We start from the raw sequence: 57,671 nt of genomic DNA, 5'->3' as shown, positions 1-57,671 counted from the left end.
CAGAAACCACGACCACTACCGAAAAGACCACCACTACCACTAAGACCGCTCCTTCAAACGGCATACCCGATAAAGGCGTTCTTACAGCCTGACAGTGGATAACGGCGAGCTTTCTCCTGCCTTTGCCTATAATGTCTATAACTATACAGTGAACGTTGACAATTCCGTTACCAATGTTGAGATAGAGGGAACAACAGCAAGCCCCTCTGATTATATATGGTATACAGGCACAAGCGAGTGTCAGGTGGGCGAAAATGTACGAACCATAACCGTCACAGACGTTGACGCAACGCCACAACCTATACTGTCACCATAATCAGAGCCTCAGGCGGAGATGAACAGCAGACCCGGACCGCCCAAAAGAAAAACAGCTCCGATACTTCATCTGTCGTGTCCAAAAACGCAAATGTTATGGACCAGTATAAAAAGATGCTCAATACCGCCCTTGCTATCGTCCTTATTGTCCTTGTTATCGCACTTGTCGTAATAATTATCTGGATAAGAGGAAAGATCAAAGGCGGCAAAAAGGATAAATAAGTTCTGTATAAAGAGATGATAAACAGCCAAAAGTGGCGTATCAACGTGCTTTTGGCTGCTTGTGACAGCATTTTTTCACTCTGCTTACACGAATACACATTTTTTTTACAAAAATCACACAAAAACAAGTATAATTTCGACACCTGCCAGAGTATAATGTGAATATGCTGATGGTGATTCAGTTTAGAGAGTGGCTCCAATAGGGGCTGCTTTTTTTATGCTCCAAAAACTTTTTTCATGAATTCTTCTGTGGAGATGACCCCGCTGCGATTGTATCTGTAAAGACCAAAAAGGCAGCGCTCATCTTCTTTTTTTATTATATTGATTTTTTCCTCTACTCCAAGACTAGCTTCAAACCCCATGTTCTTTACGAGCCGACTTGCACTTTCGCAGGTTATGCCGAAAGGATAGGTGTAAACGTTTGGCTGAAAACCACAGTGTTCATCGCAAAGCGTTTGAAGCTTCGTGGTGTCGTTAAGAAATATCTTTCGGTAATCCTCGTAGCTTTCCCCCTCCAGCTGACCGACTCCACGCCTGCCCTCAAGATTGTGCATATCGTAAGAGTGATTGCATATCTCCACATGACCGCTGTCACGAAGCACCGAAACGTCCTGCCAGTCAAGATAAGAGTAAGCAGGATCAGGCTCAGCCTCCTCGCAGGCAGCGTCAGTGTAAGCTCCCACAATAGATACAGTGGCTTTCATATCGTATTTTTCAAGAAGCGGCAGAAGATATTCTCTGTAGTTGTAAGTGCCATCGTCAAAGGACAGTATAATAGGCTTCTCAGGCAGTTCGCCTCCACGCTTCACATATCTTATAACGTCATTTACAAAAACAGTAGTGTAGCCGTTCTGCTTTAGATAAAGCAGATCCTTTTCAAGCTCGATAGGCGTTATGACATACTCACCGCTGCGATCTTCGTTTTTTACGATGCTGTGATACATTATGATCGGAAGCTTTATCCCATCTGTTTTTTCTTCTTTTGCAAAGGTCGGCATAACAGCCACCGCCGCCAGCATAGAAAGTATAGCTATAACACAAAGCATCACCCTTTTTCTTATCCTTAGACTTATGTACATATTTTATTTACCCCCTTTTTACCTATTTTTATTCACCTCCATATCATTAATTGCATCATAAATTCACAAAAAATATGCTTGTGGTACTTGAAATAATTGTGCAATTATGATATAATAAACACGTAATATCGCAGTGTTGTGTGCTGCGTTAAAAACAAGTTCATAAGGGGGAACTGTATATGAAAACGTTGCGTTCAAAGCTGCTTTTGGCAATGCTTTCAATCGCACTTATCATCACGGTGCTGCTCAGCTTGGTTTCCGTGTATTTTATAAACGTTTCTGCAAAGGATACGCTCAAAAGCACCGCTGAACCACTGGCTGTTCAGGCGGCTAAGAATTTTGACTCGACGATCAGCTCTTATACGAATAATATAGTTTCGACCGTAAAGTCTGATTCTTTTTTAGGGGCAAAAACTGACGCTGACAGACTAAAGGCGGTAAAAAGTGGCTTTGCAGACAACACAGGCTTCTATCTGAATTTTACAGTTTATGACGGCAATGGCATTGTGCTTGCAACAGATAATGAAATGGTATCGTCATCAGTTGAAAAGGAGCACATCATAAGTGCTTGCGAAAGAAGCTCGGCTTATATAACCGATATATATACCTTTGGCGGTAAGAATTATTTTTCTATACTTGCTTCAACAAAGTCTGGCAACACAGAACAAAAAGTCGCTTGTATTACCATTCAGAGCGATATGCTTATCAATGCTCTTAATGAATATACCTTCGGAAAATCCGGCTATGTTTATCTTGTTGGTAAAGACGGAGAGATCCTTCTTCATAAGGATACAGATCAGATAGGTAAAAATGCCCTTGAGATCGGTAAGAAAGATGAAGAATATACGGAAGTGACAAATGCCGTTGAGAAAATACTTGCAAATAATAGCGGTACAACAGAGTATAAATTTAAGGATAACAATTATATCGTGGGCTATTATGGTTCGTCATATTTTGACGGTACTGTCGTCATGGTTACAAATGTTGCCGACTTCACCACTGCAAGCTCCAGCGCACTTACTAATATCATTGTAATGGGCGTTGTGCTTATGTGCCTGACGGTGCTGTTCTCTCTGCTTTTTGCAAAGAGGATAACAAAGCCTATCATTTCTACTACAAACAGACTTCGTTCTCTCGCACAGGCAACCTTACCGACCCTGTTGACGTGTGGTATTCAAAGGACGAGCTTGGCGTCCTTTCAAACTCTCTGGAAGAAACTATCGTCTGCCTCAGACAGTATATCAACCTTATCACAGTGGCTCTTACCCAGATATCCGAGGGTAACCTTTGCCATAGAATGGAAGGCACTTTCAAGGGCGACTTCTATAAGATAAAGAGTACGTTTAACGAGATACTCGACTCTCTGTCTGATACCTTTGCTTCTATCAATATGTCAGCCGAGCAGGTGAACTCAGGAGCGGTTCAGGTGTCAAATATCGCACAGTCTGTATCACAGGGTTCTACACAGCAGGCTTCTGCGATCGAGGAGCTTTCCGCTACCCTCAGTGATGTTTCAAAGCAGATAACTCAAAACTCTGAGGACTCTAAGAACGCTTATAATATCGTACTTAAGAATACCGAAGCCGTTGACAACTGCAACAGCGATATGGGCAACATGGTAAATGCCATGAATGCTATCCATACAGCTTCCGATGAGATCTCAAAGATAATCAAGGTCATTGACGAGATCGCATTCCAAACAAATATCCTTGCCCTTAACGCCGCCGTAGAGGCCGCAAGAGAGGGTTCAAAGGGCTTTGGCGTGGTAGCAGACGAGGTAAGACGTCTGGCATCAAGATCAGCCGAAGCCGCAAAGCAGACCGCTTCACTTATCGAAAACCAGTCTGCCGCTGTTTCAAAGGGCTCTAAGATAGCCGAAGAAACCGCTGATTCACTGAACAATATCGTAAGTAATTCAAATACTATGAGGGATCTCGTAAAGAATATCTCAGACGCTTCTGAGGCACAGGCAGAAGCTATCGTTCAGGTAAATACGGGAGTAGACCAGATATCAGCCGTTGTATCAGCCAATACCTCAACTGCAGTCGGTTCAGCTTCCGCAAGTGAAGAGCTTTCAAGCCAGTCGCTTATACTAAAGAATATGATAGCACGTTTCAAACTTAGCGAGAACAGTGAAAAAGATAAGAAAGAGCATCAGACTTCAAGGTTCACATATATTGACGATGAGCCGGAAAGCGAGGCCACCCCTGAGGAAACTCAGCAGGATATCACTCCTTCCGACGAAGCCGATATAGAAGATTTCAGCACAAGCGATAAGTATTGATATCGTTGATAATGATAGAATTTCATTGAAAGGACTTGGTAAAATGAAGAAAAGAATAGGCATACTCACAAGCGGAGGAGATTGTCCGGGACTTAACGCAACTATCAGAGGCGTTGCAAAGGCTTGCTATGAAAAGTTTGGCGAAGACGTCCAGATAATCGGCATAGAGGACGGCTATTATGGACTTATCAATAATATGTGCAAGGAAATGAAGCAGTCTGATTTTTCTGGTATCCTTACCACAGGTGGAACTATTTTCGGCACAAAGAGAACGCCTTTCAAGAAAATGCAGGTCATCGAAGAAGATAACGTGGATAAAGTAAAGGCTATGAAAGAAACATATAAAAAGCAGAAGCTCGATTGCCTGCTCACCTTGGGCGGCAATGGCACTCATAAGACCGCTAACCTCCTTTCAACCGAGGGACTTAACGTTATCGGCCTGCCAAAAACTATCGACAACGATATCTGGGGTACAAGCGTAACATTCGGCTTCCATACCGCTGTTGACACAGCCACAGACGTTATCGACAGACTTCATTCCACAGCCAATTCCCACGGAAGAATACTCGTTGCAGAAATAATGGGCAATAAAGCCGGCTGGCTCACCCTCTATTCAGGTATCGCAGGCGGTGCAGATATAATAGTGATCCCTGAGATACCATACGATATAGAAAAGCTTGCCGAGGCTTGCGAAAAGAGAGAGTCAAAGGGCTTCTCTATAATGGCAGTGGCTGAGGGTGCTTTTGATAAAGAAGAGGCAAAGCTTAAAAAGAAGGAAAGAGCAAGACTCCGTGCAGAACAGGGTCTTACAACTGCTACCCCTAGAATTGCAAAGCAGATAGAGGAGCTTACAGGCAGAGAAACAAGAGTTTGCGTTCCTGGTCATATGCTCAGAGGCGGCAGTCCGTCAGCCTATGACAGAGTGCTTGCCACAAAGTTCGGCGTCCATGCCGCAGAGCTTATCGCAGCCGATAAATACGGCTATGCAGTGGCAATGATAAATGAAGTTGTGTCAGAAAACCCACTTTCAGAAGTTGCAGGCAAAACAAAATTCGTCCCTGCCGACCACCAGCTCGTCAAGACCGCAAAGGCTCTGGGCGTCGCTTTCGGTGACTGATAAATGCAAAACAAAAGCGGTGCAGTCTAAACTGTGCCGCTTTTTATGTTTGTTTCCGTAGCGGCGATCTGAGGTCGTCCACCTGATTCCCAACGTATCATATAAGAAAAGCTCCGCATTTTTCCTGCGGAGCTTTTCTTGTATCTATCTTAGCCGATAAGCCAGTCATACATTTCCTGATATTTGTTAGCAGAAGCCTGCCATGAGAAATCCTGTGCCATTGCAGATTTGATAAGTCCGTTCCATTCGTCACGTCTGTCATCAAATATGTACTTTGCGAACATAACAGTGTTGTACATCTCGTGTGCATTGTAGTTTGCAAAGCTGAAACCAGTGCCGGTCCTCTCAAACTGATTGAACGGCTGAACAGTATCTCTCAAACCGCCAGTTTCACGAACGATAGGCAGCGTGCCGTAACGCAGTGACATAAGCTGTGAAAGTCCGCATGGCTCGAAAAGTGACGGCATAAGGAATGCGTCAGCTGATGCGTAAATGCGGTGGCTCATTTCCTCACTGTAGTAAATGTTAGCGGAAACCCTGTCAGGATACTTGCCTGCAAACCAGCGGAACATATCCTCATATTTCTGCTCGCCCGTGCCAAGCACAACGAACTGTATGCCCTGTTCGCACATCCTTTCCATCATGTATGCAATAAGGTCAAAGCCCTTCTGATCTGTCAAACGGCTAACAATGCCTATCATAAAGCGATTGTCGTCCTGCGCAAGACCAAGCTCAGCCTGAATTGCTCTCTTGTTGTGTATCTTCTTCTCAAGCACGTTGTCGTAATTGTATCTTACAACAATGTTTTTGTCCGTGTCAGGGTTGTAATCAACGTAGTCGATACCATTTACGATACCACGGAGATCGTTAGCCCTTGCCCTCATAAGTCCGTCAAGACCCTCACCGTAGAACTGAGTCTTTATCTCCTCTGCGTATGTGTTGCTGACAGTTGTGATAGCGTCAGCATAAACAAGTCCGCCCTTGAGCATATTTCCGTCAACGCCCGTTCTCAGCTTGTCGATAGTGAAGTAGTAGTCAGACAGACCGGATATCCTCTTGAACTGCTCAACTCCGTCATTTCCCTGAAATTTCAGATTGTGTATAGTCATAACGGTCTTTATGCCACGGAAAAAATCTCCCCCTGCAAAGCTGTCATGAAGATATACAGGTATAAGACCCGTCTGCCAGTCGTGACAGTGTATAACATCAGGACGGAAATCAAGAAGCGGCAGAGCAGAAAGCACAGCTCTGTCAAAGTACATGAACTTTTCTATATCCCAGTGATGCTCAGTGTAAGGCTTGTCACCGGTGAAATAATGTTCGTTGTCGATAAAATAGAACGTAACGCCGTCATAAACGCATTCAAGCACGCCCACATATTGGCTCTGACCTGCAAAGTCCATGTAGAAATGCGTTTTGTACTGCATCATGTCTTTCCACTGCTGTTTCATGCAGGAATATTTAGGAAGAATTACTCTGACATCATAATACCTCTTGTCAAAGCACTTAGGCAGAGAGCCAACAACGTCAGCAAGACCGCCTGTCTTGATAAACGGAACACACTCCGAAGAAGCGAACAAAACTTTTTTCATATTCAAGTTATCCTTTCCAACTTAATTTCTTGAATTTTCAGGGCAATAATTATCGCTATTGCCAATGTGTACATAACAATTATAACACTTTTTGTTGAAAACGTCAAGAGCAAAACCTCGTTTGCACCATAAAAGCGCAGTGATGAAAAATTAATAATTAAAAGTAGACATAAGCCGCTTTGTGTGGTATAATAAAGTGTCAAAGTATAATTATCAGATATAGGAGAGTTAAAATGATAACAGTATCAAACGTAAGCCTTTCATTCGGTGGTCAGCTTCTTTTCAAGGACGTTGACCTTAAATTTACAAACGGCAACTGCTATGGCATAATCGGTGCAAACGGTGCAGGAAAGTCAACATTTCTGAAGATCCTCTGCGGTGAGATAGAGCCTACCACAGGCGAGGTAGTGATCTCAAAAGAGGACAGACTTTCAGTGCTTCGTCAGGATCACTTTGCATTTGACGAGTATACAGTTCTCGAAACTGTAATAATGGGCAATAAGCGCCTTTATGAGATAATGAAAGAAAAGGACGAGCTTTACGCCAAGGAGGACTTCACCGAGGAGGACGGCGACAGAGCAGGTCAGCTTGAAAGCGAGTTCGCAGAATTAAACGGCTGGGAAGCTGAGTCTGACGCTTCAAAGCTCATTCAGGGTCTCGGTCTTTCCGAGGATATCCTCTATTCACAGATGTCCACCCTCTCAGGTAACGAAAAAGTCAAGGTGCTTCTTGCACAGGCACTTTTCGGCAATCCTGATATCATCATGCTGGACGAGCCTACCAACCACCTTGATATCGACGCTATAAGCTGGCTTGAGGACTTCCTTGCCGACTATTTCGGAATTGTCCTCGTTGTATCTCATGACAGACACTTCCTTAATAATGTTTGTACCCATATCGTGGATATCGACTATACAAAGATAAAAATGTATGTTGGTAACTACGAGTTCTGGTATGAGTCCTCACAGCTCATGCAGAGAATGATAAAGAACCAGAATAAGAAAGCCGAGGAGAAGATCAAGGAACTCCAGGAGTTCATCAACCGCTTCTCAGCAAATAAATCAAAGTCCAAGCAGGCAACAGCAAGAAGAAAGCTTCTTGATAAGCTCACAGTCGAGGAAATGCCTGCATCATCAAGAAAATATCCTTTCATAGGCTTTAATATGGATAGAGAGCTTGGAAAAGACGTCCTCAAAGTCAACGGCATATCCAAAACAGTTGACGGAGTAAAGCTCCTAAATAACGTTTCCTTTACTCTCAGCCGTACCGATAAGGTCGCTTTCATCGGCGAGTCCGAGCAGGCTATCACAATGCTTTTCAAGATACTTGCAGAGGAAGAAGAGCCAGACGAGGGCAGCATTAAGTGGGGCATTTCCACATCACGTTCCTATTTCCCTATTGACAACTCAGCCTACTTTAATGATAATGACGAAAGCATAGTGGATTGGATAAGAAAATATTCCACTTCCGAGGTAACAGACACCTACCTCAGAGGCTTCCTTGGCAAAATGCTCTTCTCAGGGGACGAGATATATAAGCCTGTAAAAGTTCTCTCAGGCGGTGAAAAGGTAAGATGTATGTTCAGCCGTATGATGCTCTTCGGCTCAAACGTTATAATGCTTGACAGACCTACCAACCACCTCGATCTTGAGTCTATCACAGCCGTAAATAACGGACTTAGAGATTTCAAAGGCGTTGTGATTTTCGCATCTCATGACCACGAAATAGTTCAGACAGTTGCAAACAGAATAATCGAGATAACCCCCGACGGCTGTATCGACAGACAGGGAACATATGAGGAGTTCCTTGATTGGCGACGTGAGCGTGGCATGAAGTCATTTATAGAGTAATTTTATTATGGAGAAGTATCCAAAATGGCAAAAATGAAAAACGTGACCGTAAGAGGTTACAATATTGACGACGTTCCTGCAATGGCAGAGATATGGAACGAAGTAGTAAAAGAGGGCAATGCCTTCCCACAGAAAGAGACCCTCGACTATGATTGGGCAAAAAAATTCTTTGCTTCACAAACATTCTGCGGTGTTGCAGAGTATGAGGGCGAGACCGTAGGAATGTATATTCTCCACCCAAATAACGTTGGCAGATGCGGACATATCGCAAACGCAAGCTATGCCGTAAAAAGCACCTGCCGTGGAAAAGGAGCAGGCAAGGTCATAGTCGAACATTGTCTTTTCATAGCAAAGCAGAAAGGCTTTAAGGTGCTCCAGTTCAATGCCGTTGTTGCATCAAACGTCAAAGCGGTAAAGCTTTACGAAAACCTCGGCTTTGTTAAGCTCGGCACTGTACCGAAGGGCTTTGAAAACAAAGAGGGCGTCTTTGAGGATATCATTCTGTTCTACCACACTCTTTGATTAGTGAGGAGTGAGGAATTAAGGTATCGCCTGCGGCGATGATATTTTTTGAATTTTTATAGATATTGAAAGGAGAAAAAAGAATGTTAAAGGTAGCAAATATTTTTTCAAACGATATGGTGCTCCAGCGTGACAAGAACATAACAGTCTGGGGACTTGGGGACGAGGAAAGAACTGTCACAGTTACTCTTAACGGCGTGTCAGTCCAGACGCAGGTCTGCGACGGCAGGTGGACAGCCGTCCTCCCTCCAATGAGTGCAGGCGGAGAGTATGAAATGACAGTTTCAGACGGCTGTACAGAGAAAAAATTCTGCCGTATCATGATAGGCGAAGTGTGGTTCTGCGGCGGCCAGTCAAATATGGAGCTTGAACTTCAAAACGCAAAGGGCGGCAAAGAAGTTCTCGAAAACCTCACCCCTGATTGCAACGTAAGATTTTATTACACTCAAAAGCGTGGCACTCTTGACGAAATGTTCTATGAGGACGAAAACAATACCGCATGGTCGCAGGCTTCAAAGGATAATTCAAGGGCATGGAGTGCAGTCGGCTTCTTCTTTGGAAGAAAACTTGCCAAAGACCTTGGCGTAACAGTAGGACTTATCGGCTGTAACTGGGGCGGCACATCAGCCTCCGCATGGGTAGACAGACCGACCCTTGAAAACAACGCTGAAATAAGAAGCTACATAGACGAGTATGAAAAACGTATTGAGGGCAAAACTGTCGAAGAGCAGATAAAAGAATACAGAGATTATCAGAAATTTGAGCGTGTGTGGGATAAAAAATACGGTGAGCTTCTGCAAAAAGACCCAACAATGAGCTGGGAAAAAGCCAACGAGATCCTTGGCGACAAGAATTGGCCGGGCCCGATAAACTGCGTAAACCCATTCCGCCCAACAGGACTTTTTGAAACCATGGTGTCAAGAGTTTGTCCTTATACAATAAAAGGCTTCCTCTATTATCAGGGCGAGTCTGACGACCATAAGCCTGACAGCTATTATACCCTCCTCACATCTCTTATCAGGCTTTGGAGAGAGAAGTGGGGCGACGATGAGCTTCCGTTCATAATCGTCCAGCTCCCAATGTTCAAATATGCCGCCGACCCTGATTATAAGCATTGGTGTAAAATAAGAGAAGCACAGATGAGAGCATATAAAACAGTGAAAAATACAGGAATAGCTGTTATCTCAGATTGCGGTGAGTTCAACGAGATACACCCTAAGGAAAAAGTACCCGTTGGCGAAAGACTTTGTTTGCAGGCAGAAAAGCTTTTCTACGGCATGAACGTAAAAGCATTCGGACCTATCTATAAGTCACTGGAGTATAAAAACGGTGGCATAGAGCTTAGCTTTGACCATGCCGAAAATGGCTTTGTAGTAAAGGGCGAAGCACAGGGCTTTGAGATAGCAGGCAAGGACGAAGAGTTCGTAAAAGCCGATATCACCATAAACGGCAGTAAAATTTTCATCAAGTCAGACGCCGTTGAAAAACCTCTGTATGCAAGATATAACTGGTTCAACTATTGCGAGGTAACTATCTTCAACGAAACAGGCATACCACTCGCACCATTCAGAACAGAAAAATTTTTTGTAGGGGAGCGGCGAAATTTCTGCTCGCAAGCTCACAGAAATTGACGTCCCGCTCAACAAACTTTTTTTGTTTTGCAGAAATCTGACACCCCGCTTTTTTTGCACTTCAACGTTTTTGATTTTTTTACGAATTTTTTTGTGATTCATACAAATATGGGTAGGGGCGAACAATGTTCGCCCGTTTCGTTCACCGCAAACCACCTGCCTTGACCGTCGCCCCATAAAACGCATTTCCAACGTTAATAAAATATTTATAATTAAAACTCTTGGCAAAATCTCCGCTGTGTGGTATAATAGAAGATATATAAATGAATTTGGAAAGGCTGGTCTTATTAATGAGAGCTGTTGTTACGGTTATAGGTAAGGACGCTGTAGGTATCCTTGCAAAGGTAAGCACAAAGTGTGCAGAATATAATGCGAATGTTATCGAGGTCACTCAGTCAGTTTTGCAGGACCTCTTTGCTATGATAATGCTTGTTGACATCACAAAGCTCAATTCCGATTTCGCTACCATGGCGGACGGACTTACAGAGCTTGGTCAGACAATGGGTGTAAAGATCCATACGATGCACGAGGACATTTTTAACTGTATGCACCATATCTAAAGAGGAGATTTCAGTAAAATGATTAATACATATGACGTGTTGGAAACGATACGAATGATACAGGACGATTGTCTTGATATTCGTACTATCACAATGGGCATTTCTCTGCTTGATTGTATCGACAGCGATATAAACGTTGCCTGCGAGAATGTCTATAAGAAGATAACCGCAAAAGCTGCAAGGCTTGTTGAGGTGGGCGAGCAGATAGAAAAGGAGCTTGGGATCCCGATCATAAATAAGAGAATTTCCGTTACCCCTATCGCTATCGTGTCTGCTGCCTGCAAGTGTTCACCTGTTCCATTTGCACACGCTATGGACAGAGCCGCAAAGGACGTTGGCGTAAACCTTATCGGTGGATATACAGCCCTCGTTCCAAAGGGCTTCTCCGCAGGCGATATCGAGCTTATCAAGTCTATCCCAGAGGCACTCGCTACTACTGAGAGAGTATGTTCCTCTGTAAATATCGGTTCAACAAAAACAGGTATCAACCTGGACGCCTGCAAAATGATGGGTGGCGTTGTAAGAGAGTGTGCAGAAAGAACAGTTGACTCTGCCTGCTTTGGCGCAGCAAAACTCGTTGTTTTCTGTAACGCAGTTGAGGATAACCCGTTCATGGCAGGTGCTTTCCACGGAGTTGGCGAGCCTGATTGCATGATAAACGTGGGCGTATCAGGTCCTGGTGTTGTAAGAGCCGCTTTGAGAAAATATCCTGACGCTGATATCACAAAGATATCCGACGTTATCAAGGAGATCTCATATAAGATAACAAGAGTAGGTCAGCTCGTTGGAACTATCGCTTCTAAGCGTCTTGGCGTTCCATTCGGTATTGTTGACCTTTCACTCGCACCAACTCCAGCAGTAGGCGACTCTGTTGCTCATATCCTCGAGGAAATAGGTCTTGAAAAGTGCGGTACACATGGCACAACAGCAGCCCTCGCCCTGCTCAATGACGCAGTTAAAAAGGGCGGCGTAATGGCTTGCTCAAGAATAGGCGGACTTTCAGGCGCATTTATCCCTGTTTCTGAGGATGCAGGCATGATAGATGCCGCAAAGAGCGGTGCGCTCTGCATTGAAAAACTTGAAGCTATGACCGCTGTATGCTCAGTTGGTCTTGATATGATATGTATTCCGGGCGATACCCCAGCCGATACTATTTCCGCTATCATCGCAGACGAAGCTGCTATCGGTATGGTAAACAACAAGACCACCGCCGTAAGAGTTATCCCTGCTATTGGCAAGAGCGTTGGCGAAGAACTTGATTGGGGCGGACTTTTTGGCTGCGGACCTGTTATGCCGCTCAAAAAAGAGTCACCTTCCAAGTTCATCAATCGTGGCGGACAGATCCCTGCACCACTCCATTCTCTCAAAAACTAAATTTGCACGGCGGCAGAGCAATTCTGCCGCTGTTTTTGGTAAGGAGGAAAAAGATTGAAACGCTGTATGTTTGCAGACTTCACCTTTAAAATACCCTTTGAGGAGCGTATAAGACTTATAAAAGAGAACGGCTTTGACGGTGTAATGCTTGGCTTTTCTGACGGACTAAAATACACACAGTATGATATTGTACGAAATTTTGGACTGGAAATAGAAAATGTCCATTCACAGTTTGACCGCATGAACGCCCTTTGGACAATATGCCCGGAGAGCGAATATATCCTCCAACGAACACTTGAATGTGTAAGAGTGTGCGGTGAAAACGGCATAAAAACCATGATATGCCACCCCACTGACGGGCTTGTTCCCCCCGAAGTATCTCGTTTCGGTATAGAGAATTTCGCCAAGATAATACAGTGCGGAGAAGAAAACAGCGTCGATATCGCCTTTGAGAATATCCAGCTCCCGCAGTTTCTTGACGTGCTTTTTGACCGGTTCGGAAACCATGATAACGTGAAATTTTGCTATGACACAGGTCATGAGAATTGCTTCTCAAAGAATACCGATTGCCTGACGAAGTTCGGCAGCAAGCTTGCCTGCCTGCATATCCACGATAACGACGGCAACACCGACGGACACATGATACCATTTGACGGCAGCCTGAACTTTGAGAAATTTCTCAGAAAGCTCAAAAACCTCGACCACCAGCCACCATTATCATTAGAACTTTATATGTCAAAGTCCACCATGTACCGAAATGCTGCACCTGACAGCTTTGTAAGACGTGCGGCAGAAGCGGCAAAACAGCTTGAAAAGCTTTATGATTCTATATAAGTACAAATTTCTGTACAGATAGGAGAACCTATGAAAACTCTTATAGATATGCACACCCACACAGGCTTTTCCCCCGATGGTGAGGGAACAGTTGAACAGTCTTTAGCAAAAGCCAAAGAGCTTGGCTTGGCGGCATTTGCCATAACTGACCATTGCGATTGCAATTTCCGCTACAAAGCCGACCATTATGGTGATCCTGAAGCCCTGAAAGACGGCATGATGTACGGCTCGGGGGAGTATGCCCCCACAAGCATAGCCGCTCAGTATGAAGCCGCCCAGCACCTAGAGGGTTTAAATTTTCTCTGCGGAATAGAGCTTGGTCAGCCTTTGCAGGATATAGAATTTGCCGAGGAGATAGCCTCCGACAAGCGCCTTGATTTTATCATCGGCTCTCATCATCAGAATAAAGGCAAGGACGATTTCTATTGGATAGAGTACAAAAATATGGACTTGTCGCAAACCTATGCTCTCCTTGACGACTATTTCAAAGAAATGCTTGAAATGTGCAAATGGGGCAGGTTCGATGTTTTAGGACACCTCACCTATCCTCTGCGATATATCCAGGGAGATTGCGGTATACAAATAGATCTTTCTACATATGAAGATATTATCAGAGAAATTTTTTGTACACTTATCCAAAAAGGCAAGGGCATAGAGATAAATGTGTCGGGATTAAGGCAAAAATACGGCAAGCCTCTCCCCGACCTTGGCTATGTGAAGCTCTACAGATCCCTCGGCGGCGAGATATTGACCATAGGCTCAGACGCCCACTGCACCGCAGATATCGGCAGAGATATTTCCACAGGCGTAGAAATGGCGCAGGCGGCAGGCTTTAAGTATCTGACCTATTTCAAAAAGCACGAGCCGAAGTTTATCAAGATAGAAATATGATATCATATCAAAGCGCCGCAATTCTTGCTTTGCAGGGATAGGGCGTTTTGTTTTGCCGGTAACATTTAGCCCACCGATACATATAATTATATATAACTCTATCAGGCATAGTCCCACAGGAGGTATCCATATGAAAAAAACAGTTTTCCTCTGCGTCGGCGGTGACGCAAGACAAACATATACAGCTCAGACTCTCACTAAAATCGGCAGGGTCTATACTTACGGCATGGACGATAAAGGCGAGGACACTATCCCCCTCGCTCATCTCGATCAGCTCACCGAAAAGGCGGACGTTCTCGTACTTCCTCTCATGAAAGCTGACGGGCTGGATATCTCTTCTAGCCGTAATGTAAAGGTATCATGCAGTGACGTTTCAACGCATTTAAAGAAAAATGCACTCGTGGCAGGCGGTCTGCTCCGCCGTGATCAAATAGAATATTTCTCCTCTCTCGGCTTCGATGTTAAGGATTACTATAAGCGAGAGGAGCTTGTTATAAGAAATTGTATCCCCACGGCGGAGGGCGCTTTGCAAATAGCTATGCAGGAGCTTGCTGTCACCGTGAACGGTTCCACCGTCCTAGTTATTGGTTATGGCAGAGTAGCGAAAGCCTGCGCTAAGCTTTTTCGAGCTGTCGGCGCAGATGTGACTATATCCGCAAGAAAGCTTTCTGCGCTTGCAGAAGCTGAGGGCGCAGGCTATAAGGCAGAGCTTATCACAGCTCTTGCAGAAAACATTTCGGGGTATACTATAATAATAAACACCGTCCCTGCCATGATACTTGATGAAAAGCTTTTGGGCGTAATGGATAAAAACTCTCTTATCATAGACCTTGCCTCCCGACCTGGCGGAGTAGATCATGAAACTGCCGCAAAGCTGAACAGGCGTGTGGTATGGGCATTGGGACTTCCAGCCAAAGCCGCACCTATGACAGCAGGAGAGATAATCGCCCGAACAGTCACGGACATTTTGAATGAAAGGGGAACAAAGAATGTCACTTGACGGCATACGAATAGGCTTTTGCATGACCGGCTCCTTCTGCACCTTTGAAAAGGCATTTGCCGCCGCAGAACGGCTTGTGCAGCAGGGCGCAAAGCTTGTGCCAATAATGTCTTTCAACGCCGCATCTATATCTACACGTTTTGGCACAGCGGAAGATAACATCAAACGACTTGAAACCATAGCAGGCCGCAAGGTCATACGCACCATAGAAGAAGCCGAGCCGATCGGACCGAAAAAGATGTGTGATATCATGGTAGCAGCACCCTGCACCTCAAACACGGCAGCAAAGCTTGCTCTTGGCTTGACGGACACTCCAGCCACCATGGCGGTAAAAAGTCACCTGAGAAACGCTCGTCCCGTGGTCATCGCCATATCGACAAATGACGCACTGGCAGGGTGTGCTAAAAACATAGGTTATCTGCAAAATCTGAGAAACTACTATTTCGTACCATATGCGCAGGACAACTGCGAAAAGAAGCCAAACTCCATAGTGGCTGAGTTTGAACTCATACCCGAAACTATTCAGTCGGCTCTTGAAGGGATACAGCTTCAGCCTATCATAAGGGTAAAATAACGCAAAGCTCTCCGAAACGCTCGGGGAGCTTTTTTTGCATTCACACATCTCTGATAACCGCATCCCTACAGATATTCGGGCAAGTCCTGCCGCCGCAAAATCGCTTCGCTCTTTGCGGATATACGTTGCTCTATGGGATAGAAAAGCGGTGCAGATTTAATTCTCCGATATCACTTTTATCAGATATCTAACTTCTGTATGCTTTTTTACTTTGTTCTGCACCGCTTGGTCGGCTGTCGCCGATTGAGGCTTTGCCTCAAACTCCACAAGGGACTCTGTCCCTTGACCCTGCAAGCCCTCCAGCGCCGGGCTTGACCGTGCGCGTTATCTCTCGCTTCGCTCGGTGCTTGGGGGCAGCTTTGCTCATTCCTCATTCCTCATTCCTAATTCCTCACTCCTCACTCCCCTTGTGCAATCTGCTTTATAACAAGTCTAAACTTTGTTCACATTCACGAAAGAAATTTTTCTTTCCGCCCTTGCTATTTATGTGAAAATAGTATATAATTATCTTATGCGGTTGATATATTTTGTGTAAATGATACATATAATTATACTGCATATCAGATTAAGCCGTCCAACGGCATAGATTGGAGCGATCAACTTGAAAAAATACGACAGCACAAAAATAAAAAATATTGCTATTGCAGGTCAGGCAGGTTCTGGAAAGACCTCTCTGACTGAGGCACTGCTATATAAAAGCGGAGCTACTGACAGGCTCGGCAAGATAACTGACGGAAACACTGTTTCTGATTATACTCCTGATGAGATAAAGAGAAAATGTTCTGTTTACACATCTCTTTCTTCTTTGGAAACTGGCGAGTTCAAGGTAAATCTTCTTGATACTCCCGGTATGTTCGATTACGAGGGCGAAGCTGTTGAGGGCATTGCCGCAAGCGGTTGCGTACTCATCACTGTATCAGGTAAATCAGGCGTTCGTGTAGGTACTCACAAGGCTTATGACCTTGCAAAGGAAATGGGCAAGCTACAATGTTCGTTGTAACAAAGCTTGATGACGATAACGCAAACTTCAATAACGTTCTTACTCAGCTCAAAGCAGAGTTCGGACCTACAGTCTGCCCTGTTGTTGTGCCTGTTATCGCAGACAGAAAGATAGTTTCTTATGTAAATCTCATTGAGATGAAAGCATATAAGTATGAAAACGGCAAGGCAGTTGAAACTGATATGCCTACAGCTGAGGTGTCAGAGAAAATGGGTTATCGTATCGACGGACTTATCGAAGCCGTGTCCGAAGCCGTTGCAGAAACTGACGAGGCGCTTTTTGAAAAGTTCTTCTCAGGCGAAGCATTCACACAGAAAGAGCTTATCGACGGAATACATAGCGGCATGAACTCAGGCATTATAACTCCTGTTACCTGCGTTTCTTCCACAGACCTCTCAGGCGTTGATATGCTCCTTAAGGAGATAGACCTGCTGCTTCCTCCTCCGTCAGAAAAGGACGCTATGATAGGCGAAACAGCAGACGGCGAAGCTGTTGAGGTCGCTTGCGTTGAAAGCGACCCTATGAGCGCATTTGTATTCAAGACAGTTGCTGACCCATTTGTTGGCAAGATGTCATACATGAAGGTATTTTCAGGAAAGCTTACACCTAACAAGGAAGTTGTGAACGCTACAACAGGAAGCACCGAAAAGGTCGGAAAGCTTGTTACGCTTCAGGGCAAAAAGCAGATAGACGTTGCCGAAGCGGGCTGTGGAGATATCGTTGTTGCAATGAAGATGAACGTGAACACCAACGATACTATCTGTGACTCCTCAAGAGTTGTTAAGTTTGCACCTATGACCTTCCCTAAGCCATGCTACAAAATGGCAGTAAGAGCCAAGAAGCAGGGCGATGAAAGCAAGATATCCGCCGCAATGACAAGACTTATGGAAGAAGATCTTACTATAGATTACAAGCTCGACCCGTCAACAAACGAAATGATACTCAGCACCTTGGGCGGACTTCACCTTGATTCAGTTGTGGGCAGACTTGCAGGAACATTCGGCGTTGAGGTAGAAACTTCTGTGCCTAAGATCTCCTATCGTGAAACTATCAGAAAGAAAGTCAAGGTGCAGGGCAGACATAAGAAGCAGTCAGGCGGTCATGGTCAGTATGGTGACGTTTGGATAGAATTTGAGCCATGCGTATCTGACGATCTTGTATTTGAAGAAAAGGTGTTTGGTGGAGCAGTTCCGAAGAACTTCTTCCCAGCCGTAGAAAAGGGCTTGCAGGAAAGCGTAAAGAAAGGTGTTCTCGCAGGATTCCCTGTAGTAGGTCTGAAAGCTATCCTTGTGGACGGCTCATATCACCCTGTTGACAGCTCAGAAATGGCATTCAAAATGGCAGCTTCTATCGCATACAAAGAGGGTATGCGTCAGGCAGAGCCTGTTCTCCTTGAACCGATCGGCTCCTTGAGCGTTTTCGTACCTGACGATAACACTGGCGACATGATGGGCGAGCTTAATAAGAGAAGAGGCAGAGTTCTTGGTATGAATCCTGCGGAAAAGAAGGGTATGACCGAGATAGTTGCCGAAGTTCCAATGGCTGAAATGGCAGACTTCACACTGCTTCTGAGACAAATGACGCAGGGTCAGGGCGTGTTCACTTTTGAAAAAGCACGTTACGAGCCCCTTCCTGCAAATCTTGTTGCAGACGTTATCGCAAAGAACGCAGTGGCAGATTGATTTTTTTGGAATAGAATTTTTAAGGGATAATTATAGAATTGTGATAAGGACAGTACGGGAATGTTTCGGGCGTTCCCGTACTTTTTTTGCACAAAAAAACAGACGGAATAAAAACCGTCTGCAATTATCAAATGTATTTGAATACACCATAGTAGGGGCGAACAGTGTTCGCCCGTTTCCTGTCAGCTTTTATGTGACGCACATATCACCCATTCCAATATTTTCTGTCAAGGCTTCGATACTGAACAGCCATTGCGATATGCTTTTTGTCTATGATCTTTGCACCGTCCATATCCGCAACAGTTCGTGCGACTTTAAGTATGCGGTCATAGGCTCTTGCTGAAAGTCCCAGCCTGTCAAAAACGTTCTCCAAAAGCTTTGAAGCCTCATCTGTCACAGGGCAGACCTCTTGAAGAATATCAGAGGTTATTCGTGCGTTGCAGGTTATGCTAGTGCCTTTGAAACGCTCGTTTTGTATGTTACGGGCTTTTTGAACACGCTCTCTTATGGACGCTGAAGACTCCTCTTTGGCAGTGGAAGAAAGGTCTGCAAACTCAACAGGTGCGACCTCTAAATGAATGTCGAAACGGTCGAGAAGTGGTCCGCTGACTTTGGAAAGATAGCCTGACACCTGTTTGGGCGAGCATATGCACTTTCTTGTAGGGTGACCAAAATATCCGCATGGACAAGGATTCATTGCAGCGATAAGCATGAACGAACATGGGTATGTTATCGACCCTGACACTCTGGATATGGTCACCTGCCTGTCCTCCAAAGGCTGACGTAAGATCTCAAGGGCAGGGCGTGAAAACTCTGCAAGTTCGTCAAGAAAAAGCAAGCCGTTATGTGCAAGGGATATCTCACCGGGCTTTGGCACAGAGCCTCCGCCTGAAAGTCCTGCCGGTGAAACTGTATGATGCGGTGAACGGAAAGGTCTGGCGGTGATAAGAGGACTGTTGCTGTCCAAAAGTCCTGCCACAGAATGGATATTTGTGGTTTCTATAGACTCCTCAAAGGTCATGGCAGGAAGTATCGACGGCATACGTTTTGCAAGCATTGATTTTCCTGAGCCGGGCGAACCTATCATAAGAACGTTGTGACCGCCTGCCGCTGCGACCTCCAATGCTTTTTTTGCCGCTGATTGACCTTTTACGTCGGCAAAATCAAGACTTCCGAAATAACTTTCAGCGGTGGGCTTATAATGTGCCGCAGGAACTATTGCCGCCTTTTTCTCAAAGTGAAAAACAAGCTCCCGTAAAGACCTTACGCCATAGGCTTTTATACCCTCCACAACGGAAGCTTCACGAACATTGTCGGCAGGAACATATATCTCAGAAAGTCCCATTTTCTGCGCCATTATGGTCATAGGCAAAACGCCCTGAACAGGTCTTACTTCTCCGCTGAGAGAAAGCTCGCCGATAAAAGCGGAGGTGGAAAGCATACTGTCATCAACAAGGTCAGCCATTCGCAAGAGTGCAACTGCCACGGCTAAGTCATAGACCGAGCCTGTTTTTCTCACATCGGCAGGTGCAAGATTTATGATTATTTTTCTCAGAGGCAATGTTATCTCGCTTGAACGCAGTGCAGAACGCACACGTTCACGGCTTTCTTTTACAGATGCGTCTGCAAGCCCCACAATATCGAAAGAGGGCAGACCCTTTGAAGCTTCTATCTCCACCTTGACCGCAAAGGCGTTAAGCCCCAGCAGACCTACACTGTTTATTACAGCAAACACGTTGACTTCTCTCCCTTACAGCTTAATCTGAACACATCTCAGAGCTAATGATATCCAGCAGAAAATCTGCGATATCATTATATACCTCACGGCGGTTGGTTTCGTTCACAAGCTCATGACGTGCATTTTCGTATATCTTCATTTCAACGTCACAGCCGTTGAGGGATAGTCTGTTGAACACGCTTAGTACGCCTTTTCCGTAGTTTCCCACAGGGTCGGCACTGCCTGCTATAAGATAGGTAGGCAAAGTTTTCGGATAGGTGGAGAACCACTTTTCATTTGAAACATACCACAAAAGCTTTGCAAGATTTTCAAAGCCGTTTAGGGTGAAAATAAAGTTGCATTTAGGATCTTTTTCGTAGGTGGAAACTATTTCAGGGTCACGGGATATCCAATCATATTCGCTGACCTTATCGGTAATTTTTCTTGTATAAGCACCGAAAGCAAGCTTATTTACAGCGTTGCTCCTATATTTATCACCATGGAGTATTTTGAGGCTGTCAACAAGGGTGAGCAAAGCAGGGATACCCTCCATGCCGCCGCTCGTTCCGCAGAAGATAGCCGCTGTGAGGTTTCTGCCATGCTTGGTGACAAAAGCTCTTGCAAGGAAGCTTCCCATGCTGTGGCCGAGAAGAAAATACGGCTTGTCAGGGTAGTTGTGTTTCATCATTTTTGTGAGAGTATACATATCCTCGACAGCGTTTTCCCAGCCATGTTCAGGAGAGAAGTAGCCAAGCTCGGAACTGTCGTTCACACTGTCGCCATGACCGAGGTGGTCGTTTCCGCATACTGCGAAGCCTAAGCCTGTGAGGAACTCAGCGAGGTCGTCATAACGTCTGAAATATTCGCACATACCGTGGGATATCTGAACGACACCTCTTACTGTGCCGATAGGGAAACGGACGTAATATGCGATCTTATGAAGTCCGTCAGAGGACGGATAGTAGCTTTTGAAATGAGTACAATTCATAGAAATTTACCTCCTTGGGGTTATGATTTCGTGCAATTTTACTTATCAATAGTATAGCACTTTTTGGGGGAATAATCAAGGGGAAGTTTTTTTGAGTGAGGAGTGGAGTTTAAGTGAGGAGTGAGGAATGAGGAGTGAGGAATGAGGAATGAGCATAGCAGACCAAAGTAAATTACAAGCATAAAGTAAAATAAAGCACCGAGCGAAGCGAGCAAAAGGTCCAGGGACACGTCCCTGGTCAGGGTCAAGGGGTGAAACCCATTGTGGGTACAGGGCAAAGCCCTGTCGGAGTTTGAGGCAGAGCCTCATTCGGCGCAAGCAGACAAGGTGCAGATTTAATGAAAAATAGCATATAGAAGTCAGATATTAGATGAAAGTGATATCGTAGAAACAAAATCTGCACCGCCTTTCTAGCCCTAAGCGCAATGTAGATACGCAAAGAGCGGAGCGATTTTGCGGAGGAATAAACTATCCCAAATATCTGTAGGGGTTGTCATGGTTTGTGGGATAAACAATAATGCAATGCGAAACGTCGAGGGGTCGGGACGTCGAGGGCGCCGTCCCCTACAAATGCGTTGCCATAGGTTTCGTGTTTTAGCTGTATTTATATTCAATTTTCAAGTTGCGTTCGGGGTGTGACATTGGGTATTAAGCCCTAGGTTTTGCATACACAAAATATCAAATGCACACCCACGCTTTGACACAAGTACTCTACAGCCTGTTCCAGAAACGCACCTCGGTTTCACTAAGTCGCAGGGCTTGTACGTGCCCGCAAGTATCAAAACGCTTTCTACTTATACACGAAAAGCACCACTTTTGTTGCATAAAAAATGCAACAATTGCAGAAATGTTGCCAAATTAAAAGATAAATCATTTGTTTGCACAATTTGTTAAGTGAGTTTTTGTTGGATATGACAAGTAAATTGGATTTATTATGTAATGGCAGACAAGTTGGTGCAGATAGTGATGAAATAAAGGGTAGATCAGGGCGGAGGTAATGAGGCGGAGGGTGATAAAAGCAGGCGGGTAAACGAAAAATTTACGATTTGATAACACATTGGTAATAGTAGAAGTTTCTGCGTCGAATTGTGCGATTTTTGTTCAAATCGGAGAAAATAGGAAAATCGGCGAGATGTGTAAGCTAAAATGCTTGACAAGGGCTTGCTAATATTATATAATAGTATACTGTATCATAATGGAGTTTTCCACCTATTTCATGCGTTTTTGAGTGCAGAAAATCATGGAAAACACCGCCAAAACCACTGGCGAATACGATTGTTATATAGTATTATATAAATGTATTTTCCAAATAAATTAAGGAGTGATTGAGCCTATGGTGAATGTCAAGGACGTAAAACTTGGTAAGAACACGAGAAAGAGCTTTGCCAAGATCAATGAGGTTCTGGAGATGCCTAACCTTATTGAAGTGCAGAAGAACTCTTATCAGTGGTTCCTCGATGAAGGTCTGAAGGAGGTCTTCAGAGATGTTTCAGCTATTACTGATTATAATGGTACGCTGGAGCTGACTTTTGTTGGATACCATTTCGACGAAGAGGCTAAGTATCTGTTGCAGAGTGCAAGGCGAGAGATGTAACTTATGCAGTGCCACTGAGAGTTACTGCAAGACTTAACAATACCGAGACCGGCGAGATCAAGGAGTCCGAGGTATTTATGGGTGACTTCCCTAAAATGACCGACAGCGGAACTTTTGTTATCAACGGTGCAGAGCGTGTTATCGTTTCTCAGTTGGTGCGTTCACCAGGTGTTTATTACGCTTTTGATAAGGACAAGACCGGTAAGGATCTTTTCAAGACAACTGTTATCCCTAACAGAGGCGCTTGGCTTGAATATGAAATGGATTCTAACGACGTGGTTTATGTCAGAATCGATAAAAACAGAAAGATCCCTCTTACTACTTTCCTGAGATCGCTCGGTATTGGTACTAACGAGGAGATCGAGGAAGTTTTCGGCCCTGATGAAAGACTTACTCAGACTATCATGCAGAAGGATCAGACTGCTAACAGAGAGGAAGCTCTTCTTGAAGTTTACAAGAAGCTTCGTCCGGGCGAGCCTCCTACAGTAGATTCTGCTGTTACTCACCTGAACAACCTGTTCTTTGACGCTAAGAGATATGATCTTTCAAGATTTGGCAGATATAAGTACAACAAGAAGCTTGGCGTTGGTTCAAGACTTTCAGGCCACAGACTTTCAAGACCTGTTGTAAATCCTATGACAGGCGAGGTAATGGCTGAGGCCGGCGATCTTATCAGCTTTGATAAGGCTATGGAGATCGAGACCGCAGGTGTTATGGAGGCTTACGTTGACGTTGAGGTCAAAGAACATCTTACTTCCGCAACAGGCGAGGCTGTTACAAAGCTTGAAGAGTGCGAAGTTAAGATCATAGGCAACGGCATGGTAGACATCAACGCTTATGTTGATTTTGACTGCACTGAGCTTGGCATCAACGAAAAGGTATCTTTCAAGGCTCTCAAGGAAGTTCTTGAAGATTCTGAGAATGAGGAAGAGCTTAAGGAGAACATCAGACTTAAGGCTGACGACCTCGTTCCAAAGCACATCACTATCGATGATATTATCGCTACGGTTTCTTACTTCCTCAACCTTTGCGAGGGCGTTGGTACTGTTGACGATATCGACCATCTTGGCAACAGAAGAATCCGTTCAGTAGGCGAGCTTCTTCAGAACCAGTTCAGGATCGGTTTCACAAGAATGGAAAGAGTTATCCGTGAGAGAATGAACATTCAGTCACAGGGCACTGAGGTCGTTACTCCTACAGCTCTTATCAATATAAGACCTATCACTGCGGCTATCAGAGAGTTCTTCGGTTCTTCTCCACTGTCACAGTTCATGGATCAGAACAACCCTCTGGCTGAGCTTACTCATAAGAGAAGACTTTCAGCCCTCGGCCCTGGCGGTCTTTCAAGAGACCGTGCCGGATTTGAGGTCCGTGACGTTCACTATACTCACTACGGCAGAATGTGTCCTATCGAGACGCCTGAAGGTCCTAACATCGGACTTATCTCTTACCTTGCTTCTTTCGCAAGGATAAACGAGTACGGCTTTATCGAAGCTCCTTACAGACGTGTTGACAAGGAAACAGGCGTTGTAACTGACGAAGTTGTTTATATGACGGCTGACGTTGAAGATAACTACATGGTCGCTCAGGCAAACGAGCCTCTTACTGAGGATAACAAGTTTGCCAGACCTAAGGTAAACGGCAGATACAGAGATCAGATCCTCGAGATCGAGAGAGAGAAGATCGACTTCATGGATGTTTCGCCTAAAATGGTAGTTTCTGTGGCTACTGCTTGTATCCCGTTCCTTGAGAACGATGACGCTAACCGTGCGCTCATGGGTTCAAACATGCAGAGACAGGCTGTGCCGCTGCTCAAGACTGAGTCTCCTATCGTTGGTACTGGTATGGAGTACAAGGCTTGTCTTGATTCAGGCGTTGCTGTTGTTTCTAAGAACGCAGGTGTTGTTGAGAGCGTTGACGCTGACAAGATCGTTATCCGTGAGGACAGCGGTATGCTCAGAACTTATGAGCTGACTAAGTTCAAGCGTTCAAACGCAGGTACTTGCACAAACCAGAGACCTATCGTCAATAAGGGCGAGAGAATTGAAGCTAATCAGATAATCGGTGACGGCCCTGCTACTTCAAACGGCGAGCTTTCACTTGGTAAGAACGCTCTTATCGGCTTCATGACTTGGGAAGGTTACAACTACGAGGACGCCGTTCTTCTGAACGAAAACCTTGTAAAGCAGGATAAATACACTTCTATCCATATTGAAGAGTATGAGACAGAAGCCAGAGATACAAAGCTCGGACCTGAGGAGATCACAAGAGATATACCTAACGTTGGCGAGGACGCTCTTAAGGATCTGGACGAGAACGGTATCATCAGAATAGGCGCAGAGGTTCGCTCGGGAGATATACTTGTTGGTAAGGTAACACCTAAGGGTGAAACTGAGCTGACAGCTGAGGAAAGACTTCTGAGAGCTATCTTCGGCGAAAAGGCTAGAGAAGTCAGAGATAATTCTCTTAAGGTACCTCACGGCGAGGCCGGTACTATCATTGATGTTAAGATATTCACAAGAGAGAACTGCGACGAGCTTTCTCCTGGAGTAAATATGCTCGTTAGATGCTACATCGCACAGAAGAGAAAGATCTCTGTGGGCGATAAAATGGCGGGTCGTCACGGTAACAAGGGTGTCGTTTCAAGAATACTCCCACAGGAGGATATGCCATTCCTTGAGGACGGTACTCCGCTCGATATCTGTCTTAACCCATTGGGCGTACCTTCTCGTATGAACATCGGTCAGGTGCTTGAAGTTCATCTTGGTATGGCGGCAAAGGCTCTTGGCTGGAAAATAATGACCCCTGTATTCGACGGTGCTCACGAGGCAGACATCAGAGAATGCTTCAAAATGGCTCAGCAGAATTATCTGGAGCATAAGGACGATGAGTTCACTCTCCACACAATGGACGAGGTCATCAACCCTAACGCACTGAGCATGAGCGAGGACGGAAAGTTCACTGTTTATGACGGAAGAACAGGCGAGAAGTTCGATAACAGAGTTACAGTAGGTTATATGTACTACCTGAAGCTCCACCACCTCGTAGACGATAAGATACACGCACGTTCAGTTGGTCCTTACTCACTGGTAACACAGCAGCCACTCGGCGGTAAGGCTCAGTTCGGCGGTCAGAGATTCGGAGAAATGGAAGTTTGGGCGCTCGAAGCTTACGGTGCTGCTTACACACTTCAGGAGATCCTTACAGTTAAGTCTGACGATACTGTGGGAAGAGTCAAGACATACGAGGCTATCGTTAAGGGACAGAATGTTCCTAAGCCTGGTGTTCCTGAGGCGTTCAAGGTACTTGTTAAGGAGCTTCAGTCACTTGGTCTGGATCTCAAGGTACTCAACATCAATAACGAGGAAATAGATCTTAAGCAGTCGTTTGACGAGGACGAGGAGCTTGTTCCACAGCCTGCTATCGAAGATCATATCGATTTCGGCGTTGACGAGGGCGATCTCGACGAGGGCTTCATGGCTGAAGACGAGAACGGCACTTCCGAACTGGAGGGCAGCGCAGCTTCCGACGAGTCTGATCTGTTCCTTAATGACGGTGAATAATTTTGCACAGTAACTAAATAAGCTGAGGTCAAAGGGCGGAAGGCTCCGCCCTTGCGACCGTTTCATATAGAAGTCGGCTGTTGCCGTGCTTCAAACTAAACAGGAAGAGGGTACTGCTGTTGGAATTCAATGAGTTTGCATCAATCAAGATCGGTCTTGCTTCGCCTCAGAAGATCCGTGAGTGGTCTTACGGCGTTGTTACCAGACCTGAAACAATAAACTATCGTACTCAGAAGCCGGAAAAGGACGGATTGTTCTGCGAAAAGATATTCGGACCTTCAAAGGACTGGGAGTGTCACTGCGGTAAATATAAGAAAATTCGCTTTAAAGGCAAAGTCTGCGAGCGCTGCGGCGTTGAGGTAACAAGAGCCAAGGTTCGTAGAGAGAGAATGGGTCACATCGAGCTTGCTGCACCTGTTTCTCACATTTGGTATTTCAAGGGAACTCCGTCAAGAATAGGACAGATGCTTGAAATATCACAGAAAAGACTTGAAGAAGTTCTTTACTTCACAAAATACATCGTTATAGATCCAGGTAACACTGAGCTTATCAAGGGTCAGCTCCTTACTGAAAAGGATTATAGCGAAATGCAGGAAAAGTATGACGAGGACGAGTTCAGAGCCGGCATGGGCGCTGAGGCTATCAAGGAGCTTCTTGAAGAGATCGACCTCGAGAAGCTTTCAGAAGAGCTAAAACTGAGCTGAAGGATCTTCCTGCAGGTCAGAAGCGTATCAAGCTTCTGAAAAGACTGGAGATCGTTGAGGCTTTCAGAACATCAGGCAACAGACCTGAGTGGATGATACTGGAGGCTATACCTGTTATACCACCTGATATCAGACCTATGGTACTGCTGGACGGCGGAAGATACGCAACTAGCGACCTTAATGACCTTTACAGACGTGTTATCAACAGAAATAACCGTCTTAAGAAAATGCTGGAGCTTGAAGCACCTGACATCATCGTTAGAAACGAAAAGAGAATGCTTCAGGAAGCTGTTGACGCACTTATCGACAACGGCAGACACGGCAGACCTGTTACAGGTCCTAACAACAGAGCATACAAGTCACTTTCAGATATGCTCAAAGGTAAGCAGGGACGTTTCAGACAGAACCTTCTTGGTAAGCGTGTTGACTATTCAGGACGTTCTGTTATCGTCGTAGGTCCTGAGCTTAAGATGTATCAGTGCGGTCTGCCAAAGGAAATGGCTCTTGAGCTGTTCAAGCCTTTCGTTATGAAAAGACTTGTTGACACCAATCCTACTATCAATATCAAGTCTGCAAGGAAAAAGGTAGACAGAGCTGAGCCAGAGGTTTGGGACGCACTTGAAAATGTTATTCAGGGTCACCCTGTAATGCTCAACCGTGCGCCTACACTTCACAGACTTGGTATTCAGGCATTCGAGCCTATCCTTGTAGAGGGCAGAGCTATCAAGCTTCACCCACTGGTTTGTACAGCGTTCAACGCTGACTTCGACGGCGACCAGATGGCTGTTCACCTGCCGATCTCAGCAGAGGCTCAGGCTGAGGCAAGATTCCTTATGCTGGCTGCCAACAACCTGTTGAAGCCTTCAGACGGACGCCCTGTTGCAGTTCCTACACAGGATATGATACTTGGTTCTTACTACCTGACACTGAAGAAGGACGGCGAGCCTGGCGAGGGCAAGGTGTTCAGAGATGTGAACGAGGCTCTTATGGCTTACGATCAGCACATCGTTTCACTTCACGCTGCTATTAAGGTAAGGATAACCAAGCAGATAGGCGACAAGCAGGTATCAAAGGTGATAGACGCTACAGTCGGAAGACTTATCTTCAACTCTATCATTCCTCAGAACCTTGGCTTTGTTGACAGAACAAATTCAGAAAAGCAGTTCGATCTTGAGATAAGCTTCCTTGTAAAGAAAAAGCAGCTTTCTGATATCATTGATAAATGTATCCAGAAGCACGGTACTACTACTACTTCCGAAGTTCTCGACAACATCAAGAGCCTTGGTTATAAGTATTCTACAAAGTCTGCTATCACAGTTGCTGTTTGCGACGCTTCTATCCCTGAGGCTAAGAAGGATATCCTTGCAAAGGCTGACGGACTTGTTGACAAGATAGACAAGCAGTATAAGAGAGGTTATATCTCAAGAGAAGAGAAGTCAAAGAAGTTCATCGAGATCTGGAACAACGCTACAGACGAAGTTACAGAGGCTCTGAAAGCTAACCTTGACCCATACAACCCAATCAACATGATGGCTGACTCAGGTGCCCGTGGTTCTATCAACCAGATCAGACAGCTGGCAGGTATGCGTGGACTTATCGCCAACACATCAGGTTCAACTATCGAGATGCCTATCAGAGCTAACTACCGTGAAGGTCTTAACATTCTGGAATACTTCATTTCTTCCAGAGGTGCGAGAAAGGGACTTGCCGATACTGCTCTGCGTACTGCTGACTCAGGTTACCTTACAAGACGTCTTGTTGACGTTTCTCAGGACGTTATCATTCGTCAGGAGGATTGCGGTACTCACGTTGGTATCGAGATATTCGACATTAAGAACGGAAACGAAATGATCGAGCCTCTCAGCGAGAGACTTGTGGGCAGATACCTTGTTGAGGACCTCAAGGATCCTAAGACAGGCGAGATGATATGCTCAAGAAACAAGCTCATAAACGTTCATGACGCTGAAAGAATAGTTGCTGCACTCGAAGCTGAGGGCAGGGATTCTATCTCTATCAGATCAGTTCTTCAGTGTCAGGCTAAGCATGGCGTTTGTGCTAAGTGCTACGGTGCCAACCTTGCAAACGGAAATATCGTTCAGGTCGGCGAGGCTGTCGGCGTAATCTCCGCTCAGTCTATCGGTGAGCCTGGTACACAGCTTACAATGAGAACCTTCCACACAGGTGGTATCGCTTCTGCGGAAGATATCACACAGGGTCTTCCTAGAGTCGAGGAGCTGTTTGAGAGCAGACGTCCAAAGGGCGCTGCTATCATCACAAGGATCGACGGCATAGTTAGGATCGAGGAGGTCAAGAAGACCAAGCAGATCACTGTTACAAGCGAGGACACTGAAAATCCTGAGCAGGAGTCTTATGCTATTCCATACGGCTACAAGATAAGAGTTCGTGAGGGACAGGCTGTTACAGCCGGTGAGCCGCTCACAGAGGGTTCTATCAACCCAGCTGATATCCTTGCAGTTAATGGCCCTAAGGCTGTTCAGAACTACATCATCACCGAAGTTCAGAAGGTTTACCGTCTGCAGGGTGTTGATATCAACGATAAGCACATCGAAGTTATCGTTCGTCAGATGATGAGAAAGGTCAAGATCGACGACTCCGGTTCAAGCTATCTGCTCCCTGGTTCACTTATCGACAGAGGAGAGGTCGCAAGACTCAACGAGGAGATACAGGCTCAGATCGACGCCGGCGACGAGAACGCAAGACTTATCACAACTGTTCCTGTTCTTCAGGGTATCACAAAGGCTTCAAGCTACTCGGATTCATTCCTGTCGGCTGCTTCATTCCAGGAGACAACTAAGGCTCTTACAGACGCAGCTATCAGAGGCAAGACCGATAAGCTCATGGGTCTTAAGGAAAATGTTATTATCGGTAAGCTCATTCCTGCCGGCACCGGTATGGACGTTTACAACAACGTTCAGGTGGTTAAGAATGAGAGTGCGGCTAACCATAACACCGCAGAAACACCGTTGTACTAATGACTTTTATATCAGCCTGCATGGTTCATTCATGCGGGCTGATTTTTTTATTTTGTATGAAACCTTTTTGCCTGCCGCGGCGTTTTAGTATATGAAGGGAAGTGAAAGCATGAAGAATATGACCGAAAGCGAATACCGCCAACTTGTAGAGGAGTATTCGGATATGGTAACAAGGCTTTGCGTGGTGCACACGGGAAATTTTTCCGACGCTGAGGACTGCTATCAGAACGTGTTCTTCAAGCTTTTCAAGCAGATGAAAAAAGGCAGTCTGCCAAACCCGAAAGCGTGGCTCATCAGAGTGCTCTCAACGAATGCCGGAGTGTTTTGCGGTATCGTTTGAGGAAAAACACAGTCGATCTGAACAGCATAACGTCTTTCTCAAAGGACGGCAGCGACATAGAGATACTTGACCTTATTTTCAGACTTCCCCCGAAATATCGGGATAGTATTTATCTTTATTACTTTGAGGAGCTGTCAGTGCAGGAGATCTCACAGCTGACAAATATCAAGGAAAACACGATAAAAACACATCTCAAACGTGGAAGAGAACAACTGAAGGATATGATAATGTTGTGAACTATATGAATGTCAATAAAGACATAAAGTATCGGGACTTCGAGGACGCCGTCCCCTACAAAAGATGTAAAAACTCTTATGTAGGGGCTGGACTTTCAGCATAACATTGACTGAAGGTATAGTTTGCAATGAGGATATCACAGAAAGGAGCAGCAAATGAAAAAGATAAATGCTTTTTACTGTATAAAAACTCCTCGGATTGGAAGGAGAGTGTGCTTATGTATGACAAGCCTACAGAGAAAAAGAAAACAAAACTTACAGGCTTTCAGCTTGCAGGTGCGGTGCTTGCGGCTTTGCTTCTGGTGGTGGGCGGTGCGCTGACGCTTTATCGCAGCGGTGATGAGCATAAGATCAATGTCGGTATGCAGCAGCCAAGTATAGACAGTTCGGAAAGCCTTGACAGCACTGAGCTTACGGCTGATTTAGAACAGGCACAAAATGCGCTTAAGCAGGTCGTTAAAGACAAAGAGATAACGGCGGTCGGAACGTATGCAGGCTGCGGCTCGGACGGAACGGGATATCTTTTTGTCGATAAGATATATGTTGAGAAATACACCTCTGAAAAGGGCGAATTGATCGACTATGTTACTGTGAATGAATATGAATACCTGAAATACCACTATTACGCTGCGTTTAAACTTGATTTCAGAGCGAAAGATGTTACCACAGGGAAGTTTGTTTATGCGGACGAACTGAAAGTGGGCGAAAAAATCGCAGTCGGCACAAACTGCGATAATCTGAGTAATTGGAACTCGGATGAGATCGCAACAGGTCTTGGCGAAACGGTCGGTGGCGACAGCTTTGGAACAGACTTCTATTATTCACTTAGATCATCAATAGCCTATGCTTATGATATCGACAGTTCAAAGGATACAGGCAAGGAAAAGCTTGATAAGCTCATTCTTGATAGTGTACAGCATATATACGAAGATATGATACTGCAAGCTGACGACTTCAACATTGTGCTAAATCCTGTTGAAAAGGACTGGGGATTTAAAATTAATACGTTGGTAAATTCTGTTAAGCATATCAATTATGATGCTGACAATTACGAAAGGGATATTATCTATCCGCTGATAATAACACCAATTCAAAAGGGTAAAGCCATAAACGTTTCCACAGCAGGAGGGTCAAAGGAAGGCATAATTATCAAGGTGGACGGAAGATATTTCAGTATAACTTCCAATTATAAGGATATTGTGGAGCAGGACGATACTAATAATGAATGGTACGGTTCCCAAAGTGCGACGGTAAAGAACAACAGAAATTACTTCTTTGATGAAAATGAATGGCTCGTTGCAATTAAATTCGCAACGGGTGCAAACACCTATTTTAGTAATGATCTGAAACTTTATATCAATGAAGTACAAAACGATATAACCTATTCGGACAAGACTGACGACAGCGATTGTGTTATAACTTATCATAGATTCAGCGAGACAGAGGTCGAAGTGGCGGATAAAGGAGAAATTTTAGATACAGACAGCAAGACGGAATGAGGGAATATATTTGCAGGGCAGGGCGTGAAAAGCCGCTGCCCTGTGCTTTTTATAGCTTTTGAGAGAAAATTTAACTAAAATTTTCAAAAAGTTAAAAAAGTCAAGAAAAAGTGCTTGACAAGAGACGGAGAATAGTGTATAATATCAAGGTATGCTGATGTATTGTATATCAGCGTATAGTATCAAATCTATGAAAGGAGAGAAAATATGCCAACCTTTAACCAGTTAGTAAGAAAAGGAAGAAATGTCCTTGCAGACAAGTCTACAGCTCCTGCTCTTCAGAAGGGTTTCAACTCAAAGAAGAAGGTAGTTATTGATCAGAGCTGCCCACAGAAGCGTGGCGTTTGCACAGTAGTAAGAACTGCTACACCTAAAAAGCCAAACTCAGCTATGAGAAAGGTTGCCAGAGTTAAGCTCACAAACGGAAACGAAGTTACAGCTTATATCCCTGGTATCGGACACAATCTTCAGGAGCACTCCGTTGTTCTTATCAGAGGCGGACGTGTTAAGGACCTCCCTGGTGTAAGATATCACATCATCAGAGGCACTCTCGACGCTCAGGGCGTTGCTAAGAGAATGCAGGCGAGATCCAAGTACGGTGCTAAGAGACCAAAGGCAGGAGCAGCCAAGTAATCAAAAACTGAAAAGCTCATTTTAGTAACAAGGTAATAACTCATTGTCGCATATTGCGAAGACCACAGTTTATGTGGAGTGATTAATATATATTAGTTGACTCTACAAGGAACTGACGGGGCTGTAAAACGGCTGTGTGCCGTGGTTACAGAGCGAGTACCTGTGAATTCATTATTTGTGAAGGAGGGAATTAAAGTGCCAAGAAGAGGTAGAGTTACAAAGAGAGACGTGCTTCAGGATCCAGTATACAATTCTAAGCTTGTTACACGTCTTGTAAACAACATCATGCTTGACGGTAAGAAGGGTGTTGCCCAGAAGATCGTTTACGGAGCATTTGAAATTGTCGAAGAAAAGACAGGCAGACCTGCTCTTGAAGTATTCCAGGAGGCTATGGATAACATCATGCCTGAGCTGGAGGTCAAGGCTCGCCGTGTAGGCGGTGCGACTTACCAGGTACCAATGGAGGTTCGTCCTGACAGAAGACAGACACTTGGTCTGAGATGGATAACAAAGTATTCTCGTGAGAGAAACGAGGACACAATGAGAGAGAGACTCGCAGCAGAGATCCTCGACGCTCTTAACGGCGTTGGCGGCTCATGCAAGAAGCGTGACGAAACTCATAAGATGGCTGAAGCTAACAAGGCTTTCGCTCATTACAGATGGTAAGAGGTATAAAGGAGGATATATATGGCAAGAGAATGTAAATTGCAGGATTACCGTAATATCGGTATCATGGCACACATCGACGCCGGCAAGACTACTACTACAGAGCGTATCCTGTTTTATACCGGTGTAAACTATAAGATCGGTGAAACACACGACGGTGCATCTACAATGGACTGGATGGCACAGGAGAAGGAGAGAGGTATCACAATTACTTCTGCTGCTACTACTTGCTACTGGAAGGGTCACAGACTCAACATTATAGATACTCCGGGTCACGTTGACTTTACAGTTGAGGTTGAGCGTTCACTTCGTGTACTCGACGGTTCTGTAACAGTTCTTTGTGCTAAGGGTGGTGTTGAGCCTCAGACTGAAACAGTTTGGAGACAGGCTGATAACTATCAGGTACCAAGAATGGTATATGTCAACAAGATGGATATCATGGGCGCAGACTTCTACAACGTTTTGAATATGCTCCATGAAAGACTTCATTGTAATGCCGTTCCTATCCAGCTCCCTATCGGCGCTGAGGACGACTTCAAGGGAATCATCGACCTGCTCGAAATGAAGGCTTATGTATACTATGACGACCTTGGAAAGGATATCCGTCAGGAAGAAATTCCTGAGGACCTCAAGGAAAAGGCTGAACAGTATCACGCTGACCTTATCGAGCATCTTGCAGAAGTTGATGACGATCTCGCTGAGAAGTATTTCGCAGACGAAGAGATCACTATCGACGAGATGAAGAAGGTAATCAGAAAGAGTACTATCGCTAACACAATGGTACCTGTTACCTGCGGAACTTCATACAGAAACAAGGGCGTTCAGAAGCTTCTTGACGCTATTGTAGATTATATGCCTTCACCTATCGACGTACCACACATCAAGGGTACTGACGTAAATACAGGTGAGGAAGTTGAGAGAATTTCAGGCGACGATCAGCCATTCGCTGCTCTCGCATTCAAGATCGCTACAGACCCATTCGTTGGTAAGCTCTGCTACTTCAGAGTTTATTCAGGTGTTCTGACAGCCGGTTCTACAGTTTATAACTCCACTAAGGATAAGGACGAGAGAATCGGAAGAATCGTTCAGATGCACTCTAACGCTAGAAAGGATATCGATACTATCTACGCTGGTGATATCGGTGCCGCTATCGGTCTGAAGAACACAACAACAGGTGACACTCTTTGTGATGAAGATCATCCTGTACTTCTTGAGTCAATGGAATTCCCTGAGCCTGTTATTCAGCTCGCTATTGAGCCTAAGACTAAGGCAGGTCAGGAAAAGATGGGTATCGCTCTTGCAAAGCTTGCTGAAGAGGACCCAACATTCAGAACTTATACTTCTGAGGAAACAGGTCAGACAATTATCGCCGGAATGGGCGAGCTGCACCTTGAGATCATCGTAGACAGACTTCTCCGTGAGTTCAAGGTAGAGGCTAATGTCGGCGCTCCTCAGGTTTCATATAAGGAAACAATTACTGCTCCTGCAAGCGTTGATTACAAGTACGCTAAGCAGTCAGGTGGTAAGGGTCAGTACGGTCACGTTAAGATCAACGTTGAGCCAAACGAGTCCGGTAAGGGCTATGAGTTCATCAACAAGGTTGTCGGCGGTGCTATTCCTAAGGAATACATTCCTGCAGTTGACGCAGGTATCAAGGGCGCTATGGAGAATGGTGTTCTCGCAGGCTTCCAGGTAGTTGACGTTAAGGTCGAGCTGTACGATGGATCTTATCACGAAGTCGACTCTTCTGAAATGGCATTTAAGATCGCCGGTTCTATGGCGTTCAAGGAGGCTATGAGAAAGGCTTCACCAATCATTCTTGAGCCTATCATGAAGGTTTGCGTTATCGCTCCTGATGATTATCTCGGAACAGTTATAGGCGACCTCAACTCCCGTCGTGGACAGATCCTCGGTCAGGAGCAGAGAACCGGTGCTGTTCAGGTAGATGCTCTCGTTCCACTGTCTGAAATGTTTGGTTACTCAAATGACCTGCGTTCTAAGACACAGGGTCGTGGACAGTACACAATGGAGCCTGACAGCTACATTCAGGTACCAAAGTCTATCTCTGAGAAGATCATGGCTTCAAGAAACAAGGACTAATAAATTTGCGGAAAATTTTCTGCTTTTTCTATTGCAAATTTGCTTTTTATTTGATATAATTATACTACGGTATGTTAAATCGGAAACTATTAAATTTTAAGGAGGAAAATTCCTATGGCAAAGGCACATTTCGAAAGAACCAAACCACACGTTAACATTGGTACAATCGGTCACGTTGACCACGGTAAGACAACTCTTACTGCTGCTATCACAAAGACTCTTGCTCTTGAAGGTCTTGCTGAGAAGAAGGATTACAACAACATCGACTCAGCTCCAGAGGAGAGAGAGAGAGGAATTACAATCAACACAGCTCACGTTGAGTATGAGACAAAGAACCGTCACTATGCTCACGTTGACTGCCCAGGCCACGCTGACTATGTAAAGAACATGATCACTGGTGCTGCTCAGATGGACGGCGCTATCCTCGTAGTTGCTGCTTCTGATGGTCCTATGGCTCAGACAAGAGAGCACCTTCTCCTTGCTAGACAGGTAGGCGTTCCAGCTATCGTTGTTTTCATGAACAAGGCTGACCAGGTTGACGATGAAGAGCTTCTCGATCTCGTTGAGATGGATATCAGAGAGCTCCTCGACAAGTACGATTTCCCTGGCGATGAGACTCCAATCATCAAGGGTTCAGCTCTTGCAGCTCTTGAAGCTCCAGATGATCTTTCAGATCCAGCTTACAAGCCAATCCTTGACCTTATGGACGCTGTTGACTCATTCATTCCAACACCAGACAGAAAGTCTGATCTTCCATTCCTGATGCCTGTTGAGGACGTATTCACAATCACAGGCCGTGGTACAGTTGCTACTGGTAGAGTTGAAAGAGGTCAGCTCAAGACTGGTGACGAAGTTGAGATCCTCGGACTTTCAACTGAGAGACCAAAGACTGTTGTAACAGGTATCGAGATGTTCAGAAAGATCCTTGACTACGCTGAGGCAGGCGACAACATCGGTGCACTTCTCCGTGGTATCCAGAGATCTGACATTCAGAGAGGCCAGGTTCTTTGTAAGCCAGGTTCCATTCACCCATACACAAAGTTCTCAGGTCAGGTTTACGTTCTGAAGAAGGAAGAGGGCGGCCGTCATACTCCATTCTTCAACAACTACAGACCACAGTTCTATTTCAGAACAACAGACGTTACTGGCGTTATCACACTTCCTGCTGACAAGGAAATGTGCATGCCTGGCGATAACGTAGAGATGGATGTTGAGCTTATCACTCCAATCGCTATCGAAGAGGGACTTCGTTTCGCTATCCGTGAGGGTGGTAGAACAGTAGGTTCTGGCGTCGTTACAGCTGTTAGAGACTAATTTTTAGTTCGCTATATAAAGATCGGGTACTAATATGTATCCGATCTTTTTTTGTCTTAAAATATTATGAATAATGAGTTAAATGATATTTGTATGCTTTAAAAAAGTACGGTGATATGCTATAATTAGTATATCGGAGGTGAGAATTTGAACGATACAAATACTAAAGATTATATGATTGACGTTGCCCAGGATACCACTTATCAAAATCAGAGTGATGATTATAAGAAGTCGTTTGCAAAGTGGCGTTCAAATCCTCAGAATTCTTTTGGATTCCAGTTTATACATGATACAAGAGAACACTCATACATTGATGGCGAGGGTTTTGTGCCTCATAAGGCAGAGGTAGCTGAGAGGATCTCTATGCTAAAATGCTGTAGTTTGTTGGGCATTTGTCTTGTGGTAATGCTTGCTATTGATTTTCTTAACTATTTTATAGTGAATAAATACGCGCCGGATACAACTGGTACATTTGTGTATTTTTCTCAAACAGATGGCGGATATGGCAGATATGGTGTTGGAATGACTTTTATTTTAGGTCTGTTGTTTGCCGCAAAGTTTGTTGTGCCTGGTCTAATTTTTAAGATCGTTACTAAGATCCCTAATAAAGTCGTTTTTGCAAATTCAAAGGGCTACGAAAAAATGCGTGGAACTGCTGTGGTTATTATGATGGTCATAATCGTTGTGGGCAGAGTTGGACAATATATCCTTAGTCTGCTGTTCTCAACTGTGCATTTAGACGGGATATATTCTATTTTTGTATTCTCTGAAGATCCTGTTGTAGCTCTTGTTTCTTTTGCCTTCTTTGCGATCATTGTTCCTATAATGCAAGAGATAGTATTTCGAGGAATTTTTTTGCAGACTTTTCGTCAATTTGGCGACACCTTCGCTATTATAATCACTGCTGTTGTGAACGGTTTGTGCTACTATGATATTACATATCTGCCTTTTGTTGTATGCTGTACTGCGGTTCTTGGACTTTTTACTATACGAACAGGATCGGTTTTTACTGCAATTTCAATGAGTATTTGCGCCCACATCACGAATTTTGTATTAAGTTACATTGTTCTCTATGATCTTCCTTATGCCAAAATAGCAGAAGTCATAATCTGTACAGTGATCGTTGGTGTATCACTTGTGATGTACTCGAAGCTTACAAGCTTTGGTGACTGGACATTCAACATTGAAAATGATAATTCTTTTATGACGATGTCAAAGCGAGTTAAGTCTTTCATTGCAACTAACTCGATCGCAGTGTGGATAGCTGCAATTCTTGTGACCATGTTTGTGTGTGCGAGGATAATATGACGAGGGATGAGCTTTACATGAAAAAAGCGTTGGAGCTTGCGGAAATTGCCGCAGAGCAGGGGGAAGTACCTGTGGGTGCGATAGTTGTGAAGCGTTCCAGCGGTGAAATAATCGGCAGGGGATTCAATCGTCGTGAGTATGGGCGTTCCCCTTTGACTCATGCAGAACTTGTGGCTATTGAGGAAGCGAGTCGCAATCTTGGGGGTTGGCGGCTTATGGGTTGTGAGCTTTTTGTTACTCTCGAGCCTTGTCCTATGTGTACGGGTGCGATAATAAATTCTCGAATTGAGCGTGTGGTTTTTGGTGCGTATGACAAAAAGGCTGGTTCTTGCGGGTCGGTGGTAAATCTTTTTGAGCTACCCTATAATCACAAACCTCTTTGCACAGGCGGTATACTGCAAGAGCGGTGTGCAGATACACTGACGGAATTTTTCAAAAATCTTAGACGTAAAAAAAACCTCTCCGAATAGTTCGGGGAGGTTTTCCTTATATTTCGTTTCGATTTTCCAAAGCCTTGTAAAGCGTTACTTCATCAGCATATTCAAGCACTCCGCCAACGGGTAGACCGAACGCCAAACGTGTGACCTTTACACCAAGGGGTTTCAGCAGCCTTGAAATGTAAATTGCCGTAGCTTCGCCATTAACTGTAGGATTAGTAGCCATAATGACTTCTTTAACATTCTCAGGCTCTATCCTCGAAAGCAGTTCTTTTATTTTAAGCTTGTCAGGGGAAATGTCGTCCATAGGGGAGAGAAGTCCATGCAAAACATGGTAAACGCCTTTGTACTCCTTAGTACGCTCGAAAGCGGCTATATCCTTTGGGTCTTCTACTACGCAGACCGTTGTGTGGTCACGTCTTGGGTCGGCACAGATAGGACACTTTGGCTTGTCAGTAAAGTTCTGGCAAACGCTGCAAAGATGAACGCTTTTGTGGGCATTAGTGATAGCCGCTGCAAAAGCCGATGCGTCCTCATCTGTCATGGACATAACATAGTAGGCAAGGCGCTGTGCGGACTTCATGCCTATACCAGGGAGCTTTGCAAATTGCTCTGCCAGAAGTACCAAAGGCAGTGCGTTTGACTCAGCCATTAAAACAGACCTGGGAATGATACTCCGCCTGTGAGTTTCTGCATTTCAGTGTCGCTTACTTCATCGAGGTTAGCAACAGCCTGATTGAAAGCTGCCATAACGAGGTCCTGAAGTGTTTCAACGTCCTCTGGATCAACTACCTCAGGCTTGATATCAAGCTTAAGGACGTTTCTCTTGCCGTTGATAGTTACCTCAACAACTCCGCCGCCTGCTGTACCTGTGAACTCTCTCTGCTCAAGGTCTGCCTGAAGAGCTGTGATCTCGTCCTGCATTTTCTGAGCCTGCTTGAGCATCTGATTCATGTTATTGGAAGGACCTTTGCCCATTCCCTGTGGAAGTCTTGCTTTCATTTTAAAAACTCCTTATATTCAAAATTATTTTTTTATATCAACTTCAATATCAAGTTTTTTCGCCTTGTCAAGCAACTGATTTATAGGATTTTCCGTATCCTCAGGTGCGACATTTTTGGCTGATTTGACTTTGATAGTGAAGTTTTGTCCGAAATTATTTTTCAGTATCTCATTAAGCACCGTAGCATCGCCGCTTGCTTTGAACTTTTTGAGATAAAAGTCATTGTGTACTATCATAAGCAACACATTCTGACACATATAAGCCTTTGAATTGACTAAGAAACAGCCTATGGCAGGATTTGTCTGCTTGACCTGCTCAACAATGTTGTCCCAAGTCTGCACAAGCTTGAAGTCGCTTGCTTTCATTTTCTTGAAATCCGGGTCAAAAGGCTTTGGCGGTGGAGCTTGTTCCTGCTGAGCCGGTGTGGCGATCTGCGGTTGAGTCTGCAAAACGGCACCATTTTTTAGTGCATTCTCAAGCTGAGTTATTCTATTAAGAAGCACTGTGATCTCAGCATTGCCTGATACAGCCTGCGCAGTGGCACCTGCTTTTTGAGCAGCTCCGCACAGCTTTATGATACACATTTCAAGCTCGATACGCTTTGATGTACTTTTTGCAAAACGCTCGCTGCACTCCTGCAAAGTATTTATATCCCCGAGTATCTCGTCCAGCTTCATGCGTTCTGCAAGGGCTTTAAGTCTTTCATACTCGTCAGGCAGACAAGTTATAAGATCCTTGTTGTTGTCGATAGTTTTTATTATCATGACATTTCTCATCTGAGCGAGCAGTTCGCCTGCTAAGACTTTCAGATCTTTTGACATATCATAAAGCTTGTCAACGACTCTGAGTGCGCCTGCGGCGTCCTTTTCGGCTATCTTTTCGAGAATATCAAAAAGATAATCACGTCCCGCAATGCCGGAAGCTGATGACACAACGTCAAGTGTGATGTCATTTTCATAGGCAACGCACTGGTCTAAAAGAGAAAGTGCGTCACGCATACCACCGTCAGAAAGCCTTGCTATCATGCCTGCGGCATCTTCGTGGAGGGTAAAGCCCTCCTGAGAAGCAATATACTTAAGCCTTGAAACGATATCCTCGTTTCTTATCCTGTGAAAGTCGAAATGCTGGCATCTCGACACGATAGTAGCAGGAACTTTATGTATCTCCGTAGTGGCAAGAATAAACTTGACATGCGGAGGAGGTTCTTCCATAGTTTTCAGCAGGGCGTTGAATGCGCCCGCAGAAAGCATATGCACCTCGTCTATGATATATACCTTATATTTACATCTTTCAGGAGTATAGACAACGCCTTCACGCAGTTCTCTGATATCGTCTACTTTAGAATTTGAAGCAGCGTCAATCTCGATAATATCGGAAAGAGTGCCGTTGTCAGCGTCTTTGCATATCTCACATTCAAGGCATGGCTCACCGTCATGTGGGTCAAGGCAATTGATAGCCTTTGCAAAAATTCTTGCGCAGGTGGTCTTTCCCGTACCTCTCGAGCCTGTGAAAAGATAGGCATGAGCGGTCTTGCCGCTTTTTATCTGATTTTTGAGAGTAGTTGTAATATGCGGTTGCGAAACAACATCGTCAAATGACATTGGACGCCATTTTCTGTACAATGCCTGATACAAAACTCTCACTCCAATCAAGAAAATAAAAAAAATCAATCCGACATATGGGCGTGCGGGCGGAACTGTGACACACGAAACAAACCGCTTAATGCTGCTCGGTTCCCCGCCTGACATGGTTCACAGCGTTTCATTGCACAGGACCCGCACACCTATATCTCGGATTGATGAGGAACAATAACTGAATCATATCAATCTAACTTTTGTTACCTTACTATTATAACATACTTCCAATGAAATTTCAAGTGTTTTTGAAAAAAAGTTATAAAAAAGGCAAAGAACATCAACGCCGCTGAACAAAGCTGGACAGCGGCGGATATTATGTGCTTGTAAAATTATATCAGGTGGCAATGATGAAATTCAGCTTGCCGAACGGATAGTTCACCGGGATACAGAATGCAGTGCCTGACAGGGCAAGCTCACCATTTTCCAAAAATTTCTGCGGTGTGAGTGTAAGCTCAACGCCATGTTCGTTTGACTCATTTACAACGAACAGACCGTCGTTTACGTTCAGAAATTCGCCTGCTGTAGCGTTTACAAAGTCATCGACCTCCGTGAAGCTCTCTTTGGCAAACCTCTCAGCGAAAGCCATATATGTCTTTGAATCTGTGGCAATGCAAGCCTCAGCGTTATATTTTCCATTTATTTTTTGGATAACGATATGTTCTGCTGCAAAATTCTTTATAACTGACGCTTCCATAGGAGTGAAATCGTCACCGATAAATCTGATAAGATTTTTGAAAAGCAAAGTAACATAATCAGTACAGATACGGGCATTTTCATCATTGTCAAAATGATAGAACTCATTGATAAGGTTATGTAGAGTTTCTGTTTGATTGTCTGAAATATCGTCGGTTATCTGATTTTCAGCCTTATAGTCTTTAAGTGCCTTTTCAAACTCAGCATTGGTAAGAGCACCGTTATTAACAAGGGTCTGACCCAGGAGCAGGTAATCTGTAGGCTGCTGAGCGAGAAGCTTTTCAACGTCGTCAGCGGTAACGTAGCCAAGCTCCACGGCAAGGTCGCCAAAACGTTTATCGACACTCTGCTGAGTGATATTGACGTGCTCCACCTGCTCGGCTGTCATAAGACCAGCGTTTATAGCAAGAACGCCAAGGCGAAGTCTTGTATGCTTTTTAGCCTCGAAAGCCTGAGTAAGATCCTCAGCGGTACAAAGCTTATGGTTAAAGAGGTAGCCTCCAAAAAACTGCGCAAACATTTACAGTACCCCCTTTGCAACGTTCTCAAGAACTTTAAGAGCGTCGTTATCAGCTATAGGTTTCTGCAAAAAGTCCACAGCTCCCGACTTAAGAGCGTCTTTCAAATGGCTCTGAGTACCAACAGAAGAAGCCATTATCACCTTAGCGTCAGGGTCTTCTGCTATTATCTGTTTGAGGGCTTCAATACCTGTTACCTTTGGCATAATGATATCCATGAAAACCACGTCAGGCTTGAACTCCTTATATTTGCTAACAGCCTCTTCACCGTCGGCTGCTTCATAAACGGCTTTTACTCCAAATCCAGAAATAGACATGCTGAGCTTTTTGCGAGCGAACATAGAATCGTCGCATATAAGCACTGTCATTTCATTTATATTCACGATAGATCCCTCCCGATTATTTTGCGGCAGCAGTTCCGTAATTGCCGATGACGGAGAAAATAATTTCTCTACTGCCTTGTTTTTAATTATATCATAAAATTCTCCAAAAGTCAAGAGTCGTCAAATATGTTTTATGTTGAAAATATACAAACGAGTAAATGCAGAATTTACTTGCAGTTTGCTTGACAAAATGAAAAAAGTATGCTATAATCATAATGTTATGTGCCGGTGTGATGGAATTGGCAGACGTGTCGGACTCAAAATCCGATGGTAGCGATACCGTACCGGTTCGACCCCGGTCACCGGCACCAGGAGAACAGGTTCTTGTATCAAGAGCCTGTTTTTTTATTAGAGTCCTCATTCTCTTCTGTCTCTGCTTCACCACCAAGAGCATTGGCGATGACCTCGCTTGAAAGCCACTTCAGACGAACTGAAACGCCCCTCAGAGCCGTCCGAGCCTGCGGAGCGGAAAACTAACCGTCTGAAAAGAAAAGACCTGAGAAGTGCTTGTGTGAGCAAATCTCAGGTTATTCAGTTCCAAAAAGGGTATGCTGTCATTGTGGCGCTCCATAATTATGATATGGACTTGTGCAGAACGGTTTGCAGGTGTTCCAATAGACTACGGGCAAGCAGCACACATCAATATTGTGCCTTAACGAAATCTTAACGCCGTAACCGTAATCTTAACAGCACCTTAACCGCTCATGTGATATAATAAAGCTATAATTTAAACGAGAGGTGTACGATGTTACATAAAAATAGAGTAAAAAACAGAACTCATATGACTTCATTTCAGGTCATCATTATCAGTTTCTTTTGCCTAATTCTGGTAGGTTCATTGCTTCTGATGCTGCCGATCTCATCAAGGCAGCGGTGTGTGACTTCATTCCCTGATGCAATGTTCACAGCCGTTTCAGCTACCTGTGTGACTGGGCTTGTTGTAAAGGATACTGCTACATACTGGTCTCTGTTCGGGCAGGCGGTCATTCTGATGCTAATTCAGATCGGAGGTATGGGCGTTATCACCGTCGGGCTTACGATCATTAGAGCATCAGGGCGGAAAATCGGTCTGTGGCAGCGCAGTACGATGCAGGAATCCATCTCCGCACCGCAGGTAGGCGGTATTGTGAAGCTGACAGGCTTTATCCTTAAAACATCACTTATCATAGAGATGATCGGTGCGGCTTTGCTTGCACCCGTTTTCTGCAATGATCTTGGTTTCGCTAAGGGACTGTGGTATTCCTTGTTTCACAGCATATCGGCTTTTTGCAATGCAGGCTTTGATCTGTTCGGCATAAAAGAACCGTTCTCGTCGCTGACCTTTTACCACAGCAACATCTATCTCAATATCATCATTATGCTGCTAATTATTACGGGAGGCATCGGCTTTCTCGTCTGGGGCGATATCGGAACACACAAGCACAGGATCAGGCGCTACTCTCTGCAAAGCAAGGTCGTACTGATGACATCTGCTGTCTTGATCGTTCTGCCTGCGCTGTATTTCTTCTTTTTTGAATATGACCATGGGACTATCCATGACCGGACGATCCATTCACTGTTTCAGTCTGTCACAACACGAACCGCAGGCTTTAACACAACTGATCTCGCTGCTATGGATGAATCAGGTACAGCCATTATGGTCATTCTTATGCTTATAGGCGGTTCTCCAGGTTCCACCGCAGGCGGTATGAAAACAGCGACTTTTGCTGTTCTGTTCCTTTCTGCGATCACAGTGTTTAGCCGCAGAAATGATGTGCAGTGCTTCAAAAGAAGAATATCAGACGAAACTGTCCGCAGTGCAGGCGCTGTTTTGTTTATGTATCTTGTATTGTTCTTTACAAGCGGTGTCATTATCAGCAGAGTGGAAAATCTACCGCTGCTGACCTGTCTGTTTGAAACAAGCTCAGCTATCGGTACAGTAGGGCTGTCACTCGGCATTACAAGCGGTCTGTCTGCTGTATCCCGTGTGATACTGATGATACTTATGTTTTTCGGGAGAGTTGGCGGACTGACACTCATTTATGCAGCTCTGCCGTCGGCGGACAGTCAGAATTCACGCTTACCGCTTGAAAAAATATCCGTAGGATAAGGAGTTTTATATATGAAAACAGTTTTAATTATCGGAGTAGGTCAATTCGGCAGTCATATTGCCAGACGCATGGAGGAGCTTCGGTGTGAGGTCATGGCAGTAGATGAAAATGAGAAGCATATCAACGATATACTGCCTTATGTGACCAACGCAAGGATCGGTGACAGCACCAATGAGGAATTTCTCCGTTCACTTGGTGTAGGAAACTATGATGTTTGTATCGTTGCCCTCGGCAGCCGGTTTCAGTCCTCTTTGGAAACAACGTCTTTGCTCAAGGAGCTGGGGGCAAAGAAAGTCATATCCCGTGCGACAAATGATGTACAAATGAAATTCCTGCTTAAAAACGGAGCCGATGAGGTTGTCTATCCTGAGAAGCAGATGGCACTTCGCATTGCTACAAAATATGCATCAGACAGCATACTCGACTTTATTCATCTGGATAACAATTATTCGATCTACGAACTGAAAGTACCGAAGGACTGGTTCGGAAAGTCGCTTTCACAGATCGATATACGAAAGAAATTCAAGATCAATATTCTGACGATCAAACGTGGAGAAGAGGTATTTATCCCTGCACCAGACACTGTAATTGAAACTGATGACATCGCATTTGTCATAGGTGAGGTTCGGGATATCCAGAAATGTTTCAGGATCTAGGAGATGATCGTGTGAGAGATGTTCTGCTTGCACTGTCTGTAGGAGCAATGTTTCTCTACGGCTTTTATATTATGAAAAAGTAGATGAATTCATCGAGGAGATACAAAAGAGCAGACGTGGACACGACCTGTCAGAAGATGATGTTGACGAACACAAAAGTGATATGTTATAATAACAAGGGTGATCCTTATGACTGCTAATTCTATAAAAAGCTCTAAAGCATTTTCTGTGTTCAAAGACTCCGCTATATGTATTGTGGTGCTGACAGCCGCAACACTTGCCGGATACGCATTCAAAGCCTTTCAACTTGCCGATGCGGACATTATCATGCTGTATATTATTGCTGTGCTTGTGATATCCATTTTTACATCAAAGATGTATTTCTGCCTGATATCATCATTAGTAGGAGTAATGCTTTTCAACTGCTTCTTCACCTATCCTGAGTTTTCTCTTTCAGTTCACGATGCAGGCTATCTTGTCACATTTGTGACGATGTTTATTACAGCGTTCATTGCAGGAACGCTTGCCAATAAGCTGAAACGCAATATCCTGATCGCCGAGCAGAATGCCCGTGAAAAGGAGGAGGCGGCACTTCTGGCGCAGAATGAACAGCTTAGAGCTGATATGCTCCGTTCCATATCCCATGATCTCAGAACACCTCTGACCTCCATATCAGGCAATGCCAGTACGCTCATTTCCGGTGGCGATACGCTTGATGAATCAGCACGTCAGCAGATATACACGGATATTTATTCCGAATCAATGTGGCTTATCGAAATGGTGGAAAATCTTTTATACGCCACACGAATTGAGGACGGCAGAATGCAGCTCAATATCTCGGTAGAGATACTTGATGACATTGTTCAGGAGGCTGTCAGACACACCAAACGCACTCACCCAAAGCGAAATATCATCGTTGATATGTATGACGAGATAATCCCCGTTATGGCAGATGCGAACCTCATCGTACAGGTCATAGTCAATCTTATGGATAATGCTGTCAAGTACAGTGATGAAGATTCTGATGTTACCGTCAGTGTGCGCCGAGAAAATGCGCATACTGTTGTGATATCCGTGTCCGATCACGGCACTGGTATCTCCGATGAAGAAAAAGAAAGGGTATTTGATATGTTCTATACGGGCGGCAGCCGTTCCTCAGACAGCAGAAGAAGTCTGGGGCTGGGGCTTGCACTGTGCAGGTCAATTATTACTTCACACGGCGGTACTATATCTGTCAGCGACAACATACCAAACGGTACAGTTGTCAGCTTTACTCTGCCAATAGGAGAGGTCGATCTAAATGAATGAATATCTTGTTCTGGTGGTGGAGGACGACAAGCCTATCAGAAATCTTATTACAACTACTCTTAAAATGAACGACTATCGCTTTATTACTGCTGTCAGGGGCAATGAAGCGATCATGCTCAGCGCTTCGCATAAGCCTGATATTATCATACTTGATCTTGGACTGCCTGATATTGACGGCGTTGAGGTGATAGAGCATATACGCACTTGGAGCGATGTTCCTATCATCATAGTCAGTGCAAGGAGCGAGGAAAGGGACAAGATAACAGCCCTTGACAAAGGTGCAGATGATTACCTGACAAAGCCTTTCTCTGTTGACGAACTTCTCGCAAGGCTCAGGGTGATACAAAGGCGGCTTATGAAGTCCGAAAACATCTCGGTCACGGAGTTTGTCAATGGCAGACTACGGATAGACTATGTTTCGGGCTGTGTTCACCTTGATGATGAAGAAATTCACCTGACACCGATAGAATACAAGCTGCTTTGCCTGCTTGCCAAGAATGTCGGCAAGGTGCTGACGCATAAGTACATTATCCAAAGTGTATGGGGAACTCCTGCGGATAACAGCGAAGCCTCCCTGCGTGTATTTATGGCTACCCTGCGAAAAAAGCTGAGTGACAGCAGTCAGGCGCTGATACAAACACATATCGGTATTGGGTATCGTATGATGAAATTATAGTTTTAGGGAGCAGTACAAAGCAGACACTTTATTTGATGATCTGTATCGCCTTCAATGGCTGAAAAAACAATTGAACTGATTTTTTTCTAAAGGAAAAAAGGGCAATGCCTTCCACTCACGGAGGACATTGCCCTTTTTCTTATGCTGTGATTATATCAGTCCTGAATCTCCTATATCATAGTTGTGATCCTGTATAATAAAACTTGACACATACAAAACAATCAAAGTATAATAAAAATAAGGGAGTGTGTCATCAATGGGAACAGGAAAACAATATGATGAAGAGTTTAAAAAGAAGGCAATAAAGCTCGCAAAGGAGATTGGCACCTAGCTTTATGCCGCTGGGCGTATTTTTATTTGTATCGTGTATTATTTTACAGTTCACCTGCCCTAATTTGACAAAAGTACGTCAATGGGGTATAATGTAACCAGCGTTACGCAAATTAATTATAGGCAATACCACACAAGACAAGCCTATACCTATTATTATAGAAACGAGGTCATGAAAATGAGCGAAGAAAGAATACCTAAGAGAAGTGAAGTGCCTGAACAGTTCAAGTGGGCACTGGAGGATATTTATGCCACTGACGAAAAGTGGGCGGAGGACTTGCAGAAGCTGAAGGCTATGCCTGAGAGAATAGCGGCGTTCAAGGGCAGGCTTAGTGAGAGTGCTGACACGCTTTATGATTTTATGCAGCTTTCAGACGAGATATCTGTTCTTTGCGACAGCCTTGGCAACTATGCTCAAAGACGTTCTGACGAGGACACTGCAAATGCAAAGTATCAGGGCTTTATTGGTCAGCTTATGAACGCTTATGTTGCAGTAAATTCAGCAGGAAGCTTTGAAACACCTGAGATCATTTCTATCGAGGAGGATAAGCTTCAGAAATTCTATGAGGATAAGCCTGAGTTGAAGCTTTATAAGCGTGCGCTGGATAAGCTGCGTCGTAAAAAGGCTCATATCCTCTCTGAGGCTGAGGAGAAGATACTTGCCCTGACTGGTGAAATTGGTCAGTCCCCTGAGAATATCTACTCAATGTTTTCTGACGCAGACCTGCGTTTCCCTGACGCTGTGGATAAGGACGGCAAGGCTCATCAGGTCACGCACGGAAGCTATATCCACTGGTGCAGAGCGAGGACAGAGTACTGAGAAAGTCGGCTTTCGAGTCTATGTACGGCACATTTGACAAGTTCAAGAACACCTGTGCGGCAACACTGTCGGCACAGATAAAAGCGGTGAACTTCTATGCAAAGGCAAGAAGATATGATTCAAGCCTTGAAGCCGCTTTGGACGGAACAGAAGTACCTGTTTCTGTGTACAAAAACCTTATTGAAGCCGTCCATGACAATATGCACTATATGTACGATTATGTTGCACTGAGAAAGAAGCTTTTGGGCGTTGACGAACTTCATTTCTATGACCTTTATACTCCTGTTGTTCCTGACGCTGATATGAAGATAACATTTGAGGAGGCTAAGGAAACTGTCCTGAAAGCCCTTGCACCTATGGGCGAGGATTACCTTGCGATACTCAAAGAGGGCTTTGAAAACCGCTGGATAGACGTTTACGAGAACGAGGGCAAAACAAGCGGAGCATATTCCGCAGGTGCAAGAGTTCACCCTTATGTGCTACTCAATCATAAGGATACACTTAACTGTATGTTCACGCTGGCACATGAAATGGGTCATGCTATACACTCGTATCTTTCAAACAAAAATCAGCCTGTGGTATATTCAGATTACGTTATCTTCGTGGCAGAGGTAGCTTCAACTTGCAATGAAGCATTGCTCATGCAGTATCTGCTGAAAAATACCGAGGATAAAAAGCAGAGAGCGTATCTTATAAATTACTTCCTTGAGCAGTTCCGTACCACACTTTACCGCCAGACAATGTTCGCAGAGTTTGAGCTGAAAATAAATGAAATGGTAGCGGCAGGGGAGAGTCTGACAGCCGAGGGGCTGAACGAGCTTTACGGCGAGCTAAACAAGCTTTATTTCGGTGACGGAATAGTGCTTGATGATGAGATAAAATTGGAGTGGGCAAGGATACCTCATTTCTATTATGACTATTATGTTTATCAGTATGCAACAGGCTATTCTGCGGCTATCGCACTTTCACAGAGGATATTGAAGTATGGCGAACCTGCGGTAAAGGACTATATAGGCTTCCTGAAAGGCGGCTGCTCAACTGACCCTATCTCATTGCTTAAGGGTGCAGGAGTAGATATGGCAACAACTCAGCCTATTAATGAAGCACTTGCAATGTTCGGAGAGCTTGTAAAGGAAATGGAAGAGGCAATGGCGGAGTAGGAGTAAGTGAGGAGTTAGGAGTGAGGAGTGAGGAATGAGGAATGAGGAATTAGGAATTAGGAATGAGGAATGAGCATAGCTGACCAGAGTTGTGCCCCCAACACCGAGCGTAGCGAGAGATAAAACGCAGGCTCAAGCCCGGCGTTAGAGGGCTTGCAGGGTCAAGGAGCAGAGTCCCTTGTGGGTACAGGGCAAAGCCCTGTCGGAGTTTGAGGCAGAGCCTCAATAGGCGTAAGCCTACCAAGCGGTGCAGATAAAGAAATAAAAGCACACAAAAGTAAAAGAAACAATAAAGCGGTGTCGGAGAAAAAATCTCTGCACCGCTTTTTCTATCCCATTAAACAAAGTAAAACCCGCAAAGAGCGTAGCGATTTTGCGGCGGAAGGAACTTGCCTGAATGAACAGTATGCCTTTACCACTTCTTATCTATATCTGCACAACGCATACCTATCTTCAACGCCCTCAGCTCAACATAACAGCCGCATAAAACGCACATTCCGTCCACAAGCTTTTCGCAATCCTTGCAAAAATCCAAACGCTGACGATACTCTTCCTCTGATACTTTCTTGTCCGCAGGGTATGCCGCAATGTGTGAACGCATATCACGGAGAAAATCATTTTCGTCCATATCCTCCAACAGGCATTTTCTGCACCTGATCTTTGTTATATCACTCATAAAAATTTCTCCATTGTACAAAAAAGCGGACAGCTCAATGCCGTCCGCCTTGTTATCTTATTCTACAGAAATGATGTAGTAGTAAACAGGCTGACCGCCGTTTATAAGATTTACATCAAGATTTGAGAACTTCGCAGCTACCTGCTTTTGCAGTGCCTCAGCCGCCTCGTCTGTAACATCTGAGCCGTAAAGGATCGTGATGAATGAGCTGTCGCCCTTAACAAGCTTCTTTGTGAGCTTGTAAGCTGCCTTTGAAACGTCCTTTTCCACAAAGCTCAGCTTGCCGTTTTCAATGCAGAGTATCTCGCCCTGCTTGATAGCGTGACCCTCATAGTCAGAATCCCTTGCCGCAAATGTTACCTGACCTGTGGCAACTCTTTCAAGTGCATTGGTCATCTCAATGCGGTTCGTATTGAAATCAGCGTCAGGGTCAAATGCCAGCATTGCTGACATTCCCTGCGGTATAGTCCTTGTCTGAAGCACGCATACCTTTCTGTCTGCAAGCTTAACAGCCTGCTCAGCCGCCATGATGATGTTCTTGTTGTTTGGCAGAACAAAAACTGTTTCAGCGGGGCATGACATTATTGCCGCAAGTATATCCTCAGTAGAAGGGTTCATGGTCTGTCCGCCCTTAACAATGCAGTCAACACCGATATCTCTGAACATTGACTCAATGCCGTTTCCTGCCGCAACTGCAACAAAGCCGTACTGCTTTTCAGGCTTTGCAGGAACGAACTCCTGTTTTGCTTCTTTCTGTCTGGCCTTGTGCTGGAGCTTCATATTTTCTATCTTTGGCAGATTGATGTAGCCAAATTCAAGACCCTTCTGGATAGCCTTACCAGGGTCGTTGGTATGAACGTGTACCTTTATTATCTCATCGTCTTCGACAACTACAACGCAGTCACCTATGGTTTCAAGATAAGCCCTGAGCTTTGATGAATCGTCAGCGTCAGCTTTCTTTGTGATTATCATTTCAGTGCAGTATGTGAAGTGTATCTCACAGTCATACTGACCAACAGTAGCCGCAAATGTGTCGACTGTTACCTGCTGTTTCTGTGCAGGAGCATCAGCCTTTACTATTTCGCCACCCTTGAATACATCTCTCATTGCTTCAAAGATAATGAGAAGTCCCTTGCCGCCTGCGTCAACAACGCCTGCCTTGGCAAGTGCAGGGAGAAGCTTTGGTGTTTCGTTCAGTGAAAGTTCAGCCTGTTTGCAAACTTCCTCCATTATAATAATAGGATCGTTTGTGGAGTGGAGCATTTCTCTTGCTTTCTCCGCAGACTCTCTTGCAACTGTCAGGATAGTTCCCTCTGTAGGCTTCATTACGCTCTTGTATGCTCCTGAAACGCCCTGCTCCAGTGATTCAACAAGTTCGTTCGCACCCATTTCCTTTTTGCCTGCAAGTCCTTTTGCAAAGCCTCTGAAAATAAGCGAAAGTATAACGCCTGAGTTTCCTCTTGCACCTCTAAGAAGTGCAGAAGCTGCTGTGTTTGCCACAACTGAGCAGTCTGTATCGTCGCTGAGATTTTCAAGCTCTGCCACGGAATTTGTTATAGTCATTGACATATTTGTTCCTGTATCTCCGTCAGGTACTGGGAACACGTTAAGCTCGTCAACTGATTTTTTCTTGTTAGATATGCTGTGTGCGGCACTTATGACAGCGTCACGCAGCAAGCCTCCGTTTATCACTATAGTTTTCCTCCTATACTGTTATAGATATCCTAGGACGTTCAGCCTTTCATTTCGTCAACGTAAACGTTCACAGATTTAACGTTGACCCCTGCCTGCTCTGTCAGAACATAATTTACCTTGTGAATGATGCTGTCAACGATAGCTCCGACATTTATGCCGTAGTTCACAGTGATGTGCAGGTCAACGATAAGCTCGTCCCCGTCCTGACGGATTATAACGCCCTTTGTAGTGTTCTCTTTCTTTAGCATTGCAGAAACGCCCTGTTTTGCACCATAGGCGTTAAGTCCTGCCACGCCGAAACAGCTTTCGGCAGTATCCGAGATAAGCTGTCTGAGATATCCAGTGGATATACCTATAGTTCCAATGTGGTTGCGAAACTTTATCACAGAAAACAACTCCTCTTGATCGTGGCAGGATCACAAGCTTATTTCTTATGCCGCCACATAATAATTTATTTTATTATATCATAAACATTTGACTTTTGCAATAGGTTTTCGCTCTTTTGTACACCTGTCAAATTTATCCCAGAAGCCATTTTGCGGCTTCCAGAGGCGTTTCGGCTATATACACCGCACCTGCCTTTGAAAGCTCCTCTCTTGTGCCGTAGCCGTAAAGCATACCGATACAATCTATACCAAGAGCTTTTGCACCAAGCACGTCATGATGCCTGTCGCCTGCCATTATCACCTGCGAGCGGTCATTAACTCCGCAGTTTTTCAGAGTGTGCACGATAACGTCCGCCTTTACGCTCCTAGAGCCGTCAAGCTCCGCACCGCCTATGTAGTCAAAATACTGTGCAAGGTGAAAATGCTCCAGTATCTTCACCGCAAAGACCTGCGGCTTAGAAGTCGCCACCGCAAGGTGAAGCCCAGCCTCTGACAGCTTTTTAAGACACTCCTCAATGCCGTCATAAACACGGTTCTCGAAAATGCCCTTGGTGGTGTAATATTCACGGTAGTATTTAACAGCCTGTTCGCATTTTTCATCATCAAAGCCGTAAAAATCCCTGAAAGAGTCTTTCAGCGGCGGGCCGAGAAACTTTGTCATTGTGCTCATCTCAGGCTCTATGCCGAACTTTTTCAGTGCGTATACAGCCGAATTTATTATGCCTTCGCCCGACTCAGTAAGCGTGCCGTCAAGGTCAAAAAGAACATATCTGTAATTTTTCATGTCGTTACCTCACATAATACAATATATCAATTGCTATTATAACGCAAAATGGCTTTTTTGTCAAAGAAAATGGGCAATTACGCACAAAAAATCCTGCTGAAATACGGCATTTAGCTCATTGACAAAAATATTGTTATAAGTTAAAATTAAAAAGGCGGTTTGTGTCAAAACGTATCGCAAAGAAGTATTTTTCCTTTTATATGGGAAAAGAATAAATATGAATGAGGTGTTATTTTGAAACTTATTTTTGATGTTTCAGACAAGCCAAAGGCTGGTCAACTGGTAGTGTTCGCACTTCAGCAGATGCTGGCTATCCTTGCGGCGACCATCGCTGTGCCGCTTATTATCGGCAACGGTCTTACTCCTGCGGCTGCAATGTTTGGTGCAGGTGTGGGAACTATAGTTATATCTTTTTTACAAAAAGAAAAAGCCCTGTGTTCCTTGGCTCGTCCTTTGCTTTTTTAGGCTCAATGGCGGCGGCTTTTGCAGGCGGCGTTTCAATGCAGCTTGGCATGCTTGGACTTATCGTTGGCGCACTGCTTGCAGGACTTGTATATGTCGTTATCGCAATAGTAGTAAAATTTGTTGGAGTAGGCTGGCTCAATAAGCTCATGCCTGCGGTGGTAATAGGACCGACCGTCGCTATAATCGGACTTTCCCTTGCAGGAAATGCTGTTGGCGACCTGCTCAAAGGCGATGTTACAAAGCAGGTAACAGAGTATGCAGTGTCAACAGACAGCGGCACACCTGAGATCATCGAAACTGTGTCCAACGTGCCTGTTGGCTCATCATATGTGGCTTTTGTTTGTGGACTTATTACCCTCGCAGTGGTAATGCTTTGCTCAACATATGGCAAGAAAACACTCAGACTTATACCTTTTATAATTGGTATCCTCGCAGGCTATGCAGCCGCAGCAATCTTCACTGTTATCGGCAATATATGTGATATTGACGCACTTAAAATAGTAGATTTCAGCATTTTCAGCAGCTATATGCTCACAGACGGCAGCGTTTCACTGAAAACATTTGTTAGCCTGCCTGACTTTGCATTTGTTTCAGGTCTGAAAGGTCTTAAGGAGTTCGACTTCTCATATTTTGCAACTATATTTGTAGCCTATGTGCCGGTTGCACTTGTTGTTTTTGCAGAACACGTTGCTGACCATAAAAACCTTTCTTCTATTATCGATCATGACCTCCTTGAAGAGCCTGGTCTTACAAGAACGCTTCTCGGCGACGGTGTAGGTTCTATCGCTGGAGCACTGTTCGGCGGCTGTCCGAACACAACATACGGCGAGTCCGTTGCCTGCGTTGCTATCACGGGGAATGCATCTGTTGTAACTATCTTTGCGGCAGCAATAGGCTGTATGCTGTTTTCATTTATCACTCCGCTTGTTGCGTTCGTTGATTCTATCCCTGCCTGCGTAATGGGTGGCGTTTGTATCGCTCTTTACGGCTTTATCGCAGTTTCAGGTCTTAAAATGATACAGGACGCAAACCTTGACGATAACAGAAATCTCTTTGTTGTGTCCGTTATCCTCATTGCAGGTATCGGCGGTTTGACACTCACATTTGGTGATATAACACTCACAGAAGTAGCGGCAGCACTTATCCTTGGCATTCTTACAAACGTTATGCTCTCAAAGAAAAAAGGCAACGCAGCCAAGAAATAATTATAACAAAATTGCAGAGGCGAACAGTGTTCGCACGTTACTGCACACAAAAAAATGCGAATTTATAAATCATTACGAAAGGAAATCGGAAAATGGGAAACGTAAATATCATCAATCACCCGCTTGTAAAGCACAAAATAACGCTTATGCGTGACGAAAAGACCGGAACAAGAGAGTTCCGTATACTTGTGGAAGAGGTCGCAATGCTCATGGGCTATGAGGCTATGAGAGATCTTCCAACAGAAGACGTTGAGGTCAAAACACCTATCACCACAAGAAAGCTCCCTATGCTCTGCGGCAAAAAGCTTGCTATCGTGCCTATCCTGAGGGCAGGTCTTGGCATGGTAAGCGGACTTCTTGCACTTGTTCCGTCTGCAAAGGTAGGACATATCGGTCTTTATCGTGACGAGGTCACACACGAGCCACATGAGTATTACTGCAAGCTTCCTGATAGAATAAACGAGCGACTTGTTATTGTCTGCGACCCAATGCTTGCGACAGGCGGATCTGCGATACAGGCTGTTGACTTTTTGAAAGACAAGGGCTGCAAGAACATCAAGTTCATGTGCATAATCGCTGCTCCTGAGGGTCTTGACGCTCTGAGAACGGCTCACCCTGATATCGACATTTATGTAGGCAACCTTGATGAAAAGCTCAACGAGGACGCTTATATCGTTCCTGGTCTTGGCGATGCAGGTGACAGGATCTTCGGCACAAAATAATGGTCTTATACTAATACTCGCTGCTCTGTATTTTGCAACAGAGCGGCGATTTTTTTGTTTTCTTCACTAAAAAAACTTTAAAAAGTTCCTTCAATTTCAGTTGTTAAAATAATTGAAACTTATTTCCGTTGATGATATAATTCAAATGTAGAAATATAGAACAAAATAAAAAAGCAGGGCGAACTCATGTAAAAAATATATTATGAGGATACACCCTAATAAGGAGCTAAAAATGTTTGTGAAGAAAACTGACCGATTTTTTGCGGTCACAAGCATGATCGTGTGCTGCTGTTGCACTGCAACTGTGTTTATCTCATACATAAAACGCAGTAACATACAAATGCTTTATCTTGGACCATTTTTCCTTGCGGCGGCGATAGTGTTGTATATTGCTCTGAAACGCTGTGAAAAGAAGCTTACCAAAAAGCGTGTCAGACTTATATTTGCTTTTTTCTGCCTGATTTTGCTTGCATTGCAGATATTGTTTGTGCGTTATCTTTATTACAATTACGAAATGGTTGACCCCAAAATAACAGGGGAGTTTGCAAAACGCTTTGTCATGGGTGAAGATCTGGGGAGCATCAAAGAAAGCTACCGTATTTATGCTGCAAAATACCCTAACGCATGGGGTATGATATATTTGCAGATACCATTTTTCGCCTTATGGAAGCTTTTCACCGGCGGCGTGAGCATCTATGCGGGGCAGACCTTTAACGTAATTCTTATTCAACTTAGCGTAATAATGACCTTTCTCACAGGGGAGAGGATATTCAAACTTAACAGCCAAAGGCTTTTTTGCGGCATTATTTCGGCACTTATGCCTGTTATGCTGCTTTATACTCCGTTTTTTCATTCTGACACAGCAGGCATGATATTTGTAAGCTGTACCCTTTATTTTCTGACCCTTGCGGTGAAAGAAAAAAGCAAAACCAAAAGCGTTGTCTATGCTCTTATAGCAAGCCTTTTTATCGCACTTGGAAACACTGTCAAGGGAAGCATTGCAGTAATGCTGATTTCAGCGATGATATTTTTTGTGCTGAAAATGGGTGTAAAAAGGGGAGCTATCCTGAGCCTTGCGGCTGTTATGCTGCTTATTGGCGTGTCAAAGGCGGCATACTATGGCGGTCTTGCTATGGGTATCTCTGATGAAAAAATGGTAGACAGATATCGTTTCCCTGTTACACACTGGATAATGATGAGCCTTAACAGCGAATACAAGACCCACGTTGACGAGGACGTTGACTTCACAATGTCATTTGATACATATGACGCCAAAAAGCAGGCGAACATCCGGGAAATAAAAGCCCGCCTTGAAAACATAAGCACCCCTTATGAAGCCTGCAAAATGGCTTATCACAAAGTCGCCAGAACGTGGGACAGCGGTGGTTTTTCCTATGGCAAATATCTCTCACGCTCCGACCCCTCAGGTGGTTTGCGAGAGGTATTGAACAGTCGCTTGCTTGGTAGCTATGTAGACGGCTATCACAGTGCAATGCTCATAGCAATGGCGTTTGGTGCAGTTTATGCCGCTGGCAAGCGTCGCCATTCGGCTTTGTTTTTCAGCATAGTGACTCTCACGGGAGTTATACTCTTTTTCCTTATATGGGAAAATCCACCTAGATATATCGTCACATTTATCCCCGTGATAATGCTTCTTTGCACTGCAGGAACAAGATTTATCACAGCGATCATTTCACGGCTTTGTAAGCGTGTGAGTGCTTCAAAATAAGATAAAAAAAGGCGTTGTAAAAAAACAGCGCTCAAAGAGCCGAGATTTCCTGCTTTTGGGAAATCTCGGCTCTTTTTTATGCCAGATCGCAAAAATAACTATTTTGGCTGAATTTT

Annotated in this window: 45 protein-coding genes, 1 tRNA gene, 1 other RNA gene and 4 pseudogenes (1 of these 51 running past the window's edge); 37 read left to right on the top strand and 14 right to left on the bottom strand. The window is 44.5% G+C overall.

The window, feature by feature from the left end; genetic code table 11:
* From DW793_RS05425 to DW793_RS15620, 3 genes are all read left to right on the top strand, one after another.
* Positions 1–92: the final stretch of a cohesin domain-containing protein gene (locus tag DW793_RS05425; RefSeq protein ID WP_118157284.1), read on the top strand. It extends 469 nt beyond the left edge of the window; only the last 92 of its 561 coding nucleotides appear in the window; the start codon falls outside the window, past its left edge; the stop codon is at positions 90–92.
* 2 nt (positions 93–94) lie between these two features.
* Positions 95–316: a hypothetical protein gene (locus DW793_RS05420; RefSeq protein ID WP_118157283.1), complete on the top strand. Its 222-nt coding sequence runs from the start codon at positions 95–97 to the stop codon at positions 314–316.
* Positions 317–411: 95 nt separating this feature from the next.
* On the top strand, positions 412–537 hold the full coding sequence (locus DW793_RS15620; RefSeq protein WP_290126973.1) for a hypothetical protein: 126 nt from the start codon (positions 412–414) through the stop codon (positions 535–537).
* A 215-nt stretch (positions 538–752) separates the two neighbouring features.
* Here DW793_RS15620 and DW793_RS05415 read toward each other — a convergent pair whose 3' ends face one another.
* The gene (locus tag DW793_RS05415) at positions 753–1,616 is read right to left on the bottom strand and encodes a polysaccharide deacetylase family protein (protein ID WP_118157282.1); all 864 of its coding nucleotides are present in this window, start codon (positions 1,614–1,616) and stop codon (positions 753–755) included.
* Between the two features lie 179 nt (positions 1,617–1,795).
* Here DW793_RS05415 and DW793_RS15215 point away from each other — a divergent pair, with 179 nt between their 5' ends.
* From DW793_RS15215 to DW793_RS05400, 3 genes are read left to right on the top strand one after another with little or no spacing between them, the layout of a single operon-like run.
* Positions 1,796–2,950 carry a PDC sensor domain-containing protein gene (locus DW793_RS15215; protein ID WP_118157281.1) on the top strand — a complete coding sequence of 385 codons (1,155 nt, stop codon included), beginning with the start codon at positions 1,796–1,798 and terminating at the stop codon, positions 2,948–2,950.
* Positions 2,914–3,900 carry a methyl-accepting chemotaxis protein gene (locus DW793_RS05405; RefSeq protein WP_118157280.1) on the top strand — a complete coding sequence of 329 codons (987 nt, stop codon included), beginning with the start codon at positions 2,914–2,916 and terminating at the stop codon, positions 3,898–3,900. Before DW793_RS15215 ends, DW793_RS05405 begins: the two co-directional genes overlap by 37 nt.
* 43 nt (positions 3,901–3,943) lie before the next feature.
* Positions 3,944–5,017, top strand: a complete 1,074-nt coding sequence (locus DW793_RS05400) for a 6-phosphofructokinase (RefSeq protein ID WP_117858469.1) — start codon at positions 3,944–3,946, stop codon at positions 5,015–5,017.
* Between the two features lie 149 nt (positions 5,018–5,166).
* Here the strand turns inward: DW793_RS05400 and glgA are convergent, their stop codons facing one another.
* Positions 5,167–6,609 carry a glycogen synthase GlgA gene (gene glgA, locus DW793_RS05395; RefSeq protein ID WP_022286605.1) on the bottom strand — a complete coding sequence of 481 codons (1,443 nt, stop codon included), beginning with the start codon at positions 6,607–6,609 and terminating at the stop codon, positions 5,167–5,169.
* A gap of 233 nt (positions 6,610–6,842) precedes the next feature.
* Here glgA and DW793_RS05390 point away from each other — a divergent pair, with 233 nt between their 5' ends.
* The 10 genes and pseudogenes from DW793_RS05390 (at position 6,843) to DW793_RS05345 (ending at position 18,527) form a co-directional block, all read left to right on the top strand.
* Complete coding sequence (locus DW793_RS05390) at positions 6,843–8,459, top strand: ABC-F family ATP-binding cassette domain-containing protein (protein ID WP_118157279.1); 1,617 nt, start codon at positions 6,843–6,845, stop codon at positions 8,457–8,459.
* Between the two features lie 33 nt (positions 8,460–8,492).
* Positions 8,493–8,981, top strand: a complete 489-nt coding sequence (locus DW793_RS05385) for a GNAT family N-acetyltransferase (RefSeq protein ID WP_118157291.1) — start codon at positions 8,493–8,495, stop codon at positions 8,979–8,981.
* Positions 8,982–9,064: 83 nt separating this feature from the next.
* Complete coding sequence (locus DW793_RS05380) at positions 9,065–10,612, top strand: sialate O-acetylesterase (protein WP_118157278.1); 1,548 nt, start codon at positions 9,065–9,067, stop codon at positions 10,610–10,612.
* A 290-nt stretch (positions 10,613–10,902) separates the two neighbouring features.
* Positions 10,903–11,172 carry an ACT domain-containing protein gene (locus tag DW793_RS05375; RefSeq protein WP_022286601.1) on the top strand — a complete coding sequence of 90 codons (270 nt, stop codon included), beginning with the start codon at positions 10,903–10,905 and terminating at the stop codon, positions 11,170–11,172.
* 18 nt (positions 11,173–11,190) lie between these two features.
* Positions 11,191–12,546 carry a PFL family protein gene (locus DW793_RS05370; protein WP_117905856.1) on the top strand — a complete coding sequence of 452 codons (1,356 nt, stop codon included), beginning with the start codon at positions 11,191–11,193 and terminating at the stop codon, positions 12,544–12,546.
* Positions 12,547–12,600: 54 nt separating this feature from the next.
* Positions 12,601–13,380, top strand: coding sequence for a sugar phosphate isomerase/epimerase family protein (locus DW793_RS05365; protein ID WP_118157277.1), 780 nt, complete (start codon positions 12,601–12,603; stop codon positions 13,378–13,380).
* Positions 13,381–13,410: 30 nt separating this feature from the next.
* Complete coding sequence (locus tag DW793_RS05360; protein ID WP_118157276.1) at positions 13,411–14,271, top strand: histidinol-phosphatase HisJ family protein; 861 nt, start codon at positions 13,411–13,413, stop codon at positions 14,269–14,271.
* Between the two features lie 130 nt (positions 14,272–14,401).
* Positions 14,402–15,271: a dipicolinate synthase subunit DpsA gene (locus DW793_RS05355; protein WP_038671122.1), complete on the top strand. Its 870-nt coding sequence runs from the start codon at positions 14,402–14,404 to the stop codon at positions 15,269–15,271.
* Entirely contained in the window at positions 15,243–15,845 is a 603-nt protein-coding gene (locus DW793_RS05350) for a dipicolinate synthase subunit B (RefSeq protein ID WP_118157275.1), read from the top strand. Before DW793_RS05355 ends, DW793_RS05350 begins: the two co-directional genes overlap by 29 nt.
* Positions 15,846–16,446: 601 nt before the next feature.
* Positions 16,447–18,527, top strand: a pseudogene (locus tag DW793_RS05345) (elongation factor G).
* 205 nt (positions 18,528–18,732) lie between these two features.
* Here the strand turns inward: DW793_RS05345 and DW793_RS05340 are convergent.
* Positions 18,733–20,262, bottom strand: coding sequence for a YifB family Mg chelatase-like AAA ATPase (locus tag DW793_RS05340; RefSeq protein WP_118157274.1), 1,530 nt, complete (start codon positions 20,260–20,262; stop codon positions 18,733–18,735).
* Between the two features lie 22 nt (positions 20,263–20,284).
* Positions 20,285–21,232 carry an alpha/beta fold hydrolase gene (locus DW793_RS05335; RefSeq protein WP_117858488.1) on the bottom strand — a complete coding sequence of 316 codons (948 nt, stop codon included), beginning with the start codon at positions 21,230–21,232 and terminating at the stop codon, positions 20,285–20,287.
* 1,333 nt (positions 21,233–22,565) lie between these two features.
* On the opposite strand from DW793_RS05335, the pseudogene rpoB reads away from it, so the two are divergent.
* The 11 genes and pseudogenes from rpoB (at position 22,566) to tadA (ending at position 38,652) form a co-directional block, all read left to right on the top strand.
* A pseudogene (gene rpoB / locus DW793_RS05330) lies at positions 22,566–26,389 on the top strand (DNA-directed RNA polymerase subunit beta).
* Positions 26,390–26,469: 80 nt separating this feature from the next.
* A pseudogene (gene rpoC, locus DW793_RS05325) lies at positions 26,470–30,086 on the top strand (DNA-directed RNA polymerase subunit beta').
* Between the two features lie 109 nt (positions 30,087–30,195).
* Positions 30,196–30,426: an RNA polymerase sigma factor gene (locus DW793_RS05320; RefSeq protein ID WP_181988298.1), complete on the top strand. Its 231-nt coding sequence runs from the start codon at positions 30,196–30,198 to the stop codon at positions 30,424–30,426.
* The gene (locus DW793_RS05315) at positions 30,423–30,662 is read left to right on the top strand and encodes a sigma-70 family RNA polymerase sigma factor (protein WP_181988297.1); all 240 of its coding nucleotides are present in this window, start codon (positions 30,423–30,425) and stop codon (positions 30,660–30,662) included. Before DW793_RS05320 ends, DW793_RS05315 begins: the two co-directional genes overlap by 4 nt.
* Positions 30,663–30,880: 218 nt before the next feature.
* Complete coding sequence (locus tag DW793_RS05310; protein WP_118157271.1) at positions 30,881–32,161, top strand: hypothetical protein; 1,281 nt, start codon at positions 30,881–30,883, stop codon at positions 32,159–32,161.
* Positions 32,162–32,368: 207 nt separating this feature from the next.
* Complete coding sequence (gene rpsL / locus DW793_RS05305; protein ID WP_117863570.1) at positions 32,369–32,794, top strand: 30S ribosomal protein S12; 426 nt, start codon at positions 32,369–32,371, stop codon at positions 32,792–32,794.
* A 195-nt stretch (positions 32,795–32,989) separates the two neighbouring features.
* Positions 32,990–33,460 (top strand): 30S ribosomal protein S7, encoded by a 471-nt coding sequence (rpsG, locus tag DW793_RS05300; protein WP_022288663.1) that lies wholly within the window; start codon positions 32,990–32,992, stop codon positions 33,458–33,460.
* A 21-nt stretch (positions 33,461–33,481) separates the two neighbouring features.
* The gene (gene fusA / locus DW793_RS05295) at positions 33,482–35,560 is read left to right on the top strand and encodes an elongation factor G (protein ID WP_118157270.1); all 2,079 of its coding nucleotides are present in this window, start codon (positions 33,482–33,484) and stop codon (positions 35,558–35,560) included.
* A gap of 114 nt (positions 35,561–35,674) precedes the next feature.
* Positions 35,675–36,874 carry an elongation factor Tu gene (gene tuf / locus DW793_RS05290; protein ID WP_117877670.1) on the top strand — a complete coding sequence of 400 codons (1,200 nt, stop codon included), beginning with the start codon at positions 35,675–35,677 and terminating at the stop codon, positions 36,872–36,874.
* A 147-nt stretch (positions 36,875–37,021) separates the two neighbouring features.
* Entirely contained in the window at positions 37,022–38,182 is a 1,161-nt protein-coding gene (locus DW793_RS05285; RefSeq protein ID WP_118157269.1) for a CPBP family intramembrane glutamic endopeptidase, read from the top strand.
* Complete coding sequence (gene tadA, locus DW793_RS05280; RefSeq protein ID WP_117958038.1) at positions 38,179–38,652, top strand: tRNA adenosine(34) deaminase TadA; 474 nt, start codon at positions 38,179–38,181, stop codon at positions 38,650–38,652. The genes DW793_RS05285 and tadA overlap by 4 nt, the downstream gene beginning before the upstream one ends.
* Positions 38,653–38,668: 16 nt before the next feature.
* On the opposite strand, the gene recR is transcribed toward tadA, so the two are convergent.
* From recR to DW793_RS05250, 6 genes are all read right to left on the bottom strand, one after another.
* A complete protein-coding gene (gene recR, locus DW793_RS05275; protein WP_117891828.1) occupies positions 38,669–39,271 on the bottom strand; it encodes a recombination mediator RecR in 603 nt (200 codons plus the stop codon).
* On the bottom strand, positions 39,271–39,621 hold the full coding sequence (locus DW793_RS05270; RefSeq protein ID WP_022288657.1) for a YbaB/EbfC family nucleoid-associated protein: 351 nt from the start codon (positions 39,619–39,621) through the stop codon (positions 39,271–39,273). The genes recR and DW793_RS05270 overlap by 1 nt, the downstream gene beginning before the upstream one ends.
* A gap of 24 nt (positions 39,622–39,645) precedes the next feature.
* Positions 39,646–41,265 (bottom strand): DNA polymerase III subunit gamma/tau, encoded by a 1,620-nt coding sequence (dnaX, locus tag DW793_RS05265; RefSeq protein WP_278961368.1) that lies wholly within the window; start codon positions 41,263–41,265, stop codon positions 39,646–39,648.
* Positions 41,266–41,303: 38 nt separating this feature from the next.
* Positions 41,304–41,403, bottom strand: an RNA gene (gene ffs, locus DW793_RS05260) — signal recognition particle sRNA small type.
* Positions 41,404–41,593: 190 nt separating this feature from the next.
* The gene (locus DW793_RS05255; RefSeq protein ID WP_118157268.1) at positions 41,594–42,472 is read right to left on the bottom strand and encodes a chemotaxis protein CheX; all 879 of its coding nucleotides are present in this window, start codon (positions 42,470–42,472) and stop codon (positions 41,594–41,596) included.
* Positions 42,473–42,853: a response regulator gene (locus tag DW793_RS05250; RefSeq protein WP_038671146.1), complete on the bottom strand. Its 381-nt coding sequence runs from the start codon at positions 42,851–42,853 to the stop codon at positions 42,473–42,475.
* Between the two features lie 224 nt (positions 42,854–43,077).
* On the opposite strand from DW793_RS05250, the gene DW793_RS05245 reads away from it, so the two are divergent.
* The 7 genes from DW793_RS05245 (at position 43,078) to pepF (ending at position 49,893) form a co-directional block, all read left to right on the top strand.
* A tRNA-Leu gene (locus DW793_RS05245) sits at positions 43,078–43,164 on the top strand.
* A 434-nt stretch (positions 43,165–43,598) separates the two neighbouring features.
* Positions 43,599–44,942 carry a TrkH family potassium uptake protein gene (locus DW793_RS05240; RefSeq protein WP_117938435.1) on the top strand — a complete coding sequence of 448 codons (1,344 nt, stop codon included), beginning with the start codon at positions 43,599–43,601 and terminating at the stop codon, positions 44,940–44,942.
* A 12-nt stretch (positions 44,943–44,954) separates the two neighbouring features.
* Positions 44,955–45,599 (top strand): potassium channel family protein, encoded by a 645-nt coding sequence (locus tag DW793_RS05235; RefSeq protein WP_117858509.1) that lies wholly within the window; start codon positions 44,955–44,957, stop codon positions 45,597–45,599.
* Positions 45,600–45,788: 189 nt separating this feature from the next.
* On the top strand, positions 45,789–46,907 hold the full coding sequence (locus DW793_RS05230; protein ID WP_118157267.1) for a sensor histidine kinase: 1,119 nt from the start codon (positions 45,789–45,791) through the stop codon (positions 46,905–46,907).
* Complete coding sequence (locus tag DW793_RS05225) at positions 46,900–47,583, top strand: response regulator (RefSeq protein ID WP_022288650.1); 684 nt, start codon at positions 46,900–46,902, stop codon at positions 47,581–47,583. The genes DW793_RS05230 and DW793_RS05225 overlap by 8 nt, the downstream gene beginning before the upstream one ends.
* 508 nt (positions 47,584–48,091) lie before the next feature.
* Positions 48,092–48,733 carry a hypothetical protein gene (locus DW793_RS15870; protein ID WP_390624637.1) on the top strand — a complete coding sequence of 214 codons (642 nt, stop codon included), beginning with the start codon at positions 48,092–48,094 and terminating at the stop codon, positions 48,731–48,733.
* Positions 48,709–49,893 carry an oligoendopeptidase F gene (gene pepF, locus DW793_RS05220; RefSeq protein WP_390624636.1) on the top strand — a complete coding sequence of 395 codons (1,185 nt, stop codon included), beginning with the start codon at positions 48,709–48,711 and terminating at the stop codon, positions 49,891–49,893. The genes DW793_RS15870 and pepF overlap by 25 nt, the downstream gene beginning before the upstream one ends.
* 412 nt (positions 49,894–50,305) lie before the next feature.
* On the opposite strand, the gene DW793_RS05215 is transcribed toward pepF, so the two are convergent.
* The 4 genes from DW793_RS05215 to DW793_RS05200 form a co-directional block, all read right to left on the bottom strand.
* A complete protein-coding gene (locus DW793_RS05215; protein ID WP_118157266.1) occupies positions 50,306–50,569 on the bottom strand; it encodes a DUF6171 family protein in 264 nt (87 codons plus the stop codon).
* Between the two features lie 57 nt (positions 50,570–50,626).
* The gene (locus DW793_RS05210) at positions 50,627–52,261 is read right to left on the bottom strand and encodes a DAK2 domain-containing protein (protein WP_118157265.1); all 1,635 of its coding nucleotides are present in this window, start codon (positions 52,259–52,261) and stop codon (positions 50,627–50,629) included.
* Between the two features lie 41 nt (positions 52,262–52,302).
* Positions 52,303–52,650: an Asp23/Gls24 family envelope stress response protein gene (locus DW793_RS05205; RefSeq protein ID WP_022288646.1), complete on the bottom strand. Its 348-nt coding sequence runs from the start codon at positions 52,648–52,650 to the stop codon at positions 52,303–52,305.
* 133 nt (positions 52,651–52,783) lie between these two features.
* Positions 52,784–53,434 carry an HAD family hydrolase gene (locus tag DW793_RS05200; protein WP_118157264.1) on the bottom strand — a complete coding sequence of 217 codons (651 nt, stop codon included), beginning with the start codon at positions 53,432–53,434 and terminating at the stop codon, positions 52,784–52,786.
* 303 nt (positions 53,435–53,737) lie between these two features.
* Here DW793_RS05200 and DW793_RS05195 point away from each other — a divergent pair.
* The 3 genes and pseudogenes from DW793_RS05195 (at position 53,738) to DW793_RS05185 (ending at position 57,555) form a co-directional block, all read left to right on the top strand.
* Positions 53,738–55,104 (top strand): annotated as a pseudogene (locus tag DW793_RS05195) (solute carrier family 23 protein).
* A gap of 92 nt (positions 55,105–55,196) precedes the next feature.
* Complete coding sequence (upp, locus tag DW793_RS05190; RefSeq protein ID WP_038671163.1) at positions 55,197–55,826, top strand: uracil phosphoribosyltransferase; 630 nt, start codon at positions 55,197–55,199, stop codon at positions 55,824–55,826.
* 232 nt (positions 55,827–56,058) lie between these two features.
* The gene (locus DW793_RS05185; RefSeq protein ID WP_181988296.1) at positions 56,059–57,555 is read left to right on the top strand and encodes a glycosyltransferase family 39 protein; all 1,497 of its coding nucleotides are present in this window, start codon (positions 56,059–56,061) and stop codon (positions 57,553–57,555) included.
* The last annotated feature ends 116 nt before the right edge of the window (positions 57,556–57,671 follow it).

Origin of the sequence: Ruminococcus sp. AM31-15AC, assembly GCF_003462045.1 — a bacterium.
Taxonomy (GTDB): domain Bacteria; phylum Bacillota; class Clostridia; order Oscillospirales; family Ruminococcaceae; genus Hominimerdicola; species Hominimerdicola aceti.
The sequence above is the reverse complement of the archived record's forward strand: the minus strand, read 5'-3'. Positions and strand labels throughout refer to the sequence as shown.

Coding starts and splice junctions, on each gene's coding strand:
- DW793_RS15620 (WP_290126973.1), top strand. CDS start 412: ATGGACCAGTATAAAAAGATGCTCAATACCGCCCTTGCTATCGTCCTT.
- DW793_RS05415 (WP_118157282.1), bottom strand. CDS start 1,616: ATGTACATAAGTCTAAGGATAAGAAAAAGGGTGATGCTTTGTGTTATA.
- DW793_RS15215 (WP_118157281.1), top strand. CDS start 1,796: ATGAAAACGTTGCGTTCAAAGCTGCTTTTGGCAATGCTTTCAATCGCA.
- DW793_RS05405 (WP_118157280.1), top strand. CDS start 2,914: ATGGAAGGCACTTTCAAGGGCGACTTCTATAAGATAAAGAGTACGTTT.
- DW793_RS05400 (WP_117858469.1), top strand. CDS start 3,944: ATGAAGAAAAGAATAGGCATACTCACAAGCGGAGGAGATTGTCCGGGA.
- glgA (WP_022286605.1), bottom strand. CDS start 6,609: ATGAAAAAAGTTTTGTTCGCTTCTTCGGAGTGTGTTCCGTTTATCAAG.
- DW793_RS05390 (WP_118157279.1), top strand. CDS start 6,843: ATGATAACAGTATCAAACGTAAGCCTTTCATTCGGTGGTCAGCTTCTT.
- DW793_RS05385 (WP_118157291.1), top strand. CDS start 8,493: ATGAAAAACGTGACCGTAAGAGGTTACAATATTGACGACGTTCCTGCA.
- DW793_RS05380 (WP_118157278.1), top strand. CDS start 9,065: ATGTTAAAGGTAGCAAATATTTTTTCAAACGATATGGTGCTCCAGCGT.
- DW793_RS05375 (WP_022286601.1), top strand. CDS start 10,903: ATGAGAGCTGTTGTTACGGTTATAGGTAAGGACGCTGTAGGTATCCTT.
- DW793_RS05370 (WP_117905856.1), top strand. CDS start 11,191: ATGATTAATACATATGACGTGTTGGAAACGATACGAATGATACAGGAC.
- DW793_RS05360 (WP_118157276.1), top strand. CDS start 13,411: ATGAAAACTCTTATAGATATGCACACCCACACAGGCTTTTCCCCCGAT.
- DW793_RS05355 (WP_038671122.1), top strand. CDS start 14,402: ATGAAAAAAACAGTTTTCCTCTGCGTCGGCGGTGACGCAAGACAAACA.
- DW793_RS05350 (WP_118157275.1), top strand. CDS start 15,243: ATGAAAGGGGAACAAAGAATGTCACTTGACGGCATACGAATAGGCTTT.
- DW793_RS05335 (WP_117858488.1), bottom strand. CDS start 21,232: ATGAATTGTACTCATTTCAAAAGCTACTATCCGTCCTCTGACGGACTT.
- DW793_RS05320 (WP_181988298.1), top strand. CDS start 30,196: ATGAAGAATATGACCGAAAGCGAATACCGCCAACTTGTAGAGGAGTAT.
- DW793_RS05310 (WP_118157271.1), top strand. CDS start 30,881: ATGTATGACAAGCCTACAGAGAAAAAGAAAACAAAACTTACAGGCTTT.
- rpsL (WP_117863570.1), top strand. CDS start 32,369: ATGCCAACCTTTAACCAGTTAGTAAGAAAAGGAAGAAATGTCCTTGCA.
- fusA (WP_118157270.1), top strand. CDS start 33,482: ATGGCAAGAGAATGTAAATTGCAGGATTACCGTAATATCGGTATCATG.
- tuf (WP_117877670.1), top strand. CDS start 35,675: ATGGCAAAGGCACATTTCGAAAGAACCAAACCACACGTTAACATTGGT.
- tadA (WP_117958038.1), top strand. CDS start 38,179: ATGACGAGGGATGAGCTTTACATGAAAAAAGCGTTGGAGCTTGCGGAA.
- recR (WP_117891828.1), bottom strand. CDS start 39,271: ATGGCTGAGTCAAACGCACTGCCTTTGGTACTTCTGGCAGAGCAATTT.
- DW793_RS05270 (WP_022288657.1), bottom strand. CDS start 39,621: ATGAAAGCAAGACTTCCACAGGGAATGGGCAAAGGTCCTTCCAATAAC.
- DW793_RS05255 (WP_118157268.1), bottom strand. CDS start 42,472: ATGTTTGCGCAGTTTTTTGGAGGCTACCTCTTTAACCATAAGCTTTGT.
- DW793_RS05240 (WP_117938435.1), top strand. CDS start 43,599: ATGTTACATAAAAATAGAGTAAAAAACAGAACTCATATGACTTCATTT.
- DW793_RS05235 (WP_117858509.1), top strand. CDS start 44,955: ATGAAAACAGTTTTAATTATCGGAGTAGGTCAATTCGGCAGTCATATT.
- DW793_RS05230 (WP_118157267.1), top strand. CDS start 45,789: ATGACTGCTAATTCTATAAAAAGCTCTAAAGCATTTTCTGTGTTCAAA.
- DW793_RS05225 (WP_022288650.1), top strand. CDS start 46,900: ATGAATGAATATCTTGTTCTGGTGGTGGAGGACGACAAGCCTATCAGA.
- DW793_RS15870 (WP_390624637.1), top strand. CDS start 48,092: ATGAGCGAAGAAAGAATACCTAAGAGAAGTGAAGTGCCTGAACAGTTC.
- DW793_RS05215 (WP_118157266.1), bottom strand. CDS start 50,569: ATGAGTGATATAACAAAGATCAGGTGCAGAAAATGCCTGTTGGAGGAT.
- DW793_RS05200 (WP_118157264.1), bottom strand. CDS start 53,434: ATGAAAAATTACAGATATGTTCTTTTTGACCTTGACGGCACGCTTACT.
- upp (WP_038671163.1), top strand. CDS start 55,197: ATGGGAAACGTAAATATCATCAATCACCCGCTTGTAAAGCACAAAATA.
- DW793_RS05185 (WP_181988296.1), top strand. CDS start 56,059: ATGTTTGTGAAGAAAACTGACCGATTTTTTGCGGTCACAAGCATGATC.